A 56,925-nucleotide genomic window follows, 5' to 3' on the forward strand; every position below is an offset into this window, starting at 1 on the left:
GGGCGCACGTGCCGAGCACGAACAGCTTGTCGTCCTCGCCCCCTTCCTGGGAGGTCAGGAAGGGGGCGAGGGTGTTGCGCACAGCCCGTAGCGCGATGGCCGGACCGCCACTCGCTCCGTCCCGGCCGGCTGCCGGGACGACCGTAGTGGCGGTCCGGGGTTGGGCTCAGTGGGTGCTTGCGCGCCGGCGTCGGCGGAGCACGACGGCTCCGCCCGCGAGGGCGAGTGCCGCGCCGGAACCGCTGGCGAGGAGCAGGGTGGACGACGGGGCGTCGTCCACCTCGCGCTGGAGGCTGTAACCGCTGGAGTAGCCGGTGGTGTCATACGCCGAGCCGGGCAGCTTGTCGGCGTAGCGGGCCTTGACCAGTTGCTGGTATGCGCGGAGTGACACCGATGCCTGGCCGCTGAGTCCTTGCCGCGCTTGGTCGTTGAGGGGCTCGACGGTGGTGAGCTTGAGCTGGTACCAGCCGCGGATTTGCGGCTCGGTGAAGACCAGCGTGCCCAGGGTGGCCTTGCTGGCGTACGTGGCGTCGCTGTCGCCGTCTCGCACGGCTGCCAGGTGCCAGCCGCCGCCCTGGGTGGGGGCGAGCATGACGGTGGCGTTGCGGCCGTTGACGGTGGTGCTGAGCGAGGAGACCAGTTGCGTCAGTTTGATCGCCTCGGTGGGCAGTGGCTTGGCGGTGCCTGCGACGAACCCGGGGGTGATCTCGTTCAGTGCCACCGGGTCCTTGATCGTGAAGACCGGGAGGCCCTGGCACGGCTCTGCCGTTTCCGGGATCGTCTGCACCGGCTCACCCGCGTTGCCGGTGGGTACCGGGGTGCGCAGGAAGCGGCATACCGCGTTGTGGACTTCGGTGGACTTCACCGCGTTGAGGGCGGCTTGGTAGTCGGGGATGTCGGCGGGGAGCGGGTCCTTGGCCGGGGCCGCGTGCGTCGGACCGACGACAGACAGAATTGCGGACGCGCTCACTGCAATGACGAGGGACAGGCGGGAGAAGGGAGAGGCCGCCCGCTTGCTGGGCATCTTGGTGCCGCTGGTGTCGCGCATGTCGCCTGCCTTAGCGGGAGATACCGATGCGGGAATGGGTCCACTTGGACGAGCTGTTGCTCACGTAGTCGTTGTAGTTCCACCACGTGTACGTGGTGGTGTCCGGCCACGGGTCGGCCACGGCGATCGTGCTGTTCGACGTGTCGAAGCCGTAGACCACGTTCATGTGGCCGCCCCCGGACGTCCACCCGATGCGGGCACCGATCGGCCGGGCCGCCTTGACGTCGGTGTACACCTGGTTGAACGTGGCCGCGCTGCTCAGGCCCGAGCCGGTGTGGGCCATGCCGAGGCTGCTCCAGCCCCTGGCCATGTCGTCGAGCGTGGCGGGCTGGTTGTTGCAGCCGTAGTAGGGCTGGGCCCGGTTGCAGAAGTCCGTCTGTGTGGAGCCGAAGCCCTGGAACTTGGCGATGGTCAGCCCGGAGGCGACCCAACACCACTGGGTCTTCTCCTGCTTGTACATGGTGATGGTGTCCTGGCCCGCTTCGGCGTGGGCGGTGCCTCCCGCGGCCGCGAGCGATCCCAAGGCGGCCAGCGCGATGGCCGTCGCCGTGGTTCCGTACCTGAACCTGCCCATTTTCCTGCCTTCCCCTGATGGGTGCACGAGATGAACGAGGCAATGTGACAGACATATGACAGCGCATCATGTCCAGGTCACATAGGGGTCTTGCAGGCGATTACTCCCTTCTGATTATTTGTCGGCTAATAACCTGAGTCGGCGGCGCTTACCGCTCACGCCTGCCTGTCGAAGCCGGAGCCGGGCCGTGCACCCCGACCCGCCCGCTACTCCTCTTCCCTGGTCGCGGAGCATCTGACGGCCGCGACCTCGGTTACCCCGGGAGGGCGTCACGTTCGTCTCGACGTGGGGATCGAGAGACGTCCGGGACGTGCGCCTGGTCCGCCCTGAGCTGGTGGCCGACATCAGCGCCGACCGCGCCGCCGACCGCGCCGTCGACCGGGGCGGCGCATGGCGCTACCCGCTAAGTCCTCGAAGCGGCGCCGACCGAGCCCGCCGGACCCGCCTGATTCCGGATTGCGGAGACGTGCGGGTGTGCCCGGGTCGGCACACCCCCACCCCACGGCCCATACCTTGACGAAACTCAGCGTACGAACGGATGAGCGACACGGTGCACAAGCACGACGAGGCCATGCGCCGCCACTTCCATGAAGCCGCGTCCCGGCGTGGATTCTCCGTCGCCCCGGCACAACAGGCCGCTGTGGAGCGGCTGTCCCGGCTGGCAGCCGAACTCGCCCGGCCGGCCTGGACGTTTCCCAAGCCGCCCCGCGACCTCTACGTCTGGGGCCCGGTGGGCCGGGGGAAGAGCTGGCTGGTGGACACCTTCTACGAGGGCCTGCCTTCCGGCCGCAAACGCCGCCTCCACTTCCACGACTTCTTCCGGCGCCTGCACGACGGGGTAAACCGACCGGATGCCCGCCACAACCGTCAGAGTGCCGTCGACCGGGCTCTGGACGAGCTGATCGGGGACAGCCGGATCCTGGTCTTCGACGAGTTCCACGCGCACGACGCAGGTGACGCGATGCTGATCGCGCGCCTCTTCCGTACGCTGCCGGACCGCCGGACCGCCGGACCGCCGGACCGCCGGACCGCCGGATCACCCTGGTCACAACGTCCAACTACCCGCCCGCCGGGCTGATGCCGGACCCGCTGTACCACCACTTGTTCGAGCCGACCATCAAGCTCATCGAGGAGCGGATGGACGTCCTGGACGTCTCGGGTCCGGTGGACTTCCGCCGACTCGCGGTGCCGCATCCGGCGGGCGGCCACCGGTTCGCGACGGGCTTGTGCCTGCCCCCCGACCACACCGCCCTGGAAGCCCTCGGCCTCACCGTCCCGACGCCCGCGGAGGCTGCTGCGGTCCAGGCCCACCTGCGGGAGCTGCCCGCCCGGGCGGTGCGCGGCGAAGTCGTGTGGTTCGGATTCGACGTGCTGTGCGAGACCGCTACGGCTGTACCCGACTACCTCTCGCTCGCAGAGCGGTTCGGCACCCTCGTACTGGACGGCGTACCACCGCTGGCCACAGCTTCCACGGACGGACGGCAGCGGTTCGCGAACCTCGTGGACGTGGCCTGCGACCGGGACATCCGGCTGGTACTCATCGGCTCCGACCCCCTGGCCGGCCTCTGCGCCGATCCGACTCTGTCGCGCGACCTGGACCGCACGTCAAGCCGCCTCGCGATGCTCCAACGGGCGGTCTGAGGCTTCCCTCCGGCTCCCGAGCCACCGACTCCGATAGGTTGCGCCCTGCCCGCAACGCCTCTTCGCCTGCTTCACCGCCGTCTTTCCCCCGCCCGTAAGGCTCGCGCCGGCCGCTCGGAGGCCGTCTTCGGCTCGCCGACGGAATCCGGACATCCTCGCTTCCTTCCGTTGCCCGGCTGGTACGGGTGTTGCCCGAGGCGCCGGTGTGCCGGATGCTGGCCCGAGCCTGGGAATCGGGGGGAATCCATGGCCGCGGTACGCGGAAGCGGGGTGCTCGACGCCTCGCAGGTACGGATCAGGGGCGCCGACGGGGAGGTCGTGGGCGCAGGCTTCCTCGTCGCTCCGGACCTGGTGTGCACCTGCGCCCACGTCGTCGGCCAGGCCCGCGGCCCGGCATCCGTCCCGGACCCCGCAGCAGGGTCCGTGGACCTTGACTTCCCGCTGGTCGAGGGCCGGCCGGCGGCCCGGGCGCGCGTGGTGTCCTGGCGCCACGGCGGCCATGACGTAGCGCTGTTGCGGCTTGAGGCACCCGTGGCGGGGACGCGACAGGCACCGCTGGTGGACGGTACCTCGGTCTGGGGACACACGTTCCGCGCGCTGGGCTACCCGTTCGGAGCCGACCACGGCATCTGGGCGTCCGGGGTGCTGCGGGCCGGGCAGGGGTCCGGCTGGGTGCAGATGGAGGTCCGCGGGAGCGGTCCGGCCGTCGTGGGCGGGTTCAGTGGATCGCCCGTGTGGGACGACGCCCAGGACGGTGTGGTCGGCATGACGGTCGCCGCACACCAGGGCGACCGCACCGCCTACCTGCTGCCGTCCGCCGATCTGGTCGACGGTCGGATGCTGCGTCCGCGCTGTCCGTTCCAGGGACTGGCCCCCTTCGCCGAGGACGGGGCGGAGTTCTTCCACGGGCGCGACGACGACATCCGGCGGGTCTTCGGGGCGGTGTTGCGACGCCCGGTCACCCTGGTCGTCGGCCCCTCGGGATGTGGTAAGTCCTCACTGGTCAGGGCCGGGGTGCTGCCGAAGGCGCGGGGCGCGGGGATGGACGTCTCCGAGCTGCGCGCGGTACCGGGCGCAAGGGCCGCCGCGGTGCTGGCGCGGGCCCTGTCCGACCTGCTGGACCCCGCACCCGGCGAGGTGGAACGGCTCGCCCGGGCCGAGGAGCTGGCCCGACTGCTGGAGGCGGGCCGTGACGTTCCGGCCGAGCTGCGGGCCCGGCTGCTGGCCCGGCCCGGCGCCGCCCCCGCCGGTCACCTGCTCTTCGTGGACCAGCTGGAGGAGTACGCGGTCGGTGCCCCCGACGACGCCCGCGAACTGTTCCGGCTGCTGGCCGCCCTCGCGGGCCGGGAGGGCGGCATGCTACTGCGGGTGGTGGCCACCGGGCGCCCGGGCTCGCTGGAGGCCCTGGTGACCCCGGAGACCTCCGAACTGGCGGGGGAGGCGGTCGAGTTCCTCGCCGCTCTGGCCGGTGACGCCCTGGAGCGGGCGGTTACCGAGCCGGTCGCCGCCGAGCCCGGGCTGTGGTTCGAGCCCGGGCTGCCCCAGCGGATCGTCGCGGACGCCGGTGACGCGCCGGGCCGGATGACGCTGGTGCAGTTCGCGCTCACCCGGCTGTGGGAACGCCGCAGCCGCTCGATGCTCACCCATGCCGCCTACGACGAACTGGGCGGGGTCGCGGGCGCCCTGGTCGGGTACGCCGACGAGAGCCTCGACGCCCTGACGGACCGGGAGCGCCGTTCCGCCCGACGGCTGCTGGTCCAGCTGGCCCGGCCCGAAGGGGACGGTTTCGTGCGCAGACCCACCCGGATCGGCGAGCTGCCTCCCGAACTCGCCTCGGCAGCCCGGGAGCTGGCGCCGGGCAAGCTCGTCGTCCTCTCTCCCGCCCCGGACGGCTCCGGTGAGATCGTCGACCTCGCGCACGAGTCCCTCACCCGGCTGTGGCCCCGCCTGCGCCAGTGGCTGACCGACACCAGAGAGTTCCGCACCTGGCAGGAACAACTGCGGACCGACCTGCGGCGCTGGGAGGCCCACGGCCGGGAGGCCGCCCGGCTGCTCGGCGGCACCGACCTGGCCGAGGCCCAGCGCCGCCTCGCCGGCCATCCGGACGACACCACCCCCGAGGAAACCGACTACGTCCGGCTGAGCACACGGGCGGCCCGGCGCGGCACCCGGATCCGACGGACCGCCGTGGCCGCACTCGCCGCACTGACCGCCCTCGCGGTCGTCCTCGCCCTCCTCGCCTGGCAGGGGTTGCAGCGAACCGAAGAACAGCTGCGCGTCCAGGCGGCCGGCCTCCTGGCCCAGGCGGCCGACGACATGCCGGGCGGCGAACCGGCCACCGCGCTACAACTCGCACTCGCCGCCCGGAGTACCAAGCAGACCGCCAAGACCGCCGAGGCACTGCTGCGGCAGTACGTACGCCATACGGACCTCCTGCACGCCTACCCTTCCGTCTGGGAGGGGAACGTCAGCGGCATGGACGCCACCCCGGACGGCCGGACCCTGGTGGTCGCCGCCAGACCGGCCGGGGGCGGCGACCGGTACGTGTTCACCCTGGTCACCGGCGCGCTCGACGGCCCGATCCGGACCCGCAGGCTGGGCGGCGAGGTCCAGGCCAGGTACGAGAGTGCCCTCAGCCCCGACGGACGTCTCTTCGCGGTGTCCTCCCCGGACTCGATCCGGCTGTGGCACCTCGACAGCCCCGAGCACTCCGAGACGCTCGAGCTCCCCGTTCGTGAGATGCCCCAAGACGTCGGCAGCTCCGTCGACTTCAGCTCGGACAGCCACCGCCTGCTGCGCACCCTCACCGACCACACGATGGCGTGCCACAACGGCACCCAGCCGTGCGTACCCGCGTTCGCCGACGCGTGGGAGGTGCCCTCCGGCCGGCGCCTCACCGTCGCCGCCGACCTGCTGCCGCGGACGGGCGTGGACGCGGTCGCCTTCACCGGCGACGCCGACACGGTGGCCATGGGCTACTCCGACCCCAAGTCCCCACAGCTGACGGTCAAGGAACTCGCCACCGGCCGGACCCTCTACACCGCCGGCCCACCCGCCGACGCGCACGATGAGATGTCGGCGGCCCTCAAAGCAGGTGGTGAGCTCGTCGTCTGGACCGAGGGCAACCGGACCTACAGCCGCCCGCTGGGACGCACCCCGGGGGCGGTCACCGAACTGCCCGCGTTGACGGCCCGACAGGGCAGCGAGGCATCAGGCGCCTACGACCAGTACTCGCCCGGGCTCGTTTCCGACTCGGACACCCCTGGAGGCTACGCGGACGTCGGCCTGTTGGAGCTCCGTACGGGCCGGTACTTCACGACCCGCCTCCCCAACGCCGGCAACGCCCCGGGCGCGCACGGGGCCGTCGCCGCAGCGCCGGCACCAAGAGGTGGGCTCGTCGTCCTGGTCCCCATCGGAAACTCGCTCATGGTGGTGGGCGCCGGACCCGCGGGCACCGAACGGTTCCAGGACGGGGGCACCAGCGACGGGGAGTACGCCCTGGCCCCGGACCGCAGCGCCATCGCGCGCCTCACCAGCGACTCCCTCCAGGTGCTGGACGTTTCCCGTACCCACCGCCGTTCCGTGGCCCTGCCGGCCGACAAGGACGGCGCACGGGTCAGCTGGACCGCCGACGGCCGGTGGATCGTGGTCTGGCGGCGAGACGACGGTCTCTTCCGTGCCTACGCCGCGGCGGACCTCGGCCGGAGCGTGGATCTGCCCCGCCTCCTCAAGAAGGACGTTGTCAGCGACAGCCTCGTCGGCCTCCAGGGCTCGGAGATGGCCCTGCTCGGGTCGGACGGAACGGTGGCCCGCCTGGACGCGGCGACCGGAGCGGTCCTCACCCCCGCGTTCTCCGCCCAGGAGAACCCTGACGACGTCGACCGCATGCGGGACACGTTCGGCGAAGGCCGGATCGTACCCAGACCCGGACACCCGGGCCAAGCCGCCGTCGTGAGCCGGGCGGCATCCACGAACGGCGAGATAGGCCTGTGGGACCTGCGCACGCAGAAGCGCTTCACCGCCCCCCTGCACGGCCTGGCGGTGGGCACTTCGAGCACGCAGCAGCACTGGCACGGCGACACTCTGGTCTTCAGCGCCGACGGGACCCGGCTGGCCGTGAAACAGGGAGACGGCCGGATCCCCGTCTGGGACGTCGACGCCGGAAAGCAACTGCCCGACCCCGTCACGGTCCCCACCCTGACGAACCTGGTCGGCTTCGGGCCGGACGGCACCCTGCTGACCTGGGGCGCCAAGACCCTCACCGTCCATGACCCGGCGCACGGGACGGCCGTCACCGCCGAGGTGAAGCCGGTCTACTCCATCGACGTCAACACGGCGAACGCGGCGATCACGGCGGACGGCCGACTGCTGTTCGAGGACGGGGAGCGTGCCCGCGTGCTGGACCTGCGGCCGGACGCCCAGTTCCGGGCGCTGTGCGCCGCCGCAGCACGCGATTACACCCCGGCCGAACGGAGGCTGCTCCCGGACGGGACCCCGTCCCGCGCCCCGTGCGCCTGACCCAGGCATGCCACGATTTTGTAACCGATCACTGGAACGCCGGGTCCGTCCCGTCGTCCCGCACGACGATTCCCCCATGACCAGTACCGAGGACATCAGCGAGAACATCGGCCTGGAGGACGGCTCCACCGTCCGGTTCCTCCTCTCGGGCGCCCCCGCGGCGGCCGCCGCGCCCGGTGGGGCCCTCGGGCCCGTCGTTCCGGTTGGCAGACGGGCCGACGCGGTCGCCGCCTTCGCCACCGACGCGCTTCGCTCCACCCTGAAACCCCTCGGCGCCCTCGTCCGCGAGGTCCACTCCTCGATGACCTCCGTACCCGTGCCGCCCACCGAGGTCACCGTCACCTTCGGCATCCAGCTCACCCAAGACCTCCAACTGGGCATCGTCAACGGCAACAACCAGGCCCACCTGACCGTCACCGCCACCTGGACGCCGCCGGCGGGCGACTGACCATCCGCACAGATCCCGGCCGGACCACGGGAGGGGGGCGAGGCGGTCCGGCTCGGGCAAGCACGACTGCTGTACGGGGGCGGCAACGCGGCACGCTGCCGGATTCCCTCCTCGACGTCGGGCAGTGCGCGGCGGATCCCGGCGGCGGTCTGTCGCGTTCGGCTCTTGCTGCCGTGCGTGAGGTGTGCGTGAGGTTCTTGACCCTCACGTGGCGTCAGGCTGCATAGTCGAGGGCGTGGAGGATCACTGGACCGTGGGGCGCGTGGCCGAGCTGGCCGGCGTGAGCGTCCGCACGCTGCATCACTATGACGAGATCAGACTCGTTCGGCCGTCCGCGCGGACCGCGGCCGGGTACCGGGCCTATTCGGCTGCCGACGTGGAGCGGCTGCGGGAGGTGCTGGCCTACCGGCGGCTGGGCTTCGGGCTGCGGGAAGTTGCGGAACTGGTGGGCGATCCGTCCACTGACGCGGTCGCGCACCTGCGCCGACTGCGCGGCCTGCTGCTGGAGCGGCGTGATCGCGCTGATGCCATGGTGGCGGCCATCGACAGGGAACTTGAGACACGGGCGAAAGGACTGGAGGTGACACCGGAGGAGCAACTGGAGATGCTCGGGGCACGGCTGTACGACGCCATCGGCGGCGCGTATACCGCGACACGGCGTACCGATCCGCGGATCGCCGCGCAGATCTGGGACGCGCTCGGGGACGCGCAGACGGTGCTGAACGTCGGGGCCGGCACCGGCTCCTACGAGCCTGCTGATCGCAACGTGACCGCGGTGGAGCCATCGGCGGTCATGCGGGGGCAGCGCCCTCCCGGGTCGGCGCCGTGCGTGGCCGCCGCCGCGGAGAGCCTGCCGTTCGAGGACCAGTCCTTCGACGTCGCGATGGCCGTATCCACCGTTCACCACTGGGGAGACCCGAAGGCGGGGCTTCGCGAGATGCGGCGCGTGGCCCGCCGCGTGGTGGTGCTGACCTTCGACACCGACGAGCCCGGATGGCAGGACCGGTTCTGGCTTACCCGCGACTACCTGCCCGAGTTCGCCGTAGTCCTGGCGGATTTTCCCCCGCTTGCCGCAATGGCCGACGCGATCGGCGCCCGCGTGGAACCGGTGCCCATTCCGTGGGACTGCGCCGATGGCCTGTTCGAGGCGTACTGGCGCCGACCGGGGGCGTATCTGGAGGATCACGTGCGCCGTGCGATGTCGGTGTGGACGAGGGTCGGGCCGCAGGCCGAGCAGCGGGCGGTCCGAAGCCTTGGCGACGACCTCGACTCCGGCCGGTGGGCCGAGCGCAACGGCGACCTCGCCGACCTCGACGCGGCAGATCTCGGCCTCCGCCTGCTCATAGCGTGACCGCCCGGAGGCCGGCGGTGTTCCGGCCGGGCCCAGCGGGGTTAGCCCGGCCTTCGGCGGTGCGGTAGGGACGGCAGGAGCGTGTACGCGGACGGTGCGGCCGGAAGGCCCGGCGCTCACGGACTTCGTACGAAGGCCCCGGCGCGGCCTGCCGCTGCGGCCGCCTCGGCCGCCCGCCGGGCCGCGGCTTCGTCCAGGGGAGCGTCCGTGGTCAGCAGCCGGTAGTACAGCGGGGCGGAGACGGCCCGTACCATCTCGGCGGCGTCGGTGCCCTCCGGCAACTCCCCCCGTGCGACGGCCTGCTGGACGCAGGGTGCCCATTCCGCTACCCGGACCTCGTAGAAGCGGTGCAGGGCCTCTGCAGTGCGGGCGTCGCCGGCGGCGGCCGCGATGACGGCTTTGAACAGGGGGCCCTGGCGCGGGTCGGACAGGGTGCGCCGAACGAGCCGGGCGTTGGCCAGCAGGTCCTCTTCCAGCGAGCCGGTGTCGGTGCGGGGGAGGGACTGCTCGGCCATGTCCGTCAGCAGGTCGGCGACCAGGCCGCCCACCGTGCCCCAGCGCCGGTACACGGTGGTCTTGCCGACCTCGGCCCTCCGGGCGACTTCGGCGAGGTCCAGACCGTGGAAGCCCTCTTCGGCCAGCATGTCCCCGGCCGCCTCCAGCACGGCGGCCCGCACCCGGGCCGTCCGGCCCCCAGGGCGCACGGTCCCGGGCTCGGCGGCCCTGCCCCACCCGGTCCCTGCATCCCCTGCGTCCCGTGAGCCGTCTGCGGGCATGGGGGCATCACTCGTCATAACGGGTCCCTGGTTCCATTAGTGCTCGTCAACTGTTACGTTGAGGGCATCTTAATGGGTCTGCGATCCCATTACTGTTCGTGGCAGGAGTCCATCATGGAATACAGGCAGCTCGGCGCGTCCGGCCTCAAGGTCCCCGTCCTCGGTTTCGGCGCCGGCACCTTCGGCGGCCGGGGTCCCGTCTTCGGCGCTTGGGGCAGTACCAATGCCCAGGAGGCGCGCCGACTCGTCGACATTTGCCTCGACGCCGGCATCACCCTCTTCGACACCGCGGACGTGTACTCGGCGGGCGCCTCGGAGGAGGTTCTCGGCCAGGCCGTCAAGGGCCGCCGCGACCAGGTGCTCATCTCCACCAAGGCAGGGCTGCCGACTGGAGACGGCCCTGGCGAGTACGGCACCTCCCGCTCCCGCCTCATCGGCGCGGTCGAGGACGCCCTGCGCCGGCTCGGCACCGACCGCATCGACCTCTTCCAACTCCACGGTTTCGACGCCGCCACTCCCGTGGAGGAGGTGCTGTCCACCCTCGACCAGCTCGTCCGCTCCGGCAAGGTCCGCTACGTGGGCGTATCCAACTTCGCAGGCTGGCAGCTGATGAAGTCCCTCTCTGCCGCCGACCGGAACGGCTTCCCCCGCTATGCCGCCCACCAGGTGTACTACTCCCTCGTCGGCCGGGACTACGAGTGGGAGCTAATGCCCCTCGGCCACGACCAGGGCGTCGGCGCGATCGTGTGGAGCCCATTGGGCTGGGGCCGCCTCACCGGCAAGCTCCGCCGCGGCCGCCCGCTGCCCGCCGGCAGCCGGCTGCACGCTACCGCCGACTACGGCCCGCCTGTGGAGGACGACTACCTGTACGACGTGATCGACACCCTCGACGAGGTTGCGCAGGAGACGGGCCGGACCATCCCCCAGGTGGCCCTCAACTGGCTGCTGCGTCGCCCGACCGTCTCCACCGTCCTCGTCGGCGCCCGCGACGAGAACCAGTTGCGGCAGAACATCGGCGCCGTCGGCTGGCAGCTGACCGCCGAACAGGTCGCCCGCCTCGACGCCGCCAGCCACCGCCCGGCGCCGTACCCGTACTTCCCGTACGAACGCCAGGAGGGCTTCGCCCTCCTCAACCCGCCGATGACCGCCCGCAACTGACCACCCGGGGCCCGGCCCCCGCCGAGGCCCACGAGTCCCACATGCCCCGCCACGGGGGATCGGTGAACATCTCGAACGGCGCCATCACCCGCCCGAGCGCCGCGACGAGATCATCCCGCGCAGCCGCAGGCAGCAGGCCGGCCCCTCTCGTACCAGCGCGGCCGCCAGAGGTCGAAGACTTCGTTCCCGTCGGCGGGTCGGCTGCGGCCGCACGGCGGACGTGCTCGTCCGGGCCCGCCTGCGGTTCGACGGGGGCACGCCCGGTCGGATCGAAGGCCGCCGGCGCCCGCACTTCCGGGTCCTGGTGCCCGAACAGGTGCGCCAGGCCGCTCACCGCTTGACGTAGTCGATGGTCTGCATCATCCCGAGGTCTTCGTGGTGGAACTGGTGGCAGTGGGCGATGGTGCGACCGATGAAGTCTTCGTACCGGGCCAGGAAGGTGACGGAGTCGCCGGGAGTGCCTCCGGCCAGGCCGACGGTGTCGTGCCAGACCGGAGGATCGAGCCGCCGGCCGTTGCGGTGAGTGACCAGGAAGGGGTTGGTGTGGAGGTGGAAGGGGTGGTTGTGGGGCGGCAGGGTCTCGTCGGTGCGGACCGTCCACCGCTCCACGGTCCCCAGGCGCAGCGTGTGGTTGACGTATCCGGGGTCGAAGAGGCCGTAGGCGGGATCCCGGGTGAGGTCTGCGTCCGGGCCGGCGGGGGGTGTCGCTCCGGTGCCCAAGATGCGGAAGGCGTTGGGGAAGGTGCCGGGGAAGACGCCCTGGTCGGCGTGGAAGAGCACTTTGCGGTCCGCGCCCGGGTCGGTGAGGTCCTGCTCGTTGAGGAAGGGTCTGCCCGGCGGCAGCGCGGTCGGCAGCGCCATCGGCGGGACGACCGGCTCGCCCGCGACCTCGATCGTCATCAGCGCTCCGGACACGCCGTCGGCCCGCAGTTCGTACCGCCCGGGGGTGCCGCCGCGGATGAGTACGTCGGCGCGGTTGCCCATGGCCAGCTCCAGACGGTCCAGGGTGACGGTCCGGGGGAAGGTGATGCCGTCCTGCGCGATCTGGTGCATCGGCAGGCGCGCGCGGCTCCCGGCAACTTCGAGCCGCAGGGAGGTGAACGCGGTCGCGGCGACCAGCCGCCACCGCTGGACCGCCCCGGGACGCAGTTGCAGGGTGGGGTTGACGGCGCCGTTGACGGTGAAGACGGACGGGACGCCGGTCATCCAGTTGCCGGAGGTGAAGGCGGGGACCTTGCCGTCCTTGACCTTGAGTTCACTGATGCAGACGACGATGTCGGCGGCTGCCTTGATCTCGGGGACCTCGTCCACGTCGCCTTCGACGATGATCACTCCGGCCATACCGCCCGCGATCTGCTCGGCGGTGGATCCGTGCAGGTGCGGGTGGTACCAGTAGGTGCCGGCCGGATGCCCGGCCGGGACGTGGACGGTGGTCGTGTACCGCGGCTCCGGGCCGCCGGCGGCGACCTGCCGGGCGGTGCGGGGGGCGAACTCACGCAGCACGTTGTCGGCGTGCCCGGACGGGGAGACGTGCATCCCGTGTGTGTGCAGGTTGAAGCTGTTGGGATGGTGGGGGATGTTGTGACCGCCGTCGTGCGGAGGGTTCGGCGGCAGCCCGTTGACGTGCGTGAGCCGCAAAACGCCACCGCCCCGCACGCGCAGGGTCGGCCCCGGGATCGCCCCGTTGTACGCACGGGTGGTGATGCGGCCGTGGCCCGGTACGGTCACCTCGGTGAACCGGACGTCGAGCGTCTGCTCGACCGACGGCACCGTCGGACCGTGCCCCGGCCGCGAGCGCGCCACGGCCGGCTGCGGGAACGGCACCGAAACCGCCGCATGCCGTCCGGTCCGAAGCCCGTGGTGTGCCGCCGCGAGGCCCGCGGCGGGGATGGCCTTGAGTACCGATCGACGACTCACTCCGCCAATGTCTTCCATGGCCGGACAATCTAGATCAGAACATCCCAAACTTTCCGGATGGCGAACCAGTTGCAATCGCTCGGTTTCGTGACAGTGGTGTGAGGGACACCGCGTGTTCCCGGCGGAGGTGGAGCCGATGGCCAGGGCGGGTGGGGCTGCGGTGGCGTGCCGGCCCCGTCGGCACCTCGGCTTCCCCGACCCGGTGGTCGGCATGGACCCGCACCCGCGGTTCCACCGCCGCCAAGTGTTCCCCCGGCTCCACACGACAAATGTGTGTGCCGCCAGTTCGCCCGTGGCGGGGTGGGCCCGGTGGGCTGGAGGACCTGGACACGCCATTAACCGCCTTCCGGGTAGAGCTGGAAGTGCTCCCCTCCGCCTCGCGACTCCTGCGCGACGCTATCGTCGTCGGTCAGTCGATGCCGGGGGAGAGTTGGCGCGGGCGGTTCATTCCGGGACGGCGATCCGTGTGGTGTGCCGGGCATGGCGGGGAGGTTGACTTTGCCGTTGCGTCAACTTCTACGGTCGTGTGTGGCCGGAGGGTCCGGTCGGGATGGGAGTCGGTGATGGCCTGGTCGATCGCGGAGGTGGCCCGGATGTCGGGTGTGACGTCGCGGACGCTGCGCCATTACGACGAGGTGGGCCTGTTGCCCCCGGCCTGGGTGGGGGGCAACGGCTACCGCTATTACGAGGAAGGCGAGTTGCTGCGGTTGCAGCAGATTCTCGTGATGCGGGAGTTGGGCCTGGGGCTGGTGGAGATCGGGGCGGTGCTGGCCGAGCAGGTCGACCGGGTGGAGGCGCTGCGGGCGCACCACCTGCGGCTCATGGCCGAGCGGGACCGCCTGGACACGCTGGTCCGTACCGTCGCCCGCACCATCGCCGAGCTTGAGGAAGCAAAGGGCATGGACGACATGACGAAGATCAACAGGCCGGAGAACCTGTTCGAGGGGTTCGACGGCACACGCCAGTCGGATGAGGCGCGCGAGCGGTGGCCGCAGGCGTGGGAGCAGTCCCGGCAGGTCATCGAGACGCTGACCGCTGAGGACATGGAGCAGTGGCAGCGTGAGGTGACGGCGCAGATGATCCGCATCGCGGAGTTCATGGCGGCCGGCACGCCGGTGGCCGATCCCGCGGTGCAGGCGGAGATCGACGCCCACTACCGGGGTGTGTGCCGGTTCTGGACTCCGAACGCCACCGCCTACAAGGGAGTGGGGCAGACGTACGTAGAGGATCCGCAGTTCCGCCAGAACTTCGACAAGATCGCCGAAGGCCTGGCCGTCTACCAGCGCGACGCGATGGTCGCCTACGCAGACAGCCGCCTGAGCTGATGCGCGGGCTTGGCGAGGAGGCTGCAGACCCCCGGCACGTCATTGGTTCGGTCCACGGCAGGGTGTCCTGCGTGGATTGCTGCCGTTCCAGCGGGTACGAAGGTCTTCGCTGACGACCACAGTCGCGTTCGATTGGCGGGCGGGAGGTTGCGGCAGCGCAGGGGACCGCCGCAACCTCCCATCGCCAGCGACGGACATTGCTCACTTGTCAAACACTCCGCCCGGCGCACCGTCAGCGCCGCAGCGAACCGGATGCCTTGCTCTGAGCTTCAGTGAAGATCCGACCGGACCTCGGTCAGCCGATGCCTTCGACGATGCGGAAGTCGCGCTCGACGCCGTCGGAGAGGGCGACCAGCGCCTCCTGGTAGGCCGCACTCTCCCGCGCCGCGACGGCCTGCTCGAAGCTGTCGAACTCGATCAGGATGGTGCGCTCGGCGATTCCGGCGTCATGCGCCACGACCCGGCCGTCACGGGCGAGGACCCGACCGCCCCCTGCCGCGACGGCCGGACCGGCCAGCTTGTTGTAAGCAGCCAGCTTCTCGGGGTCTGAAATGGTGCGGTAGACGCTGACCCAGTAGCCCTTGGGCATGGAACCTCCAGTGTGGGGATGAGTGCATCCGACTTACGGGTTGGTCTCGGACGAGCGTCGGCGGGCGAGAGCGAGGCTTGTCAGCGTCGTGATCGCCATCGCGCCGATGCCGACCAGCGCCGCGGTGGTGTAGGCGCTGTCGTCGGGGAAGAGATGGCCGGGGCCGGTGCCCGCGGTGAGGATCAGGCCGCCGATGGCGCTGCCCAGGGAGTACCCGACGCTGCGGACGACGTAGTTGAAGCTCATGGCGCTCGACGTCTCGCTCTTGGGGGTGACGGCCAGGATGGCGCCGGGCATCGCGGCCGAGAAGCCGCCGACGCCGAAGCCGAGCACGCCCATCGCCGCGAACAGTTCGGTCAGGTCCGACCGGGCCGCCGCGAACAGGGCGAACCCGCCCCCGACCACGACGGCGCTGCCGGCGAGGAGCAGGGGGTCGGCGATCCGGGTCCGGACCCGCGGCGTGAGCTTGCCGGCGACGAACCCCAGCACCGAGAACGGGATGAGGACCAGCCCGGCGACGAAGGTCGTCAGCCCGAAGCCGTAGCCGGCACCGTGCGGCGTCTGCGCGTACCGGGTGATGAGCGTGAGCAGGAGGTACATGCCGATCCCGCCGACGAACATGGCGAGGTTCGCCCCGGCGACCGCCGGGTGCCGCACCGCCCGCACATCGACCAGGGGCGTCGTGCTGCGCAGCTCGATGACGGCCCAGGCGCAGAGCAGCACCGCCGCGACGACGGCCAGGCCCGCCGCCACGGCGAGGTGCCGGCTCCACAGATTCCGTTCGCCGGCGAGGAACAGCACCAGGAGCAGCGCAGCGGCCAGGACGACCGCGCCTGCCACGTCCACGTGGGCGGAGCGGCCTTCGGGGGCTTCGGGCATGGAGCGCCACGCAGTCAGGAGGGCGGCGGCGGTGACGACCAGGCCGAGGCCGTAGGCGGCTCGTACGCCGCCGAGCTCGGCGAGCAGTGCGGCCAGCGGGTAGCCGACGCCGGCTCCGATGATCGAGACCACCGAGATCAGGGCGATCACGGCCGCGCTCCGCTCCTCGGGGAGGTGGTCCCGGGCCACGCCCATCATCAGCGCCGTCAGTCCCAGCCCGACACCCTGGGCCGCCCTGCCGGCCAGCAGCCACGCGAACGGCAGCGGCAGCACGGTGAGCGCACTGCCGGCGACGACGACCGCCAGCGTGACGAGGATCGTGGCCCGCCGGTGCGGGCCGGCTCCGAGCCGGCCTAGGACCGGCGTGGCGACGGCGCCGCTGAGCAGCGCGACGGTCAGCGTCCACTGCGCGCTGCCGAGCGAGACGTGGAACGAGGTCGCCACGCTGGTGATGAGCGGCGTCCCGAGGCTGGCGACCGCCGCCACGACCAGAGCGATGAACATCAGGGCGGGGACCAGCAGCCGTGCCTCGGAACGCGCCACCGGTAACGTCTTCACCTCGACCCCGTCGACCGGCTGCCCGGTCACTGCTTCGGCCCTTCGTGGTCCTTGCTTTCGAGCTCCGCCAGATGCCTCAGCGCCGGAAGCGCCGCCACCAGCGCCTCGACCTCCTCGCCGGTGAGCTTGCCGATCAACCGCTCGAACGCGCGGACGCCCGCCTGGCGTCGCGTCCGGACGTAGGAGGCGCCGGCCTCGGTCAGGCACACCAGCGTGACCCGCTTGTCGGACGCGTCGCCCCGCCGCTCGACCAGGCCGGACTCCTCCATCACCCGGACCAGGGCGGTCATCGCGGGCTGGGTGACGCCCTCGACCGCGGCCAGATCGGTGATGCGCCGCGGGCCGGTCCGGTCCAGGGTGGCCAGGGTGGCGGCGGACGTCAGGCTCATGTCCCGGGGCAGGCGTCTCACGGCCCTGGTGGCCAGGCCGTAGAGGGCTGCCCCGATGGCGGCGGACGCGCCAGGAACGGTGTCTTGGCGACTCACGCTCGAAGCATAGCAATTTTATATTCACAGTTTATGGAAATCGGGGACAGACAGAGCCGGTGGGCGCGGACCCGTCGGACGTCGTCCGACAACGGGGTTCGGGTTCCGGCGAAGCGTACTTCCACAAAATGTTGACCGGCATCTATCGGAAGGCTTCGCCAGGGCGCACCATCCAGGTATCCGCAGGGCATCTGACGCATCGTCGGCCCGGCGGGTGTGACCTGCCTGTCCTGTGCCGTCGGGAGGTATCACGACATGGACCAGCTCAGCGACTGTCCCGCCACACCGGCAACCCGGCCGGCCGCCCCCACCCCCGCGCCGACGCCCGCCGCGCCCAGCCGGCGCGGCGTCCTGACCGGCCTGGGCCTGGCCGCGGCCGCCCCCTTCGCCCTCGGCGCCCGGCAGGGCCGGCCGAGCACCGTCGACGCCCGGGGGACCCGGCCGGACGACCGGGCCCCCGGCGACAGCGCGCCCGTCACCCGGCCGACCGTCCTCCACAACGCCTCCCTCGCGCTCACCATGGACCCCGCGCTGGGCGAGGGCCCGCTGGGTCTCGTCGAGCACGCGGACGTCCTCCTCGGCGACGGCGTCATCACGGCCGTCGGTACGAATCTCCCCAGACCGCCCGGTACCAAGGTGATCGACGCCTCGGGCAAGCTGCTGCTGCCGGGGTTCGTGGACGTCCACACCCACCTGTGGCAGTCCTCGATGCGCGGCGGCTGCGCGAACAGCGACCTGTTCGGATGGCTGGCCGACTGCAACCGGGCGACGTTCCCCCGCATCACCCCGGCGGACATGTACCGGTTCGTACGCCTGGCCGCCCTCGACACCGTCCAATCCGGTGTGACGACCCTCGTGGACTGGGTGGACGCCATCCCGTACGACACCACCGTCCAGTACGTACGGGCCCTGACCGACACCGGCGTGCGCTTCGCCTACGCCATGTTCCAGGCCGAGGAACGGGCCGAACTCCTGACCCGGGCGAAACGTGAACTCATCGACCCGGCCCCCCTGGCCTCGGCGCAGATCGCCACGCACGCCGCGCGGGCCATCGAAGGCCTCAACCGGGTCCACTGGGAGATCGCCCAGGACCTGGGAGTCATGCTCAACAGCCACGTACTCGAACGCGCCGAACAGCGCGCGGACGACCCGATCGGGGTGCTGGGCGACATCGGCGCGCTGGGCCCGCGACTGCTGATGAACCACGCGATCCACCTGAGCGACGCCGAGATCGACCTCGTCGCCGCGCACGACGTACGCGCCGCGCACTGCCCCCTGAGCAACATGAGGCTCGCCTCCGGGGTCATGCGGCTGTCGGACCTCGGCCGGCGGGGCGTGAAGGTCGGACTCGGCCAGGACGGCGGCACCAACGACACCTCGGACTTCTTCACCCTGATGAAGACCGCCATCGGCCTCCAACGGGCACGTTCCCTGCACGCCGACGTCTTCCCCGAGGTCCAGGACGCGCTGCGCTCCGCCACGCTCGGCGGCGCCGAGGCGATCGGCATGGCCGACAGGATCGGCTCGCTGACCCCCGGCAAGAGGGCCGACCTCATCATGATCGACCCCGCCACACTGAACTTCGCCCCGCGCTTCGACTGGGTCAGCCAGATCGTCTTCAACGGCCGCCCCCAGAACGTGGACGCCGTCTTCGTCGACGGGCGCCCGCTCAAGCTCGACGGCCGCCTGGTCGGCGTCGACACCGAACGCGTCGTACGAGAGGCCGAAGCAGCCGCAGGCCGCCTGCGGCACGCCGCGTGACGTGCGGCGACGGGCACAGCGCCGGCCCGGGCCGCTCCGCGCGGGAGCCCCCGCACCGCAGCCCCGGCGCGCGTGCGGCACCAGAACCGCGAGCGGACACCCCCGGGTGACCGACGGGACACCCCTCGGGCCGATTGCCGGGCGGACATCGGGACACAAGCGCGGCGTGCTGAAGATACTCCTGGTGATCCTGATCGGCTCGGCGGCGGTGCTCGCCGCGGTCGCCGCCGTGCTCTCCTCGCCCTGGTGGTGGGCCGTGGCCGCACCCCTGCTGCTCCTCGCCGTGACCGCCCTACACGACCTCGTCCAACGGCGGCATTCGGTCCTGCGCAACTACCCCCTGCTGGGGCACATGCGGTTCGCCCTGGAGGCGCTGCGGCCGGAGATCCAGCAGTACTTCGTCGAGCGCAACTTCGACGGCCGCCCCTTCGACCGTGACACCCGCAGCATCGTCTACGAGCGGGCCAAGGGAACCGACGCCGAGGAACCGTTCGGCACCGAACTCGACCTCTATCGACCCGGCAGCGAATACCTCGTCCCCTCCATGGCACCGCGCCCGGTGGCCACCGACCCGCCCCGGGTACGGATCGGCGGACCCGACTGCACCCGGCCGTACGACATGGCCCTCCTGAACGTCTCCGCGATGAGCTTCGGCTCGCTGTCCGCCAACGCCGTCCTCGCCCTCAACGCCGGCGCGCGAGAGGGCGGTTTCGCCCACGACACCGGCGAGGGCGGCCTGTCCGAGTACCACCTGCGCCCCGGCGGGGACCTCGTGTGGGAGATCGGCACCGGCTACTTCGGGTGCCGCACCGACGACGGCGGCTTCGACGAGCGGAAGTTCGCCGAGAAGGCCGCGCACCCCCAGGTCAAGTGCGTGTCCCTGAAGATCAGCCAGGGCGCCAAACCCGGTATCGGCGGCGTGCTGCCCGGGCCCAAGGTGAACGCGGAGATCGCGAAGGTCCGCGGCGTGCCGCAGGGGGAGACCGTGATCTCGCCGCCGTACCACCGCGTGTACTCGACCCCGCGCGAGCTGGTGCGCTTCCTGGCCCGCATGCGCGAACTCGCCGACGGCAAGCCCGTCGGGTTCAAACTCTGCGTCGGCTCGCGCCGTCAGTTCCTCGCCGTCTGCAAGGCCATGCTGGAGGAGGGCGTCACGCCCGACTTCATCGTCGTCGACGGGGCGGAGGGCGGAACGGGCGCCGCGCCCCTGGAGTTCGCCGACAACGTCGGCCTGCCGCTCGGCGAAGGACTGATGACGGTGCACAACGCGCTCGTCGGGGCCGGACTGCGCGACCGCATCCGGATCGGGGCCTCCGGCAAGGTGGCCACCGGCAGCGACCTGGTCAAACGCCTCCTCCAGGGCGCCGACTACACCAATGCGGCCCGAGCCATGATGTTCGCGATCGGTTGCATCCAGGCGCAGCGCTGCCACACCAACACCTGTCCCGTCGGCGTCGCCACCCAGGACGAGAGGCGAGCCCGCGCCCTGGACGTCGACGACAAGTCGCAGCGCGTCCGGCGCTACCAGGAGGCGACCGTCAAGAGCGCCCTGCAGATCATGGCGTCGATGGGCGTCGAGGACCCGGGCGGTCTGCGCCCCCACATGCTGATGCACCGGGTGGACCCCCACACCGTCCGCTCCTACGCGGAACTCCACGACTGGCTCGCCCCCGGAGAACTCCTCGCATCTCCGCCCGAAGGCTGGGCAGGCGACTGGGCGGCGGCCGATCCCGACCGCTTCACCAGCTGACCAGGCCCTCGAACGCCGAGGGCCCGACCCCGACCGGAGGGCACCCCTGTGGCACGCACCGTCGCCCACGTGATCGTCGACGCGCTCGAGGAGCTGGGCGTCCAACACGTCTTCGGCGTCGTCGGCGACGCCCTGAACCCGCTGACCGACGCCATCCGTACCTCCGACGACATCAGCTGGGTCGGCTGCCGCCACGAGGAGGCCGCGGCCTTCGCGGCCGGTGCGCAGTCCCAGCTCTCCGGAACCCTGGGGGTGTGCATGGGTACGGTGGGGCCCGGCTCCGTGCACCTCCTGAACGGTCTCTACGACGCCGCGAAGAGCCATGCGCCCGTCCTCGCGATCTGCGGCCAGGTGCCCCTCTCGGAGGTCGGCAGCGACTACTTCCAGGAAGTCGACAACGACCTGCTCTTCCGGGACGTGGCCGTTTACCGGGCCACCGTCACCTCCCCGGACCAGATGCCGCGTCTGCTGGAGTCGGCCGTACGCGCAGCCGTCACGCAGGGCGGAGTCGCCGTCCTCACCGTTCCCGCGGACCTCGGCGACCGGGAACTGACCGACGACCGGCCCACCCGCTTCGCCCTCGACCGGGCCGTCACCCGCCCCGAGGACCCCGCGCTCGTACGGGCCGCCGCCCTGCTGAACGAGGCGTCCCGCGTCACCCTGCTCGTCGGACAGGGCGCCCGCGGGGCACGCACCGAGGTCCTGCGGGCCGCGGAGCTGCTGTCGGCGCCCATGGTGCTCACCCTCAAGGCGAAGGAAGGCTTCGACGGCGACAACCCCTACCAGGTGGGCCAGACCGGACTCATCGGCAACCCCGCCGCCGCCCACGCGCTCGACAGCGGGGACGCGCTCCTGATGCTGGGAACCGACTTCCCGTACCGGGAGTGGTACCCGCAGGACGTCAAGGTGGTGCAGATCGACGCGCGCGAGGACCACCTGGGGCGCCGGACGCCCGTGGACGTGGGCCTGGCCGGCGATGTGGGCGCCACGCTGCGGGCCCTGCTGCCGCTGCTGGAGGACGTCCCCGACCGGGGCCACCTGGACGACGCCCGCAAACGGTTCGCCGAATGGCAGGAAGGGCAGCGGCGGCTGGCCGACCCCGCGCACGAACACCGACTGACCGGGAAGCTGCGGGCGGCCCTGGACAACCGCGACCACGAGATCCGCCCCGAGGCGCTGGCGGCGGCCGTGGACGCGCACGCCGCGGACGACGCCGTCTTCACCTCCGACACCGGCATGGCCACCGTGTGGCTCTCCCGCTTCGTCACCATGCGCGGCGACCGACGCCTGATCGGCTCGTACAACCTGGGCTCGATGGCCAACGCCATGCCCCAGGCGCTGGGAGCCCAGCTCTGGGCGCCCGACCGGCAGATCGTCGCCTTCTGCGGCGACGGCGGACTGAGCATGCTGCTGGGCGACCTGATGACGATCAAGACGTACCGGCTGCCGGTCAAGCTCGTCGTCTTCGACAACCGGCGGCTGGGCATGGTCAAGCTCGAACAGGAACAGATGGGCCTGCCCGAGTTCGGTACGGAACTCGACAACCCCGACTTCGCGGCGGTCGCCACGGCCCTGGGTCTGACCGGTATCCGGGTCACCGATCCCGACGACCTGGACGACGCGGTACGCCGGGCCTTCGATACCCCGGGCCCGGTCCTGCTGGACGTCCTCACCAACCCCGAGGAAGTGGCCGTACCGGGCAAGGCGACCGTGTCGCAGGGCTGGGGCTTCGCCGTGGCCAAGGTCAAGGAGATGCTGCCGGGCAACGCCGACTGACACCGGGGCCGCCACGCCGCGCGCGGGGCCGCCCGGCTCGGGTGAGGGCCGGGGGTTCGAAGACCCCCGACCCCCGAGCCCCGACCCGCGCACCCGGACCCCGGACCTCGGCCCCCGGCGTCTCAGTCGAGACAGAACTCGTTGCCCTCGATGTCCTGCATCGAGATGCACGACTCGTTCTCCTCGTCGGCGACCAGCAGCTGCACGCGCGTCGCGCCGAGCGCGAGCAGACGCGCGCACTCCGCCTCCAGGACGGCCAGGCGTTCCTCGCCCACGAGCCCGGTGCCGACACGCACGTCGAGGTGCAGCCGGTTCTTGGCCACCTTCCCTTCGGGAACCCGCTGGAAGTACATCCGCGGGCCCTCTCCCGAGGGATCGACGGCGACGGACCAGGCGTCCCGCCGCTCCGGCGGCAGCGAGGCGTTGTAGTCGTCCCAAGTGGCGAAACCCTCCGGCGGCGGGGGCATGACGTACCCCAACACCTCGCACCAGAAACGAGCGACGCGCTCCGGTCGTGCGCAGTCGAAGGTGACTTGGAACTTCTTGATCGACGTCATCGGGCCACCATAAAGGCGCGCGCCTCGTCACCCAAGGGGCGTACCTCGGCGCGCAGTCGGGCGTTGGTGATGGCCTTGACGAGGTGACCCACGACGCCACGTGTCGCCGCAGGGCGGGGGCGTGGGCGTGGTCGAGGGGGCCCCACGTGCAGCAGGGGACCGACGGAGGTGTTGTGGCGTGTGCCGGTGCGCTGCCCCAGGCGCTGTTCGTGCCGTGGTGTGCCGGCGGGCCAAGGGCTGATGGGCCGCCGGCGGTGAGATCGCGTGGCTGCGGCAGCGGTTACTTCGGCATCAGCACGGAGTCGATGATGTAGACGTTGGCGTTGGCGGTCTTGACGTTGCCGCAGACCACGTTCGCACTGTCGTTGACCTTGTAGGACTCGCCCGAGCCGCTGGTGGTGATCATGCCCTTCTCAAGGGTCTCGAAAGAGCCGTTCTCCAACTGCTTGGTGGTGAGCTTCTCGACGAGACCGGCCTGCTTGACCGCGGCGAGAAGGGTGGACAGGGCCGGGTTGTTGGAGGCGGCGGTGGCGACCGGGTCCTTGGCCATGCCGTCGAAGGAGTCGGCGCCTTCCTTGGGCACGCCGGCACAGGCCGGACCGAAGGGCTTGTCACCGCCCACCGGGGCGCGGCCGGGGTGCTCTCGCCGGTCTTGCCGGAGTCGGTGGACGCGCTCGTGGAGGCATTGGTGTCGCTGCCCGAATGTGTAACTCCTCGAATGTTTCCGGCTGGCAGGGTGTGAATGGTTTCGGGGGTGGTGCTGCCGGTCGGCTACTGGAGTAGCGGGCCGGTGGTCTAGGGGACGGTGACGAAGACGCTGTGCCGGCCGCTCGCTCCGTCGGGGATGGTGCGGGTGCGCTCCTCGGTCTGCACGGCGCCGGTGCCGTCGGTGGCGCGGACGGTGATGGTGTGTCCACCGGTCGTGGGGTTCCAGCGGTAGGTCCACTGGCGCCAGGTGTCGACGGTGTCCTGGGCGGCGAGGTCGGCGTCCTGCCAGGGACCGTCGTCGATGCGCACTTCCACGCGGGTGATGCCGCGCCGCTGTGCCCAGGCGACGCCGGCGACGGTGACGGTGCCGGGGCCGGGGCGGGCGAAGGGCTTGGGGGTGTCGATCCGCGACTGGGTCTTGACCGGCGCGCGGCGGGCCCACTTGCGTTTGACCCAGTAGGGGTCGTAGGCGTCGAAGGTGGTCAGCTCGATGTCGGTGATCCACTTGCAGGCGGAGACGTATCCGTACAGGCCCGGGACGAGCATGCGGACGGGGAAGCCGTGGTCGAAGGGGAGCGGCTCGCCGTTCATGCCGACGGCCAACATCGCGTCGCGGCCGTCCATCACGTCCTCGACCGGGGAGCCGAGCGTCATGCCGTCCACCGAGCGGGCTACCAGCTGATCCGCCTTGCCGCCTGTGGAGGGGGGTCGGACGCCCGCCTCACGCAGGAGGTCGCCGAGAGGGACGCCGAGCCAGCGGGCGTTGCCGATGTAGGGGCCACCGACCTCGTTGGACACGCAGGTCAAGGTGATGTCGCGTTCGATGAGCGGCCGGCCGAGGAGGTCTTGGAGGGTGTAGGTGCGGGGGCGGCCCACGCCTTTGCCGTGGATCCGCAACCGCCAGGAACCGGCATTGACCTTGGGGACGACGAGCGCGGTGTCGACGCGGTAGAAATCGGGGTTGGGGGTGGTGAACGGGCTGACGCCCGGCACTTCCAGCTGCGCCCCGGCCGGCACGGGAGGCGCCGGGGAGGCAGGGGCGGGCAGGGTGAGCGCGGTGCGGGAGGCGACGGCGCCCTGGCCTTGTCGGCCCGCAAGGCGGCGGCCGAGTACGCCGGCTGATGCGGCGCCGGCTGCGGTGAAGACCGCCGCGATGAGGAACCCTCGCCGGTTCCACGCACCGGCGGCTTGCCCCCCGGACGTCGGGGCGGGGCGGGCGGCCTTCCCGGCGAGGATGTAGAGCGTGAGCGCACCTGCTGCGGCGCCGGCGAGGGAGGGCAGTGCATCGCCGATGCCTTGGGAGTCGGGCCTGCTGAGAGCTGCGGCCGTGCCGATGATCCCGAACAGCAGCACGCCCGCTGCACCGGTACGGCGATGGTGCAGCGCCAAGATGCCGAGGGCGCCGGCGATGAGCACGAGGACGCCGAGTATGCCCAGCTGGAGAACGGTCTTGTCGTTCTCGCCGAAGGTACGGATCGCGAAGTCCTTCACCGGCGCGGGGGTCCGGTCGATCACCGCGCCGCCCACGACCGTGACCGGTCCGGCGGCAGGCCGGACGAGGCCGGCGACGGGCTCGGCCACCGCAAGCGCCGTGAAACCTGCCAGAAGCCCGGCCAGGGCGCCCAGCGCGGCGCGGGAGAGGGTGCTGCGGAAGCTGCTCACATCCCGGATTCGGCGGCATTCGTCCGGCGGATTGGTCCGACATCCGAAGAGTGACCCGCAGGTGTCAGGCGGTCAGGGTCTGGTGGTCGATGTGACGGGCCGAACCGGGGCATCGCCCGGAGCCGCCGCAGCCACGGCCGGGGTCCGGCTGCGGGCAGGGGAGCGGGCCACCAGGTGCGTGACCGAGGACCGTCCGGAAGACGAGAGCGGCGGTCCCGAACCCGATACGGCCGTCGGTGCAGGTCCGCCGACCAGTGCTCCGGTCCCGGCAAGGGAGGTCCGCAGCCGGGCTTCGGTGTTCCGGGCGGCTTCGCTGTCCGGGGTGTCCGTCAGCCTCGCCAGGATCCGTGGGGGCCGGCCCGGCACGGCGACTGCGGCGCCGACACCCGATGTGGCGGCGACGGTGGTGCGCACGTCGGCCGTCCGGCAGGCGGGTGCGACGACCACCAGGGGGCCGGCGGCGCCGGCCGGGAAGTGGCCGACGGGAACGCTCTGTCCGACCACGGAGGGGGTGCCGACAAGCAGTACCCGGTGCAGGGGGACTGCACGCTCTGCCAGCAGGGGTGCGCAGGCCGCCCCCACCGCGAGCACGACCAAGCAGCCCGGTTAGACAACTTTGCGGCCGACGCTCGATCGGACGGGTAGGGCGCCGCCGGCGTGCCGGACACGCAGGGACCCGGCGGGCGGGATTGCAGATCATTCAGGCCTGGGGGCGGACCTTTTCGTCAGCCGCCCTGCCCGACTCCAATCCGGGGCGAAGGCACCCCGTCAGGAGGACTCTCGCCCGATGCCGACCACCACGGCCCCGGCCGCGAACGCCACCGCCACCGCCAGACCGCGTCCGCACACAAACGTGAACTACCTCCCATTGGCATCCCTGATCCCCGCGCAAGGCCCGCGCGGCCGGTGCGGGAACCGCGACCACTGCGGCTCCCTCACACAGGTGCATTCGCCGCCGCCGCCGTCCGCCCGCCGGCTGGGCCGGCCGGCCATGGTCCCCTCGTACGGGGTAACCGCCGGTGCCGCGGGTGACGAAAGAGCCGCCCATCCGCACGCCTGTCCGCTACGAAGAATTGCTGACACATCCACACGTTCCGGTGGCCGGACCGCCCCCTTGCAGGGGACGGTCCGGCCCCGCTCAAACGACCCAGGCAAAGGACCGGCATGCGATGGACGCCACGCCCCCCGACGGCCACCCCCGGCCGCCCCTACGCCTTCCCCCAACCGGAGCCAGGCCGGTGAACCAACCGCTCCCCTTCAACCCACACCCCACCCCGATCCCCGGTGACCTCACCGATGCCATGAAGAAGGTCGCCCACGGCGATAAACAAGCCTTCTCCGCCCTCTACGACGCCCTCGCACCCATGGTCTTCGGCATCGTGATCAAGGTCGTACGCGACCGCTCCCAGTCCGAGGAGGTCGCGCAGGAAGTCATGATCGACCTGTGGCGGCAGGCCGCCCGCTACCGCCCCGATGCCGGAAGCGTCACCACCTGGGCGGCGACGATCGCGCACCGCCGGGCGGTGGACCGGGTCCGCTCCGCGCAGGCGGCCGCCGACCGCGAGCAGGCCCAGGCGGCACGGGAGCACACCACCGCGTTCGACGAGGTCTCCGAACAGGTCGAGACCCGGCTGGACAGCGAGCAGGTCCGCCGCTGCATGCGCGGTCTGACCGAGCTCCAGCGCCAGGCGGTGACCCTGGCCTACTACAGCGGGCTGACCTACCGTGAAGTCGCCCAAACCTTGCGCACACCGCTTCCGACCATCAAAACACGCATGCGCGACGGCCTGATCCGGCTCCGCGACTGCATGGGGGTGACCACGTGAAACACCACGCATCCGACGCCCACACCCTCGCCGCCGCCTACGCCCTGGGCGCACTCGAGGACGGCGAGCGCAAGGAATTCGACGCCCACCTGCGGACATGCGAGGCCTGCCGGCATGAGGCCGCGGAGTTCGAGGCGACCGCTGCACGTCTGGCGGCCGCTGTCGCCCAGCCGCCGCCGGCAGCAGTCAAGCCGCAGGTCATGGCCGCCATCGACGGCGTGCGCCAACTGCCTCCCCGCATCCCCACCGTCCCGTCCGCAGCCGCCCTCGGCGGCATGCTGCGCCGCAGGGCCGTGCCGCTTGCGCTGGCCGCCAGCGTGGTGGCCGCCGCGCTCGGCGGTGTCACCGTGTGGCAGGCACAAAACGGCCAGGATCTCCGTCAGGAGGCCCGTCAGGCCCAGCGGCAGCTGGATGCGGTGAGCACAGTCCTCGCGGCTCCCGACGCCCGCACCGTCCACGGACGGGCCGCCAACGGAGCCGTCACCACCGTCGTCGCCTCCCGGCGGCAGAACCAGGCCGTCTTCACCGCCGGCCTCCTGCCCACCCCCGGCGCGGGAAAGACCTACCAACTGTGGCTCGACCACAAGGGCACCATGCGCCCGGCCGGATTCATCGACCACGACGGCACCGTCCTGCTCACCGGCGCCCCCGCTGACGCGGACGCGGTCGGCCTCACCCTCGAACCCGCCGGAGGATCCCCCCAGCCCACCACCGCCCCCCTGATCCTGATGACCCTGCCCGCCTGACCCGCGGGCCGGCGGCCGCCGCCGACGAGCAGCGCGTTCAGACGTTCACATCCGAGCCGTACTTCGAGGCCCCTTCATGGCCGACATCCCCCGGATCGGGGACGTCGTCGCCGACTTCCGCCTGCCCGGCGGACGCCTGGTGGGCGAAACCGTCCACCGCGGCGAGTACATCCTGTGCGAACAGCGAGGCACAGCGCTGGTCCTCGCCGTCTACCCCGGCGACGACACACCGGTGCGTACCGCGCAGCTGTGCTCCTACAACGACGGCCTGGCACAGCTGGGGGCCGCCGGGGCAGCCGTGCGGGGCATCAGCCCCAAAGCATCGACAGCCACGAACACTTCGCCCGATTGAGGCGCCTGGGCATGCCGCTGCTGTCCGATCCGGGACGCACGGTGGCGAAGTCCTTCGGCATCACCGCACCCCTGATCGGGCTGCGCCGCTCGGTGTTCGTCGTCGACGGCGGCGGCCGCCTGCACCGGAAGCACGTCACCGCGGTAGGGGCCGCCTCCCCGCCGCACGCCACCGTGGCCGCACAGCTCGCCACCCTGTCCGTCTGACGCGGCACATCCCCTGGTTACCCCCTCGGCCCACCTCGTTGCACTGCCCCCCAATCCGGACACCCCTCGGCTGCGAAGTACGGGTGAAGCGCCGCAGCCGGACGGCGTGTCGAGTGGAGGGAGTGACGTGGTGGAACAACCCAGCGTGGCGGTCATCGGTGCAGGGGTGGCGGGCCTGACCGCCGCCTACATCCTGTCCGCCTCGCGCGAGGTCACCCTGTACGAGGCCGACGGGCGCCTCGGCGGCCACGCCCACACCCGTGAACTGCCCCTGCCCGACGGGCAGGCGGTGGCGGTGGACTCGGGGTTCATCGTGCACAACGAACGCACCTACCCCACCCTGCTGCGCCTGTTCGGTGAACTCGGTGTCGCCACTCAGGACACCGAGATGAGCATGTCGGTACGGTGCGACGGCTGCCGCCTGGAGTACGCGGGCGCCCGCGGCCCCCGCGGACTGTTCGCCTCGCGGGCCGCCCTGCGCAGCCGGTACTGGCGGCTGCTGGCAGAAGTCCCCCTCTTCCACCGCGGCGCCCGGCGTCTCGTGGCCGGCGGGACGGAGCCCGGCCTGACGTTCGGGGACTTCCTGCGCGAAGGCGGGTTCTCCCCCTACTTCATCAGCCATTTCGCCCTCCCGCTGGTCTCGGCGGTGTGGTCCTGCCCCGCATCCACGGCCATGGACTATCCCGCCGCCTACCTCTTCACCTTCCTGCACCATCACGGCCTGCTGTCCGTGACCGGCTCCCCGCAGTGGAAGACCGTCACCGGAGGCTCCGCCGCCTACGTCAGCGCCGTGGCCAAGCACATCCAACGGGTGCGCACCTCAAGCCCCGTCCAGGCCGTACGGCGCACCGGACGAGGCGCGGTGATCACCACCCGCGACGGCGCCACCGACACCTACGACGGTGTCGTCATCGCCACGCACCCCGACCAGGCGCTGAGCCTGCTTGCCGACCCCACCGGCGAGGAGAAGCGGCTCCTGGGAGCGTTCACCTACTCCCGCAACCCCACCGTGCTGCACACCGACACCTCCCTGCTACCCCGTTCACCGCGGGCAAGGGCCGGCTGGAACTACCACCTCACCGGCTGCGACACCACAAGCGGTCCCGTCCGCGTCAGCTACGACATGAGGCGTCTGCAGCGGCTGCCCGCCGGAGCCGACTACGTCGTCACCCTCGGCGGCGACGGCCTGATCCCTGAGGACCGGGTGGTGGAGAAGATGATCTACCACCATCCCGTCTACACCCCCGCCTCCGTCGCCGCCCAGAAGCAACTGCCCCGCCTGAACACGGGTGTGACCGCCTTCGCGGGGGCCTGGCACGGCTGGGGCTTCCACGAGGACGGGTGCCGCTCGGGGGTGGTCGCCGCCCGGTCCCTGGGAGCGTGCTGGTGACCGGCACCACGGCGCGCGACGCGGCCCTGTACGAGTGCGTGGTCGCGCATGTCCGCACCACGCCGCTACACCATGCCTTCAGGCATCGCACGTACCTGTGGTGCGTCGATCTCGACCACCTGCCGGTGCTGCCGGCCCTGCTCCGGCCGCTGGCCTCATTCGATGCCCGCGACCACTTCACCGGCCGGGCTGCCTCCATCCGCGCCGGACTTGACACCTTCCTCGCCTCCCGCGGTGTCGATCTCGGCGGGGGGCGCGTGGTGATGCTGGCCCACGCCCGTGTGTTCGGGTACGTCTTCAACCCGCTGAGCGTCTACTGGTGCCACGACCCTTCCGGGGCGCTGGTCTGCGTGGTGGCGGAAGTCCACAACACCTACGGGCAGCGGCACTGCTACCTGCTGTACCCCGACGGCGAGGCGAGGGCCGAGGCGGACAAGGCCTTCTACGTCTCGCCCTTCTTCCCGGTCGAGGGCCGGTACCGGATGCGCCTGCCGCTGCCCGACGAGCGCCTGAACGTGACCGTCAGCCTCCAGATCGCGGACGGCCGGCCTTTCACCGCGACGCTGCGCGGTCCCCGCCGGCCCGCCACCGCGTGCGCCCTGCTGGCCTGTGCGCTGCGCAGGCCCTGGTCGACCGCCGCCGTGTGGGCCGGCATCCGGCGCCACGGCATGCGTCTGTGGCTGCGCGGTCTGCCCGTGCAGCCGCGTCCCCGGCACTTCTCGCAGAAAGGCATGCTTCCGTGACCCGCTCCACCACCACATCTCCTTCCCCTGGGCCGGCCCAGCCGACCGCCCCAGCAGCCGTACGAGTTCCCGCGCGGCCTCAGTCGTCACAGAGGACTCCGCGCCCCAAGGCCGTGCCCCGCGCGGACATCGATCCCTTGCGCTGGCCGGACGTTGCCCGCCTGCCGGCGGCACGTCCTGTGCGGACCGCGATCGCCCGGCATCTGGTCGGCCGCGCCCTGGGCGGACTGTCGCTCCTCGAGCCCGCCCGCCGCGGGCCGCGCGCCGACTTGTCGGGGCCGGTGATCACTTTGCATGATCCGGATGCGTTCTACCGCAGGATCGGCAGCGACGGACTGATCGGCTTCGGCGAGGCATACATGGCCGGCGAATGGGACAGCAGCGACCTGCCCGGCGTCCTGACCCGTCTTGCCGCACACGTCGATGAACTGGTGCCCGCCCCACTGCGCGGGCTGCGGTCCTGGTGGGTCGCCGCACGCCCCAGCAATGATCGCAACACGCCTTCCGGCGCCCGCCGTAACATCCACCGCCACTACGACCTGTCCAACGAGCTGTTCGCCGCGTTCCTCGACACCACCCTCACCTACTCGTCGGCGGTGTTCCAGGCCTTCCCCGCCCGCTTGGAGTACCTGCAAGCAGCGCAGCACCGCAAGATCGACCGTCTCCTGGACCTCGCCCGGGTCGGCGAGGGCACGAAGCTGCTGGAGATCGGCACCGGCTGGGGTGAGCTCGCCCTGCGGGCCGCCGCCCGTGGCGCTCAAGTGACCACGCTGACCCTCTCCGCCGAACAGGCGCACCTCGCCCGCTCACGGATCCACGCAGCCGGCTTGACCGACCGGGTGGAGGTCCAACTGCGCGACTACCGGGACATCGAAGGCCGCTTCGACGCCGTGGTCAGCGTGGAGATGATCGAAGCGGTCGGCGCCGAGTACTGGCCCGACTACTTCACCGCCCTTGGCCAAGCGCTCGCCCCCGGCGGCCGCATCGCCCTACAGGCCATCACCATGGGCCACCAGCAGATGCTGAACACCGCCGCCACCCACACCTGGATCAGTAAATACGTCTTCCCCGGCGGACTGATCCCCTCCCGCAAGGCCATCGCCGAACACGCCGCCGCGGCCGAACTCTGCATCCTCGCCGACGACGGCTACGGCCGGCACTACGCCGAAACCCTGCGTCTGTGGCGCGAACAGTTCACCGCCCAGCGGCCGGCCGTCACCGCGCTGGGCTTCGACACCGTCTTCCAACGCATGTGGGAGTTCTACCTGGCCTACTCCGAAGCCGGCTTCCGCTCCCGCTACCTCGACGTACGCCACATCCTGCTCAGTGAAGGGCCCCACCGATGAGGACCGCAGCCGGCAAGCTGACCGAACTGATGAGCCACTTCCTCACCGGCCCGCTCCCCGTCCAGGTGCGAGCCTGGGACGGAAGCCGGGCAGGTCCCACCGACGCGCCCCTGATCGTGGTGCGCTCGCCCAGGGCGCTGCGCCGGCTCTTGTGGCAGCCGGGCGAACTCGGCCTCGCCGAGGCGTACATCACCGGAGATCTCGACGTCGACGGCGACCTCGCACAGGCGCTGTCCCAGGCCGGTCAAGCCGTCCGCGACCAGCCCCCGACACGACCTCGGCCGGCCGCCCTGGCCGCTGCGGCCGTCCTCGCCGCACGCCTGGGCGCCTCCGGGCCGCCTCCCGCCCGCCCCGAGGGCCGGGCCCGGCTCAGCGGCCGGCTCCACTCCGCTACGCGGGACCGCGCGGCCATCAGCCACCACTACGACGTGCCCGCCCACTTCTACGCCCTGCTGCTCGATCCGTCGATGGCGTACTCCTGCGCCTACTGGACCCGCCCGGCCGATGCCTCGTACGGGCTGGCCGAGGCCCAGCACGACAAGCTGGAGCTGATCTGCCGCAAGCTGGGCCTGGGCGCCGGAGACCGGCTCTTGGACGTCGGCTGCGGCTGGGGCTCCCTCGCGGTGCACGCGGCCCGCACCCACAAGGCGCACGTCACCGCCGTCACCCTGTCCCGATCGCAGCGCGACCACGTCATCGAACGCTGCCGGCGCGAAGGCGTCGCCGATCGGGTCCACGTCCAGCTCAGGCACTGGCGACACATCGACGGCGCGGGCTACGACGCGGTCACCGCAGTCGAGATGGGTGAACACGTCGGCCACGCCGAATACCCCTACTTCGCCGAAAAGCTCCGCGGCGCGCTGCGCCCCGAGGGGCGGCTCTTGATCCAGCAGATGTCCCGGGGCGCCCACGCGCCCGGCGGCGGCGCGTTCATCGAGACCTACATCGCTCCCGACATGCACATGCGTCCCCTGGGCCAGACCACGGACCTCCTCGAAACCGCAGGGCTGGAAGTCCGGTCGGTCCAATCCCTGCGCGAGCACTACACGGCCACCATCGATGCCTGGCGCACCAACCTCGAAGACCACTGGAGTCAGGTCGAGGACTGCGTCGGTGAAACAACCGGCCGCGTGTGGCGCCTCTACCTGGCCGGCGCGTCCCTCGCATTCACCGAACGCCGCATGGGCGTCGACCAGATCCTCGCCGTCCGGCCCAGCCGCGAGGGCCGCTCCGCGATGCCAGCCACCCCCGTGGCCTGGTACGCACCGGCCGGCCGGTCGTGAACCCCGCCTTCTGGGGCGCTCTTGCCACCAACCTGGCCGTCAGCGCGGGCACTGCGCTCCTGGTGCTGCTCGTGACCTTCGCCGTCGCCTCACTCCGGCAACTGCACCGCCTCGTCGACATCGCCTGGGGCATCGCCTTCACCGCCGTCGCCACCGTGACGTACGTGATGTCGGCGGGCTACGGCGAAGACGGCCGCAGACTGGTGGTCGCCGCGGCCACCACCGTCTGGGGGCTGCGGCTCTCGGCACACATCGCCCACCGCTCCCGCGGCCACGGCGAAGACGCCCGCTACACCGCACTCCTCGACAAAGCACCAGGCAACCGCACCTGGTACGCGCTGCGCACCGTCTACCTGCTCCAGGCCGCGCTGGTCTGGCTCATTTCCCTGCCCCTCCACACCGCCTCCTACAGCACCGAGCCGCTCGGGGCCCTGGCCGTCTGCGGGATCCTCCTGTGGGCGCTCGGACTCGGCTTCGAGACGGTGGGCGACCACCAACTGGCCCGCTTCAAAGCCGATCCGGCCAACCGGGCGCGCATCATGGACCGCGGCCTGTGGGCCTGGACACGCCACCCCAACTACTTCGGCGACGCCCTGATCTGGTGGGGCCTGTACCTGCTCGCCTGCACCTCCTGGCCGGCCGCCGTCGCCACCTTGATCTCACCGGTGACCATGACCTTGCTCCTCACCATCGGCAGCGGCAAACGCCTCCTGGAAAAGCACATGGCACACCGCCTGGGCTACGCCGAATACGCGGCGCGCACCAGCGGATTCCTGCCCCTGCCCCCGCGCCGCACCACCAGCAGACACAGGAGTTGACCGATGCCGCAGCCACCCCGGAACATGCCCGCACCCGCCGACCGGGCACTGATTCCGCTTTCCACCGGGGCAGCGCACCACCGCGCGAAGGCAGCGGTCCTCCTGCTCCACGGCGGGCGGGTGAACGCTCTCGGACCGCCATCACGGCTGAACCTTCCCGCCCTGCGCATGCGACCCTTCGCGAGCGCCGTCATGCGAGCAACCGTTCACGACGAGGTCCTCGTCGCACGTGTCCGCTACCAGCACCGCGGCTGGAACGGCCACCACGCCCACCCCGTCGCCGACGCCCGCCGCGCCTTGGACCAACTACGCACGATCACAGGACCGGTCCCCATCGTCCTGATCGGCCACTCCCTCGGCGGCCGGGCAGCGCTTCGCCTGGCGGCAGACCCGGAAGTCGGCGGAGTCATCGCGCTGGCGCCCTGGTGTCCGCCGGGCGAACCCACCGCACACCTGCGCGACAGAACCGTCATCGCACTCCACGACGAAGCCGACACCGTCACGTCCGCTGCGGACACCTGGGCCTACGTCACCCGCGCACACGCCGACGGAGCCCGCGTCGCGGGAATCCGAATGCCGGGCGGCCGTCACAGCATGATCGGCTCCGCCCGACTGTGGCACCGCATCACCGCCGAAACCGCCGCGGCCCTCCTCGGCCTCGCTTCCTTCCCCGACGTCTCCACTCCGAGCCGCACGTGGAACGGTCAGCCTCACCGCCCATGAGTCCGACCATCCGCGGTGAAGCAGCCGCTCGCCCGGCCAGCACGCCCTGAACACCCCAACCCCACCACCGAACGCCCACCCGGACAGCCCGAACGCACGGTGCCACCAAAGACGCGGAGGCGCTCCGTGCAGGCCCGCGGTCGGGATAGGGGTGCTCCGCGCCGGCGGTGTGCGGAACCTGCTGGTGGAAGCGACGGCGTTGCGGTCCGGTGAGCTGGTCGTCGCCACCTGTCTGTCGGCCGTCGCCCGTATTGTGCTTGGTTCAGCGTGAGTGGCTGGGCAGCCGGTAGGGTGCGTGGGGTGAATACTTCCTCCGTGCTACCGCGTTCATTCCGGCTGCTCGTGACGGGCGGAGGCACGGGCGGTCACACCTACCCGGCGCTGACGGCGATCCGTACCTTGCAAGGGCGCCTATCAGATGCGGGCGCCACGTTGGATGTCCTGTGGATCGGGACGGCGGACGGTCTCGAAGCGCGCGTCGCCCCGGCGGAGGGAATCGCGTTCAAGACGGTGGCCACGGGGAAGATCCGTCGCTCTTCGAATCCGCTCAAGATGCTGTCCGCCGCGAACGTGAAGGACATGGCGCGGGTGCCGCTCGGGGTGGCTCAGGCCCGGTCGATCGTCTCCGATTTCCGGCCGGACGTGGTTCTGGCGACGGGTGGGTACGTCGCGGTCCCGGCCGGGCTGGCCGCTCGGCTGTGCCGCGTTCCGCTGGTTCTGCACGAGCAGACGGTCCGGCTCGGGCTGGCCAACCGGAAGCTCGCGGGTTCGGCGACGCGGATCGCGGTGTCCTCGGAGTCCTCGCTGTCGCTTCTGCCGGCTGAGGTGCGCGAGCGTGCGGTGGTCACGGGGAACCCGGTGCGGCCGGAAGTACTGGGTGGCGACGGGGACAAGGCGGTCGAGGCACTGGCCCTGTACGGGTTCGACCGGCGTCTGCCGACGGTCTACGTCACAGGCGGCGCGCAGGGCGCGCAGCAGATCAACGGTGTCGTTCGTGAAGTGCTGCCCTGGCTCCTGGCACACGCGAACGTGATCCACCAGTGCGGTCCGGCGAACGTGGACGGACTCCGGTCGGCCGCCGGCGGGCTCGATCCCGTTCTCGCGGGCAGGTACCACGTGACCGGGTTCGTCGGTCCGGAGCTGCCGGACGTTCTGGCACTGGCCGATGTCGTGGTCTCGCGGAGCGGGGCCGGTACCCTGGCCGAGCTGACCGCGCTCGGTAAGCCGGCAGTGTTCATCCCGCTCGCCACGTCGGCCGGGAACGAGCAGGCGCACAACGCCCGACACCTGGCCGACGCGGGGGCCGCGCTCGCTCTGCTCGGCGAGGTCACCGGCGAGGCTCTGCGGAGCGCGGTTGGCCCGCTCCTGATCGACCCCGCCCGACGGGCGGTGATGGCGGAGCGGGCCCGGACACACGGTCGGCCAGATGCGGCGGACAGGCTCGTGGACGTGGTGCTGTCCGCCACATCCGCCTGATCAGCGGGACTGCGGGTGACGTCCCGCGATGTGCAGGGCCGTGCCCGCGTCGGATCGGGGTATGAAACGCGGCTCGGGGACCGCCCACCGCCAGAGCCTGAACACCCGGGCGTACAGACCACCGGCGCCGGTCAGGGCATCCAGGACAGCCGCGCCCACAGCACCCTGCTGCTCCTCCACCAGTTCGGGGAGTACCAGCGCGTGTGCCAGTACAGCCCCTCCGCAGGAAGAATTGGTCATCTCCTGGAACGACTCCGCATAGTCTTCGCCCTCCTACTGGCACTGCCCCGCAAAGACCCCGCTCAGTCGAGATCCGCTTCGCCGCCTTCCCGCACAGTTCCAAGGGCGCCTGGGCGAGCAGCGGATTGCCCTCGCCGTTGGCCTTGATGCCCAGGCGCTGCCCGCCTCCGTCAGTTCGCGCCTGACCTTGGCCGGGACGCCCGCCACCAGCGAACCGGGCGGGATCCTCATGCCCTGCGGCACCACCGCGCCGGCCACCTTCTGCGAACCGGCGCCCACCGTCGCGCCGTTGAGCCCAGGGCGCCCATCCCGCCCCTCATGTCGTCCTCGATCGTGCAGCCGTGCAGCCGTGCAGCCGTGCAGCACCGCTGCCCCCGGCCGGTTTGGTGCGAACGAGGGCACGCCCGCTCCGCCCCCCTCACCGCCTACGCGCACCGTCACGGACGGTAGGCCCGAACGTCGCCCACCGGTACTGGGCGATGATCTCGCCGACAGCGGTTCGGGCTTCCTAGTGGCGCATGCGCCAGGTGCCGTAGAGGCCGGCGACGGCGCTGATGACGCCGGAGAAGCCGGCTTGCCCGATGGCGAGGTAGATGCCGGCGCATGTGGCCAGAAGGGCGATCAGTACGACGCTGTCCCGGTTTCTGTGCCGCTGTGCCGCCGCGAGATCGGCCGGTGCAGCTTTGTCGGTGTCTGTGGCGGCCTGGGGGGCGGGTGTCCGGGGTGTCTCGGTGTGTGTCATGTCTTCAGGAGAACCGGAGGCCGCGGTGGTCTCCTAGTGATCCGTACGGGCCCGCATGGACTCGAACAAAGGCCCCCGTAGTCCGGCGGAATCCGGTTCGGGCTCGAACGCCGACGGGCGTTCGCGAGCGTTCGAGGTAATCCGTGTACGTACGGCGCCGGGGGCCTCTAGCGTTGCCTTTCGGACAGGGGGGTGACCGGTGACAGACGACGATCCGGGGATCACTGCGCAGGACGCCGCTGCCATCACCGCGTTCGAGGACGCGCTGCGCGACTTCGCCGCGGACCTCAACCGGCTGCACATCGCCCACGGCGCCCCGTCCTACTCGATGATGGCCAACGCGTCCCTGCGCCCGAGGCTGACCAGGGCCGGCCTGAACGAGATGCTGGGCGGCAGGCGCTTCACCTCGCTGGAGGTACTTCTCGAGTTCGTCCGGGTCATCACGATGCCCGCAGGTCTTGCGCCGGCCGCGGCTGCCGGATTCCGCGCGGATCCGGCACTCGTCGCCCGGTGGCGCGGCCGCTGGCAGGACGTGAAACTCCTCCAACGCCAGGCCCAGCCCGCACGCAAGCAACTGCGGGCCACCGTGCGGCAGACCCTGGAGGATGCCACACAGGAAGCCGAAGCCATCCGCGAGAGCGCCCGCGCGGAAGCCGCCCGCATCGAAATGAGCGCCGAAACCGACGCCGCACGCCTGCGCGCCCAGGCCCGCCAGGAGGCCGACGCGCTCCTGCAGCGCGCCCGGCTGACGGCCAGACAGATCCATGGGCGTCCACGGCAAGAGGGGGCCGGTCCGCATACCGTCGCGGGCACCTTCAAATCCGGCGGGTTGTCGTGGCGGGAGGGAGGAAGGCTGCGTCCGGCGGCCGCGGCGATCGCGGTGGCGGTGCTGGCCTCGGCCGCGGTCCTGGCCGGGGACGTCTTCACCGCGACGACCGGAACCTGCCGCCCCGACCGGACACAGGCCGCAGATCAGCTTGTCCCGCGAGCCGGGCTCCCCGGGCGGCTGGCAGTGCGGCGGGCGGCCTTCGACCGCCAACCTGCCTCGATCATCTTCACCGACCTCAAGCCGTTCGGATTCCCCTCCTCCAGTCCCTCCGCGGACAGCCCTCCCACACCCAGCACCCCACCGACCCCGAGCCTCACCCAGACTCCCAGCACCACACCGACCCCCACCCCGCCTCCCACCCCCTCGTCAACCCCGAGCAACCACGACTCCTGCGCCCCGACAGGCCCATGAGCACGGCAGTCGTCCAACGGGTACCCACTGTCGCTTGGCAGCGGTCTGCTCGGGCCGAGCATCTCAGCCGCCTTGACCACCTCGTCGACGGTCATACCGAACCGGAGCGGCCCGACGCCGGCAGCCGATGAATAGCACCGACTGCTGCCACGACTGCCGGCGTCCGTCCTGGACGGGCGCCAGCTGTGGCACGGTCAACGCCAACGTCTGGAGCCGGTGCCGGGCGTGCGAGAACGGCATCCCCGGCTGGGCCCGACGATGTCGTAAGCCTCCGCCGGCTTCGGGCTGTATGACGCCAGTCGCGCGGGCCGGGCCAGCCCGGACGCGCCGGGGCTGCCCGCCGCCATCATCAGCACTCCGCGGCACTCCGCGGCGCATCGCGGATCCGCCGCACGGCACCGCGACACCTCGACGCGCAGGTCCGCGCCGGTGACAGGGTGGTACGGAGCGGCGGGCAGGGCCGCCGCGGCGAGCAGCCCGCAGAGTGCGGTGGTGGCCCACCGGGCGCTGGACTTCCTGAATGAACGTATGTGCTTGTCTCGGATCACCGATTGCGGATGCCTGTTTCCGGATCCCCGTTTCCCGACTCCGCGCGGCGCCTTCCACCGTGGCGATCCTCGCCCGCCGGGCCCCAGGCCGCGATCTCCCTGCCACCCCGATCCGGGTGGTGCCGGCGCAGCCCCCACCCGGGGGTGTACCAGGAAAAACGGTCCTGCTCGGCTCTGTGAACCGCACGGTCGGCGGCGCTACAGTGCCCACGCTCCGCGTGTGCGGGCGGTGCGCGCGTGCGTGCGTGGGGATGCGCGCGTGCATGTGCGTGCGGGCCGGGGAGCGGAAGGGCGGGAAGGGCATTGGGCATGGGCTCTGGGATGTTCGCGAAGCTGGGCGGCGCCGTCACGACGAAGACGGCAGCCGTCGTGGCCGCCGGCACGCTGGCCGTGGGGGGCGCGGCGGGCGCGGGCGTGTGGTACGTCAACCAGGGACCCCAACTCGCCGTCGTCCAGCGCAGTACGTCGGTCGCGGTCCCGGCCGGCGGCCGACAGGCCGCCGTCGTCGGCTGCCAGGCGCACGAGACGGCGCTCAGCGGCGGTTACGCCATCGCCGGTCCGGGCTTCGCCACCGACAGCCACTTCATCGGCGGCGCCTGGCTGGCCGCCGCCACCAACCCCGGCGACGCCCCGGCCACGCTCACCGCGTACGCGCTGTGCGTCAACGCCCGGCTGGAGCTCAAGCCCGGCCTGGACTTCACCTTCAAGGCGCATGCCTTCAAGGACCGGGACAGCAAGCGCACCCTCCTGGGCGACGGCACTTCCGTGCACGACCTCACCACCGACGGGCCGTACGCCTCCCACGTCCACGATTCCGTCGCCCAGCCCTTCTGCGACGGCCCCGGATACACCATGGTGGGCACCGAGTTCCGCTCCGACCGGGTTCTGCCGGGGCGCACGGCGGCACCGGTGCCGCTGGACCGGCTCACTTCTGAGGGAGCGCTACCGGGCTCCGGGAGCACCCTGCCCTGGTTCGTCTCGGTGAACCCGGGCACGGAGCTCAGCACCCGGCCGTTCCCGATGCCGCGCTCCGAGAACGTGGCCCTCGAAACCCGCATAGAAGACCCGCAGCCGCCGCAGGCGAACTACGCGGTCGGCCTCCGGCCGATCTGTGTGAAGTTGAACAGCCCCGCCACCACGGTCACCGCCCAGGTGACGGTCGCGGCGGGCGCCAGCGCCGATGCCACCGTGCGCTGCCCGAAGGGACAGTTCGTGGTCGGCGGAGGCTTCGCCTTCCAGGCGCCCGCCGAGAACGCCGCGCTGGAGGCCCCGCAGCGCTACTTCGGCGACGGCTGGCTGTTCGCCCCGACCAACGCGCCGACGGCGGGCGAGCCCTCGGGACGCAAGGTCCGCCAATGGCACGTCACGGGAACCAACCAGCAGAAACCGGGCAACCTCTACCACAACTCGGTGTGGATGCAGCGCGACGGCGAAACCTTCACCGGCAACGGGTACTTCGACACGCACGCGCACGGCCCCGATGACCAGGAGCTACGGGCCTCCGCCATCCCGGACAGCCAGCCGATGATCGCCAGTGCCGTCTGTGTCAAGATCGACGCCGAGCCCACCGAGCCCGCCGAGGGAGCGAAGCCGCCGGTCCTGAACCGGCCCGACCTGCCGCCGTTGGACGTTCCGAGCGTCCCGGGCTCCGCCGCGCCCTCCTCCCCGACCCCCTCGGGATCCCCGGTTCCCGGCCCGTCCGGCTCGCAGAGCGCGTCCCCCCCGCCGCACTCCTCGCAGACGCCCGGCACCCCGGCCTCCCCGGGCCCGAACCAATCGTCCCCGCCCCCGCGCGGCAACAGCTCGCCGCCCGCCGCGCCGCAGAGCCCCGCCGTCTCCATCAACGAGCCCGCGGGCGGCGCCACCCTGCGGCGCGGCTGTGAGGAGTCCTTCGCCGGCACGGCCCGGACCCGGCCGGGCGGGCAGTCCGTCACCGATCCGCAGTACACCACCTGGCAGATCAAGGGGCCCGGGGGGCCGGTGACACTGGGCGCCGGTGCCTCCGGCCGGTTCCTGGTCCCGCTGCTCCCCGACGGCACGTATCCGCTGGTCTTCACGGCGACCGACCCGGCCGGCGGACTGACCGGAAGCGCGCAGGTCTCGGTGCGGATCGTGGGGTGCCTGCGCTGAGGTGCTGAGGCGGGCCCGGCCACCTCGAAGACGGGGCGGGCCGACGACCTCTTCACCGCCCGCGGCCCCGAGGGGCTGCGGGGTTTCGTGGACGCCGTGCACGGGCGCGCTCGCGCACCCATTCGGGATGGGGGTTGGTGTGTGGCTGGCCCGCCACGACGACGGTCGGCACGGTCTCGTTGCCGTCGTTGACTGCTCTCACTGCTGCGGCACCTGCCGGGTCGCTCCAGATGGTGACCCAATGCAACTTGCGTGCACTGCGGCCCAGTCGGATGCGCAGTCGTATGCAGTACTTGCAGCCCGGACGCCAGAAGACGACTGGCCGACCGTCGACCAGGCTGCGGCGTTGTGCCTCCTGCGCACCGATCGACCTCGGGAAGATCAGAGGTGAGTTCACGCTGGCGAGCGCCAGGAACGCCAGCAGGAGTGCTGCGGCTCCGCAGGGACTCCCACTGAAGACCTGCCCAGTCGCGACGGCTGAGCCGCTGAGCACGATCAGCATCGGCAGGACCCAAGCGTGCATCATGGTGATGCAGTGTATCGACGAGTCGAAATGCTCCTCGAACTACTTCGAGCGACTGGCCGTCACCGAGCAGCGGATCGCCGACCATGCGCTGTTCGCCGCGCCTGTAAAGGTCAGCGACAACCGCTCGCCCTCCGGCATCTCCACCATCCAGGCTGAGGCTCTGCCGCCCGATGTCGCCGCCACCGTTGTCCCAAGCGCGATCGAGGCTGACCGCGACACGGACATCCTGGCCCGTGTCCTGCGGCGCGAAGAGGACCAGCGCCATGAGCTCCTACGGCGCCTGCACCACCTGGGCGATTTCACCAGCGGACGGGATGAGAGCGGCGGCTGACATACGCCGGCGCCTCGCCGCTCCCGGAGCGACGGGCGCCGCCCCCATCCGGATGCCGCTGGTCGCGCTCTCCCAGGCGCTCTGGGACCCCGGCCCGCCACAGGCAGTCTGGCCGCAGTTCCGGGCCCTTGCCGGCCGCCCGCCCCTTTGACCCCGACCGGTGGGCGGGCGGTCACGGGCATCCGTGGGGCGGGAGCGGGGGGCGGAGGTCCGCACTCCGCAACAACGGGATCCCGGCGCGGTGACGAACCGTGTCCGGCCGTCGCCCCGGGCGGATCCCGGGAGTTACGGTGCGGCGACGCCGGCATCCGGGAGAGGGAGAAGACCATGAGAGCGGTTCGGAGGCAGGCGGCCATGGCCGCCCTGGCGGTGTGCGGCGTGCTGGCGCTCACCGCCTGTCAGAACGGCGACGACCTGGCCGCGCCGGACGCGAAGCCCACCGCGGTCGCACCGGCCCCGCCCACCGCCACGGCCCCGCCCACTGCCAGCGCCACGGCCGCCGTGCCGGCCCCCTCGAAGACCGGCGCGGCGCCCAAGCCCTCGGCGACCGCCACCCCGGCGGGGAAAAATCCACCCGCCCCGGCCCCGCCCCCCGCGCCGACGTGCGGCGCCGACCACAGGATGCCGGTCTCGCCCGACACGATCGCCGTGCACCGCTACACGCCCGAGGGCGGTATGACCAGTCTCATCGTCCAGCACGGTACGTACGGCTGCCCCGGGCGCTTCGAACCGTCGGGCGAGTGGACGTACATCCCGATCGCGGAGACCGCCAAGATCACCGCGACGGCTCCGATCCTCACGACAGTGGTGATGGGCCGTCCCATCTCCACCAGCGAGCTGACCGGGTGGCTGGATACCCACCCGGACAAGGGCCTGCCCTTCCGCTACCACCTGAACGCAGCGGGGGTCATCGACACCCTCGACGAGATCTACGTCAAGTAGCACGCCGAGCGCACCCGGGCTGCGGCTGTGCTGGTACATGTCGAAGACGACCTGGTTGCGCCGCTTCTCGAAGGCGGCCGGCGGGACCGTCTGGTTCCACTGCTTCAGCAGGCTGATCCGGCCGAAGAGGGGGGCGGTGCCGTTGTTGACCTTGTCGTTCATCTCCAGGTCCGGGAGGCCGTCCCCGCCCTCGTAGCGCACGGCCATGTGGAGCAGCTCCAGGCGCGGCGCTGAGCAGTGGCCTCTCCACGACTGGGAGCACGTGCTGCGGCGCTTCCCCATGACCGAGGTGGATGACCACGTGCGAGAGCGGGGGTGAAGGGTGGGGGTGGCATTGGTTGGGCGTCAGCCAGGTCCGCGCGGTTGTCCCTGGTCTCACCGCCTACCGAGCATCCGGTTCACCATCTGCTTGACGGTGACTCCGCGTTGGTCTGGCTGGGAGGGGACCCGTGTGGGGAAGGTGCGCGGCGGCTCGATCGCGAGGACCTAACGCGCTGGCCTGGCGGGGCTTGTGCGGCGATGCGGCTGCGCTCTCGCTCGGATGCGGCGAAGAGGACGAGCGGGGCCAGGCGGCTGCGGAGGGCCGGGACGCGGCTGGCCACAGGGCAGATCACCGGTGGGATACGGCTGCCGCGTCCTTGGATACCAGCTCCGTAGCGAGGGCCGCGACCTCTTCCACGGTGAGGCCGGAGCGCTCGGCTGGGTCCCCGAAGGTGAGGCGGGCGCCGGAGATCAGGGTTTCCAGCAAGGGACGGACGGATGAGTGGAGCTCGCATTCGTGTCCGGCGGCGCGCAGTACGACGGTCTCGTCGGCTCCCTCCAGTGCGGCCCGGGCGGTGGGGGAGGGCCAGGACCAGGCTGGGGCCCGCCGGGGACGTCGCTGATGTACGGCAGGGAAGGGGCTGGGCGGCCGGTGGCGCGGGAGCCCGTGGAGGCGGTGAACTCGGCAACCACGTGAGGGCGGAGCACCTCGGCCCCCTCCTTGCGCACTTGCTCGGCGTAGACGGCACGGTCGGCGGGGCCGGCCACGATCGGCACGTTCCCTTGAAGTGTCTCAGCCGCGGGGCGTCGAGGCGGTGGCGGGCAACCAGGTCGTTCAGGTCGTCCCACGTGAACAGACTGCTCAGATCGGCGGCCTATGACCAGTGCTGGTAGGAGCGGCCGAAAGCCGGAGCCGCCAGACCGTCACCGTGTCACGGCCGGCCGCCGGTTCGTCTTACCGAACGCCGGGCGTACCACCCCTCCTATGATGGAGACATGCGTTCGAATAAAGGTACTGAGGTGCGACCAGAGCTGCGTGCGGCGTTGAGCGGGGACGAGTTGTCCCGCTGGTACTGGACGCTGGCCGAGCTGACCGTGCTGGCCCGGGAGCTCGGGGTACCGCGGGGCGGCGGGAAGGCGGCACTGGCGGAGCGGCTGCAGGCCGCATTGGACGGTGTCGCCCCACCGGCCATGCCACCCCGGACACCCAGCGCCGGCCGCCAGCTTGCCGCGCCGGTGAAGGGGTGCACCGTGATTCCTGAGGGTCAGCGGTGCAGTCAGGTGCTGCGCGAGTACTTCCGCCGCGAGATCGGCCCGAGCTTCCACTTCGACGCCCACATGCGGGCATTCATAGCCGAAGGTGCAGGGCGCACCCTGGCCGATGCCATCACCCACTGGCACGCCACGCGCCAGGCCGCTGCCCAGCCTCAGAAGATCGGCTCGCAGTTCGAGCTCAACCGCTTTCTGCGCGACTGGCATGCCGAGCATCCGGCCGGAAGCCGCGCCGAAGCGCTCACCGCCTGGCGCGCTCAGCGCAACAAGCCTCGTCGCCCGGCCGCGGAGTGACCAGTCCACAGCCGTCTCTGGGCGCCCAGCGCCTGGGAATCGGACGCACGCCCCAGCGATTTCTTACGAGAAGGCCAACTCGTCCGAGAACGACACCGGACCGCGTTACCAGACCATCTGGCAGCCGTGGCAGGTCAGAGCCGCACCACCTGGCAACTGGAATCCGACAGGGCACCCCAGCTGAGGGGGGCACCGTCACAGCCGTTCGCCGGTGACGGCGACTGCAGACACGGAGCTGAGACGCCGAACATCCGACACGACGTGAGAATTCAGACGAAACCCGCAGGTCAGAAGACTGACGTCCGCCACGAGCGGCCGCTACTGCAACTTGCTGGCTGGTTGCAGGCCTTCGTTGCCCGAGATGACCACACCTGGCCTGTAGCCGGTCTTCAGGTCCTACGAAAGACCACGTCGGCTACGAGTCGTGGCTGAAGCGGGATCGCCTGATCCTGCTGGACCGAGATCCGCAGGTGGTCGGCATTGCCGCGCAGCCGTTCTGGCTGTCGTGGGACGACGGGGGTCGGGCCCGGCGCCACGCTACAGGGCGACGGCGGCGGCCGAGGAGCATCCCTACGCGGCGGCGAAGCCGGACTCCGATCCGGCCGGGTACGGACGGGGCGCTGGCGGACATCCAGGCCACGGTGTTCCGGCATCAGCAGGACGGGACGACGATGCGCGATACCGTGAGGCACGTCCCGGTTGCCGCCACCCTGCGGCAGGTCGGCTGCGGGGTAGTTCGGCACCGGTCTTCAAGTCGGACGGAGACCGTCTCCAGAGCTCCGTCAAGGCCAAGATCGCCGGCTTCCTGACGGGGCTGTGCGCCAGGGCGTACTGCACGGTGCGAGTACGGAGCAGGCGTTCTACGTGGTGTGCGACGAGAGCAACAACCCGCCCCAGGAAGCCGGACAGAGCCGGCTGACCGTCGGAGTCGCAGTGGCCGACGTCCGTCCGGGCCACGCCTGCGGAGCCTGCGGTGCCCGCGCACCGCGCCACCAGGGCAAACGGTTCGCGGGCGGCGTTACTGGCCCGGCGACCCGCTCGGGCGAGTCGCCGGGCCGACCGTGACGGGTCCGCCGGGCGGCGGGGCGTCAGCAGGTAAGGGTGACCTCGTGCACGACCGGCCGCGGCGACCAGGGGAAGGAGGCCACGCCGAACGTGCCGCGGACCGTCGCGCCACAGGGGACCGTGCTCGCCGGGCCGCGCACGTCGAGCGTCGTGGTGGTGAAGACGACGGGCTTGTCCTGCGTGAGGGGCGGGGCGCCGGCGCCCACGACCCCGGCGGACAGCGTGGTGGACAGCTCCTTCGGGGCCGGCGTCGGGCTACCGGGAGAGGGCGGCCCGGCGAGGCTGACCCTGCCGTAGAACTGCACCGTGTTACCGGTGACCTCCGCGCACAGCCGGGTGAGCAGGCCTGCCTGGAGACCCGAGTTCCCGCAGGTGGTCACGGTCTGGTCGGCGGCGGCCGCAGGGGTCGCGGCGGCCGGGCCGACGGCCAGAACGGTCAGGCCGGCAACGCCGACCGCGAGAAGGGCTAAGCGGTTCATGGGGACGTGCTCTCCTTGTGTTTTCGTCGGTGAGTGACGGGTCATCAACCCGCCTTGTGTGATGTGATATTTCACATCACACAAGAATACGAGATGATCGCGCCCTGAACTCCTTTCGTCATGCGGCGAAACTCTCCGGCGCAGTGGTCAGCCCGGCGTTCCGTGGTCGAGCAGCGCCGGCTCCGCCTCGCTCACCTCCATGTCCGCGGCCCGGGCCGAGTCGTTGATGGCGCCGGGGGGTTGGCTACCGGCGCTGGCACTGGCACCGGGACCACAGCCGGGGAGCGGGGGGAGCAGCCACGCCAACGCGAGCTGCTGCGGGCTGACGCTGCCCATCCCCAAGCACAGGGCCGGGCCCGGCCTCGTCCACGTCCGCTGAACTGGGGAAACCCGAACAAGCGTCGAGCCCAGTTCGACACCGGTGGACAAACGCCAAGTTCAGGGCCTGTTGCGAAAGTGCCGGTCAGTGCACGAGCAGGTCGATCACGCCCGTCAGGTCCTCCTCGCCGCTGCCCTGAGCCAGGCGGCGGCGCATCAACTCAAAGTAGGGTCCGAGCAGTTCCGGGCTGACACCCTGCTGCTCGGCGGTGCTCAGGAAGGTCGGCGTGCCGGCCACCTGCATGGCCAGGTTGGAGACGACGCCTTTGGTGTAGTCGCCGCTGCGCAGCTGTTCAGCGGTCTGGTGAACTGTCGGGGCCATCGCGACGAGCCAGTCGGCGAGCAGCGGGGCGAGCACCACGGGGTCGATGTCCTCCTTGCGGATCAGGGCGAAGGCGTGCGCGACCCCGGCGAACATCCCGTACATGGCGCTGAGCAGGGCCAGATCGTGCAGGGCGGCGAAACCCGCGTCCTCGCCGACGTACGTGGTGCCCGCCGGGATGGCCAGTGGCTCCCGGTGCCGCTCGAACAGTTCCCGCGAGCCGCTGTAGAAGACGTAGCCGCCGGCTTCCGGGACGCCGATCATCGGAGGGACGGCCATGATCCCGCCGTCCAAGTAGCGGGCGCCGCGCTCGTGGGCCCACTCGGCGCGGGCGCGGGCCTGGGCAGGGGTGCTCGTGGTCAGGTTGACCAGGTCCCTGCCGGATAGGTCGATGCCGGCCAGCACCTCGTCGACCGAGGTGTCGTCCAAAAGGCAGACGACGACCAGGGTGTTCGACGCGACCGCCTCAGCGGCGCTGTCCGCGACCCGCGCCCCCTCGGCGGCGAGTGCCGCGGCGCGGGCCGGGGTGCGGTTCCAGACGGTGAGCGGGTGGCCGGCGGCAAGCCAGGTACGGGCCAGCGCGGTGCCCATCGCGCCAAGGCCCAACAGTGTGACGGAAGTCTTCTCAACGGTGTTCTGTGTCATGCCGATTAGACTGGTCACGGGCCCGGAGGTGATCAAGTACGCACTCGGTAGTGGGTGGTTACCCCGGGGTAAGCGGGCACGTCAGAGGGGGTAGGGCATGACGACGCTGAACCGGCCGGGCGCACCAGACGGGCACGTCTGCGGGATCGACACCGCGATGGAGGTGATCGGCGGCAAGTGGAAGGTGCTGATCCTCTGGGCGCTCCACGAGCACCCCTACCGCCGCTTCGGCGAACTGCGTCGACTGCTTCCCGGCGTCACCGAGAAGGTGCTGGCCTCCCACTTGCGTGAGCTGGAAGCGGACGGCGTCGTGCGCCGCGTCTCCTACGACGAGGTGCCGCCCCGCGTCGAGTACTCGCTGACCGAGGACGGCATGCGCCTGAACGACGCACTCCAGCCGCTGGCCGCCTGGGGCCGCGAGCGACCGACCAGTCGAGGGCTGGAGGAGAGGGCAGGCTGAGGTCTATGGTGAACGTGCCGGTCGCAGCCACCCGTTGTTGGCCGCGACCAGCACGGTGGTCTCGTAGCGGACGCCGAGTTTGTCGTGTCGAGTGGCCACCGACCGGTGGTGTTTCAGCCGATTGATGCCGCACTCCACGGCATGGCGCTCTCGATAGTCGTTCTTGTCGAACTGCGGTGGCCGCCCGCCGTGGGAGCCGCGCTTCTCGCGGTTGCGGACCTGGTCGGCCTTCTCGGGGATGGCGCAGCCGATCCGGCGTCTGCGTAGGTAGGAGCGGTTGGCTCGGAAGCCGTAGGCTTCGTCGGCGCGGACCTTGTCCGCCCTGGTGTGGGGCCGGCCCTTTCTGTGCGAGGGACCCGATCTCTCGAGCACCGGTTGGAACCGCGGGCTGTCGTGCCGGTGTTCGGCCGTGCTGATACGAGACACATGGGATCTTGCCCCTGCTCGGTGGCGAGGTGAACCTTCGTGGTCAGCCCGCCGCGCGACCGTCCGAGGCCCTTTCTGCCGGGTCTACGGCACGGATCACGACGACCCGAACCCGAGCCCACGGCCCGGCCGGGACTACGCCGAGCTCGTCGGCAGTCCGCTCGACGGCCTGCTGCTCGACATCACCGGTTGGACAGCGGACGTGATCCGGACCGGCGCCGCGCTGATGAACGAGCCCGGCCAGTTCGGTGCCAGCGGCCGCGCCCCGTACGACCCGCGCCCCGGCGAGCGGAACCGCTGGGACTGGTCCGGCGACACCCCCTGACCTGGGCGGCAAGGCCCCCCTGGACATGCCCGTCTACGGTTACGCCGAGAAGGACGGCACCCGGACGCGGACCAGTCACCGTGAATCGCCCGACACCGCCTTACCGACCGCTGTCCGGGCTGGTCATCGACTACAGGGCAGGCAGCCTCGCAGTCGTCGCGCCCGGGCGGGGCCTTACCTTCGGAGTGGTCATGTTCCGATCCGCTGGCACCTCACCTCCCGCCGGACGCGTGCTGCCCGTGCCCACGAGTGATCCCCATGCAGGCGCATGATCCCTATGCTGGCGACATGCTCGACATACCTCTTTCAGCACTGGAAGTCGCGATGGTCCAGACGGACACCCGCGCAGTGGACACGCTGCGGGACACCGCGGCCTTCGCACAGGGACTCGAACGGCTCGGCTACCACCGGCTCTGGTACGCCGAGCACCACCACTCGCCCGCGATCGGCGCGTTCCCGCCGGTCGTGCTGATCGCGCACGCCGCCGCCACGACCTCCGTCATCCGTCTCGGCTCGGGCGGGGTGCTGGCACCCAACCACGCCCCCATCATGCTGGCGGAGCAGTTCGGGACACTGGCCGCCCTGCACGGGGGCCGAATCGACCTGGGCATCGGCCGCGGTCCCGGAACCTTCGACGAGGCCACCGCGCGGGCGCTGCGCCGCGGCGCCGGACCGACGACCGACGCGGAGTACGGGAGCGACGTGGCCTCGGTCCTCTCCTTCCTGGTGGACGAAGTCGCCCTCGACCCGCTGCCGGAGCCGTGGCTGCTCGCCTCCAGCACCGCGGGCGCCGCCCTCGCCGCGGCACTCGGCCTGCCGGTGGCCGTGGCCCACCACATCCGACCCGACAACACCCTTGCGGTACTAGAGCGTTACCGGGCGGAGTTCACGCCGTCCCGTTGGTGTGAGCGGCCCCGGGTGCTGCTGTGCGTCGAGGCGGTGTGCGCGGACACCGACGAGGAGGCCGTGCGGCGGACGGGGCCGATGGCCGTCGTCAAGGCCGGGCTCCTCAAGGGGGTGAGCGACATGCCCTTCCCGACCCCCGCGCAGGCCGCCACCCATCCGTTCACGGAGGAGGAGCGAGCGGTGCTGGCCCACTTCCGGGCACAGCAGGCCGTCGGGGCCCCGGAGACGGTCGTACGCCGGCTCGACCGACTGGCGCGCGAGACCGGGGCGGACGAGCTGATGCTGACCACGCCCGTCCATGACCTCGGCGACCGCCTGCGCTCCTACGAATTGATCAGGAAGCACTGCGGCTGAGCGAGAAGCACCGAGACGGGCGGGGAAACCTCGTACGCTGCGGACGTCGGGGGCAGTCGCGGAAGGGGGGCCCGCATGGGCTTGCGAAAAGGCGCCAATGTGCCGGTGGAACACACCTCGGTTCGGGTGGAGTTGGGATGGCAGGTGCGCCCCGGAACTCCGGACGTCGACGTGTCGGCCCTGCTGTTGACCGCGGCCGGCAGGGTGCGGTCGGACGACGACTTCGTGTTCTACAACCAGCCCGCCCACGGCAGCGGTGCCGTCCGCCACGAGGGCAGGCGACAGGACGACGCGAGCGTCGTCGAGACGATCAGCGTGATGTTGTCGGCGGTGGAGCAGGACATCGCGACCGTGGTGGTCGCGGCCTCCACCGACGGCGCGTTCGGCCGAGTGCCCGGTCTGTTCGTACGCGTACTGGACGCGGAGAGCGGGGCCGAGGCGGCGAGGTTCGACGCCACCGACGCCGACTCCGAGACGGCGTTCCTGCTCGGCGAGCTGTACCGGCGGGGCGGTGCGTGGAAGTTCCGCGCGGTGGGCCAGGGTTACGCCTCCGGCCTGGCCGGGCTGGCCACCGACTTCGGCATCACCGTGGACGAGCCCACGACACCGTCATCCCCACCGGAACGGCAGCCGGCGCCGGCGCCGGCGCCGGTTCCCCCGGCGCCCGAACCGGTAAGGCTGTCGAAGATCACTTTGACGAAGGCCGCCCCCGCGGTGTCGCTGACCAAGCAGGGCGCCACCTCGGGGGCCATGCGGGTCAACCTCACGTGGAGCGCGGCCGAGCCGGGACGCGGCCGGCTGGGCAGGGGCGAGGGCGCCGTCCGTCTGGAGGACGTCGACCTGGACCTCTCCTGCATGTGGGAGCTGCGGAACGGAACGAAGGGCATCGTCCACCCCATCGACAGCCAGTTCGGCTCGTTCGACCGACCGCCGTACGTCCTGCTGGACCAGGACGACCGGACCGGTGGCAGCGAGGACGGCGAGAACCTGATGATCAACCTTGATCACTCGGCCGAGATCAAACGCCTCCTGGTGTTCGTGGTCATCTACGACGGGGCGCCCGACTTCGCGGGACTGCACGGCGTCGCGACGCTGTATCCGCCCGCCGGCCCCCCGATCGAAGTACGTCTGGACGAGTGCACCGTCCCCTCACCGGTCGCGACGATCGCGCTGATCGAGAACGTGGGCGGCGAACTGGTCGTACGGAGAGAGGCGAAGTACCTGGTACTCGCGCCGGGCGTCTTCAAGCAGCAGGCCGCCGACCTCGAATACGGCTGGGGGATGAGCTGGCACTCCGCCACCAAGGACTGACACCGAGGACCGGCCGATCATGGCGAATGAGCGCCCGGCTGCCCTGTCGATGAGGACGCGGGTCTTGTGGCGCGCCTCTCGCCGTTTGTGCGCTGCCACACCAACATGCTCGGCCGGTACTTCTTCCAGCTCCCCGAGCTGCCCGGGGGCTTGCGGCCGCTGCGCGACAAGGACGACGCAGACGGCTCGTGATCAGGGCCCGGGGCGAGCTCGCGGGTACGGGACCTGCGGCGTGCGCGTTGTGGCTGCGACGCCGGGACGGCGCGTGTTCGTCAAGGTGTCATCGGGTACGGGATGTCCGCCGGCCTGTCGTGCGCTGTGCCGGCGGACTCGGTCTGTGAGAGTGCGGCGAGGAGCCGCAGTTTCTCGTCGCTGTCGCTGTCCTTGTCGGGGTAGTAGACGACGAGGATGACGTCGTCGATGGGGAGTTTGTCCCGGTGGAGACGTAGTTCACCGACGACGGGGTGGTGGACTGTGGTCGTGCCTCCGTCGAGGCTGCGGACGTCGTGGCGGGCCCACAGGGTACGGAACCGCTGACTGGACAGTGCGAGTTCTCCGACGAGTTCGACGAACCGGGGGTTGTCGGTGTCGTCCCCGATGGTGGTGCGAAGGGTGGCGATGAAATCGGCGGTGGCTTTCGTCCAGTCCTGGTGGAAGGCCTGTTCCTCAGGATCAAGGAGAAGAGAACGCAGCCGGTTCTGGCCGGGCCGCAGCCGGGGGGAGAGCGCGACGGCCATGGGGTTGGAGGCAAGGACATCGAACGCGCGCCCTTCGACGAACGCGGGGATCTGAAGGTGGGCGAGCAGCTCGTGCACCCGCGCCGGTACGTGCTCGGGCCGCTTGCGCCGTGGCGCCCGGGGGTGTGCCGCCGCGAGGCCGAGCAGGTACGTCCGCTCGACGTCGTCGAGCCGCAGGACGCGCGCGAGTGATTCGAGGACCTGGGCTGAGGGGTTCTTGTCACGGCCCCGTTCCAGGCGCAGGTAGTAGTCGGGACTGATTCCGGCCAGCAAGGCGACTTCCTCACGGCGCAGGCCGGGCACCCGGCGGTTGCCGCCGGGCGGGAGTCCTGCCTGTGCAGGGGAGACCAGCTCACGCCGGGCACGCAGGTAGCTGCCGAGCCGGTTGCCGGATTCTTCATCCTTCATACCGACACCGTAATGCGGTGCGCGCATCTCAGAGGGGGCCCTGGCAGGACCAGGGAAGACGGGGGCCCCGCCACACCCGGCGAATGCCGTCAAGACTGCGGTGACACCGTTTTGAAAGAAACGGAGAACATCATGTCTGCGCCGCGGGCTGAACGCCGTCGGCGCCCTGGACTGAAGGGACGATCTCGTGGATCTCTCCAACCGCACCGTTCTCATCGTCGGCGGAACCTCGGGTATCGGGCGAGAGCTGGCCCGCCGGTTCGCCGCAGCGGGCAGCACCGTGGCCGTTGGCGGCCGCAGCCCAGAGGCACTCTCGGAACTCGACGGGGAAGGGTTCGGCACGTTCGGCATCGACGTCACGGACAGTGCCTCCGTCGCATCCTTTCCTGATGCCGTGCTCGCCCGGTACCCCGGGCTGGACACCGTGGTGACCATGTCGGGGGTCATGCTCCTGGAGGACCTGCGCGACCCCGCGCACTTCGAGGTGGCAGAGACGACGATCGACACCAACCTGCTCGGCACCATCCGAGTCATCGACGCCTTCACCCCCCACCTGGTCCAGCGGGGCGCCGGCACCTTCATCACCGTCACCTCCGGAATCGCCTTCCTGCCGTTCCCGCCCATGCCCAGCTACGCCGCCTCGAAGGCCGCAGTGCACGCCTACTCCGAGGCACTGCGCGCGCAGCTCGACGGCACCGGTGTCGGCGTCGTCGAGCTCGTCCCCCCGGCTGTCGCCACAGCAGGTCAGGAAAAGGTGAACCCGCACGCGCTGCCGCTCGACGACTTCGCCACCGAGGTCATGCACCTGCTCTCGGAGAACCCCACCCCTCGCGAAATCCTCGTGAAGGGCGTCCTCATGCACCGCTGGGCCGAACGCGACGGCACCTACGACGACCTCGTCGCACAGCGCTCCCAGGCCCTGGCCATGCTCCCCAGCCGTGAAGGATGACGCCCTGACGCCCTTTCCCCGCCGGCAGCCTCCTCGCTCATCGCCCCCGGGCGGCCACAACGGGCAGCCAAACGTCCTGGATACGAACCCCGCCCCGCGACCCACCCTGCCGGGCGGCGACGGTTCAGCGGCGGACTTCTCCGGGGGCGAGCAGACTGGTGACGAGGTGTCCCACGGACGAAGCGGCCCCTTTGCGTACCTGGTGTGGCGGGGATGTCGGTGAGGTGGTCGGTACCCACGCTCCCGGCGGAAGACGTCCCGTCAGCATCAAGGAGACGTCATGGCCTTCGTCGGCGACGCCACCCCCTTTACCGCCTCACTCGACCTCATCCCCGAGCACGTCGCGAGCATTTGAAACCTGGACGGCTGGATGCACGACCCCTGGCTGCCCCGGTACGAACACACGGCGGTCGAGGCCCCCGACACCGGGGCCGTCGCTGGCCTTCGCGGCCGCGGTGGCCCTGCCGCTGATCACTGCGCGGGCCGCGGCCTCGGCGTCGATGATGTCGCTGTTGCCGCGACGCTGGCGGGTTGCCTCGTCGGGCTGGTCCACCTCGACCACGGTGATGCCCTGGCTGAGGAGATACCGGCTGAGTGCGGCGCCGTACGAGCCCGTGCTTGTGCTGACCGTGTCGATGTCGTTGCCCACGAAGCGGGAAGCGCTTCGCAGGGCGAGGCAGACGTCTGGACACCGCGAACGGGAGGTGCTGCTCGCCCACGGACGCGCCCACCTGCGTGAACCCGAACAGCGCCCACGCAAGGCACCCGCAGACCAGGTCAACTCCTCGCGTACTCGCCCGGCAATCAGCAGCGGCTGAGCGCGCTGCGCGCAGGGGAGGCATCTCACTTCATTTGCTCTCTTGCGTTCCTGTTCACCTGGCCGTTCCCGGCGCGGTGCGCGCGACCCGCACACTGCTCCGACACAGCGAACACAGGGAGTCCGGATGACCAGAAGGTTCTACGCGGCCGCAACGCTCGCCCTCGCGATGGGCGTGGTGCCGGCCACCCCCGCGGCGGCGGCCGAGAACGGACCCTCGCACGGCGCCCGCGCTCCGTTCACGCTTGCCGTGTACGGCGACGCCCCCTACGGCACCTCGCCGACCGACACGTCCGAACTCCAGGCGACGCCGGCGTTCATCGCCAACGTCAATGCCGACCCGGACGTCAGTACCGTGATCCACGTCGGTGACATCCACTCCGGCAAGCAGTACTGCACCGCCGCGTACAACCAGTCCATCGCCGCACTGTGGAAGACCTTCGCCGACCCGCTGGTCTACACCCCCGGCGACAACGAGTGGACCGACTGCCACAAGGCCGGCGAGGGCGGCGGCAAGTACAACACGGCCACCGGCAAGATCGACCCGGTCCTCGACCCGGCCACCGGCCAGCCCGTCGGCTACGCCTCCGGCAACCCGGCCGCCAACCTGGACCTGATCCGCCGGACCTTCTTCCCCACCCCCGGCCGCACTCTCGGCAGCGGCACGCTGCGCGTCCTGTCGCAGGCACAGCTGCCGAACTGGGCCCACCCCGAGGACGCCCAGTACGTGGAGAACGTGCTGTGGGTCAAGAACGGCACCCTGTTCGTCACCATCAACGTGCCCGGCGGCTCCAACAACGACGCCGACCCCTGGTACGGGGCACCGACCGCCTCCCAGGAACAGCTCGACGAGGCCGCCCGGCGCACCGCGGCGGACCTGCGCTGGCTGGACACCGCCTTCGCCCTTGCCCACACCGGCGGCATCTCCAGCGTCGTGGTCAGCACCCAGGCCGACATGTGGGACGTGGACGGCAAGACCGCCGCACACGTGACGAACTACGAGCCGATCGTCGCCAGCCTGGCCTCGCACACCGCGGCGTTCGGTAAGCCGGTGCTGCTGCTGGTGGGCGACTCGCACGTCTACCGCTCGGACGACCCGCTGCGCAAGGACGCACCCTGCGCGGGCGACGCGGGTGTCTGCTCCTACGACGCCTGGAACAGCCACCCGGGCTATGACGTGCCGAACTTCCACCGCATCGTCGTCCACGGCAGCACCGTGCCGTTGGAATGGCTCAAGCTGACCGTGACCCCGGGCGCGCACAACCCGACGACCGATACCTCGTTCGGGCCGTTCACCTGGGCCCGGATCACCGGCAGCTGACCGAACGCGGCAAGCCTGGGACGCCGCAGCGCGTCAGGTGGTTCGCGGAAGTCCGTGAGCTGGGTTTACCGCCCCGCAGGACGCCGCACCGGATCCGGTCCTGGCCCCCGCCCCGACGGTCAGGACCGGGCTGTACTGCGAGGGCGTCCGCTGCCGAGACCGGCGCCGTCACCGTGCTCACAGCGTCCGGTGCGGCCAGCCCGCGGGCCAGTCATGGCCCGGCTCGTCCTCCGGTGCCGTGCCGGATGCTGTCCACGGGCTCCGTGCGGGACTTCCGGCGCATCTCGAAGCGCGTCGTCGTCCAGCCAGGCCGCCCCGCTCGGTGTCTCTTCGGTCTGGGCACCCTGGTCGACCGGGCGTACCTCCTCTCCCGGGAACAGGTATGGGCGGCAAGGCCAGGTGGGCATCCGTCGCTGAGCGTGCGGGGCCGCCGCTTATGCTGCGGCGCAATGGGAGTGGACATCACGACGACCGGTTCCTCTCGCCCGCACTACCGTGCGGAAGACGGGTGTGCGGAGGCTGTCGGGCGCAGTTGGGGTTTGGTGGGTGCCGTAGCGGGAGTGGCATGGCAGAGGCGAACCGGTCGGGCGGAAGTGCTGCGGCTCGGCGCCGGAAAGCGAGCAGGGAGAGGTGATGCGGGGAGGGCAGAGACCATGCCGCCGACGGCACGTCGCGAACGTACACTCCGACGATGATGGAGATCCTGGAGAATCTGGACGTCCTGTCCCTGCCGCGGCTCGACCTCACGACGATCCGGATGGGCGGCATAGCCCTGGGAGCACCTGCCGACTCCATTCCCCGCCACAGGATCGTCCAGGCCCAGTCCTCCGCGGTCGCCCGCTCCCGAGGCGGGGACGGCACCGACAGCGAATACCACGACGCGGGGCAGCCGCTGACGCCCGACGAGGTCATCGACCGCACCGTCCGGTCGGACGGATTCCTGTACTGCGCCGACGAGGTCACCTACAAGGTCAGTGCCGGGCTGGTCGTCGGCTTCGCGATCTACGGGCGGCATCTCTCCCACTTCGCCCACCTCTCCTCGTACGAGGAGTTGCTGGCTGCGTTCGGCACGCCGGACCTGGTGTGTGAGGAGGGGGGAGCCTACG

50 protein-coding genes and 5 pseudogenes (1 of these 55 only partly in view) are annotated in these 56,925 nt (G+C 71.1%); 34 read left to right on the forward strand and 21 right to left on the reverse strand.

Annotated features, from left to right (window positions below; genetic code table 11):
* Positions 1-166: 166 nt before the first annotated feature.
* Together IE207_RS20895 and IE207_RS20900 are read right to left on the reverse strand one after the other, a co-directional pair.
* A complete protein-coding gene (locus IE207_RS20895; RefSeq protein WP_190185785.1) occupies positions 167-1,048 on the reverse strand; it encodes a hypothetical protein in 882 nt (293 codons plus the stop codon).
* A 10-nt stretch (positions 1,049-1,058) separates the two neighbouring features.
* Complete coding sequence (locus IE207_RS20900) at positions 1,059-1,622, reverse strand: C39 family peptidase (protein ID WP_190185786.1); 564 nt, start codon at positions 1,620-1,622, stop codon at positions 1,059-1,061.
* Between the two features lie 538 nt (positions 1,623-2,160).
* On the opposite strand from IE207_RS20900, the gene zapE (IE207_RS33800) reads away from it, so the two are divergent.
* The 5 genes from zapE (IE207_RS33800) to IE207_RS20920 all read left to right on the forward strand — a co-directional run bounded on the left by zapE (IE207_RS33800) (position 2,161) and on the right by IE207_RS20920 (position 9,580).
* Positions 2,161-2,700, forward strand: coding sequence for a cell division protein ZapE (gene zapE, locus IE207_RS33800; RefSeq protein WP_268250194.1), 540 nt, complete (start codon positions 2,161-2,163; stop codon positions 2,698-2,700).
* Entirely contained in the window at positions 2,700-3,263 is a 564-nt protein-coding gene (gene zapE, locus IE207_RS33805) for an AFG1/ZapE family ATPase (protein ID WP_268250195.1), read from the forward strand. Before zapE (IE207_RS33800) ends, zapE (IE207_RS33805) begins: the two co-directional genes overlap by 1 nt.
* Positions 3,264-3,509: 246 nt before the next feature.
* A complete protein-coding gene (locus IE207_RS33810) occupies positions 3,510-7,781 on the forward strand; it encodes an nSTAND1 domain-containing NTPase (RefSeq protein WP_190185787.1) in 4,272 nt (1,423 codons plus the stop codon).
* A 76-nt stretch (positions 7,782-7,857) separates the two neighbouring features.
* Complete coding sequence (locus IE207_RS20915) at positions 7,858-8,229, forward strand: CU044_2847 family protein (RefSeq protein WP_190185788.1); 372 nt, start codon at positions 7,858-7,860, stop codon at positions 8,227-8,229.
* Positions 8,230-8,482: 253 nt separating this feature from the next.
* A complete protein-coding gene (locus IE207_RS20920; protein ID WP_190185904.1) occupies positions 8,483-9,580 on the forward strand; it encodes a MerR family transcriptional regulator in 1,098 nt (365 codons plus the stop codon).
* A gap of 116 nt (positions 9,581-9,696) precedes the next feature.
* On the opposite strand, the gene IE207_RS20925 is transcribed toward IE207_RS20920, so the two are convergent.
* Positions 9,697-10,356 (reverse strand): TetR/AcrR family transcriptional regulator, encoded by a 660-nt coding sequence (locus tag IE207_RS20925; RefSeq protein ID WP_229873857.1) that lies wholly within the window; start codon positions 10,354-10,356, stop codon positions 9,697-9,699.
* A 114-nt stretch (positions 10,357-10,470) separates the two neighbouring features.
* Here IE207_RS20925 and IE207_RS20930 point away from each other — a divergent pair, with 114 nt between their 5' ends.
* The gene (locus IE207_RS20930) at positions 10,471-11,514 is read left to right on the forward strand and encodes an aldo/keto reductase (protein WP_190185790.1); all 1,044 of its coding nucleotides are present in this window, start codon (positions 10,471-10,473) and stop codon (positions 11,512-11,514) included.
* A gap of 330 nt (positions 11,515-11,844) precedes the next feature.
* On the opposite strand, the gene IE207_RS20935 is transcribed toward IE207_RS20930, so the two are convergent.
* The gene (locus IE207_RS20935; protein ID WP_190185791.1) at positions 11,845-13,284 is read right to left on the reverse strand and encodes a multicopper oxidase family protein; all 1,440 of its coding nucleotides are present in this window, start codon (positions 13,282-13,284) and stop codon (positions 11,845-11,847) included.
* 710 nt (positions 13,285-13,994) lie between these two features.
* Here IE207_RS20935 and IE207_RS20940 point away from each other — a divergent pair.
* On the forward strand, positions 13,995-14,756 hold the full coding sequence (locus tag IE207_RS20940) for a MerR family transcriptional regulator (RefSeq protein WP_190185792.1): 762 nt from the start codon (positions 13,995-13,997) through the stop codon (positions 14,754-14,756).
* Between the two features lie 295 nt (positions 14,757-15,051).
* On the opposite strand, the gene IE207_RS20945 is transcribed toward IE207_RS20940, so the two are convergent.
* Genes IE207_RS20945 through IE207_RS20955 form a run of 3 tightly spaced genes read right to left on the reverse strand, consistent with a single transcriptional unit; the run spans position 15,052 to position 17,171 of the window.
* Positions 15,052-15,345, reverse strand: coding sequence for a DUF1330 domain-containing protein (locus tag IE207_RS20945; RefSeq protein ID WP_190185793.1), 294 nt, complete (start codon positions 15,343-15,345; stop codon positions 15,052-15,054).
* Between the two features lie 33 nt (positions 15,346-15,378).
* A complete protein-coding gene (locus IE207_RS20950) occupies positions 15,379-16,812 on the reverse strand; it encodes an MFS transporter (RefSeq protein ID WP_190185794.1) in 1,434 nt (477 codons plus the stop codon).
* A complete protein-coding gene (locus tag IE207_RS20955; protein ID WP_190185905.1) occupies positions 16,809-17,171 on the reverse strand; it encodes a MarR family winged helix-turn-helix transcriptional regulator in 363 nt (120 codons plus the stop codon). The genes IE207_RS20950 and IE207_RS20955 overlap by 4 nt, the downstream gene beginning before the upstream one ends.
* A 351-nt stretch (positions 17,172-17,522) precedes the next feature.
* Here IE207_RS20955 and IE207_RS20960 point away from each other — a divergent pair, with 351 nt between their 5' ends.
* The 3 genes from IE207_RS20960 to IE207_RS20970 all read left to right on the forward strand — a co-directional run bounded on the left by IE207_RS20960 (position 17,523) and on the right by IE207_RS20970 (position 22,554).
* On the forward strand, positions 17,523-19,028 hold the full coding sequence (locus IE207_RS20960) for an amidohydrolase family protein (RefSeq protein WP_190185795.1): 1,506 nt from the start codon (positions 17,523-17,525) through the stop codon (positions 19,026-19,028).
* 166 nt (positions 19,029-19,194) lie between these two features.
* Positions 19,195-20,778 (forward strand): FMN-binding glutamate synthase family protein, encoded by a 1,584-nt coding sequence (locus IE207_RS20965; protein WP_190185796.1) that lies wholly within the window; start codon positions 19,195-19,197, stop codon positions 20,776-20,778.
* 48 nt (positions 20,779-20,826) lie between these two features.
* Complete coding sequence (locus IE207_RS20970; protein ID WP_190185797.1) at positions 20,827-22,554, forward strand: thiamine pyrophosphate-dependent enzyme; 1,728 nt, start codon at positions 20,827-20,829, stop codon at positions 22,552-22,554.
* A 122-nt stretch (positions 22,555-22,676) separates the two neighbouring features.
* Here IE207_RS20970 and IE207_RS20975 read toward each other — a convergent pair whose 3' ends face one another.
* From IE207_RS20975 to IE207_RS20985, 3 genes and pseudogenes are all read right to left on the reverse strand, one after another.
* The gene (locus IE207_RS20975; RefSeq protein ID WP_190185798.1) at positions 22,677-23,111 is read right to left on the reverse strand and encodes a VOC family protein; all 435 of its coding nucleotides are present in this window, start codon (positions 23,109-23,111) and stop codon (positions 22,677-22,679) included.
* 280 nt (positions 23,112-23,391) lie between these two features.
* Positions 23,392-23,855: pseudogene (locus IE207_RS20980) on the reverse strand (fasciclin domain-containing protein).
* A 51-nt stretch (positions 23,856-23,906) separates the two neighbouring features.
* On the reverse strand, positions 23,907-25,490 hold the full coding sequence (locus tag IE207_RS20985; RefSeq protein ID WP_190185906.1) for a molybdopterin-dependent oxidoreductase: 1,584 nt from the start codon (positions 25,488-25,490) through the stop codon (positions 23,907-23,909).
* 1,229 nt (positions 25,491-26,719) lie between these two features.
* Between IE207_RS20985 and sigK the strand changes: the two genes are divergently transcribed.
* From sigK to IE207_RS21035, 10 genes and pseudogenes are all read left to right on the forward strand, one after another.
* A complete protein-coding gene (gene sigK, locus IE207_RS20990) occupies positions 26,720-27,307 on the forward strand; it encodes an ECF RNA polymerase sigma factor SigK (protein WP_268250196.1) in 588 nt (195 codons plus the stop codon).
* Positions 27,304-28,053: an anti-sigma factor gene (locus IE207_RS20995; protein ID WP_190185801.1), complete on the forward strand. Its 750-nt coding sequence runs from the start codon at positions 27,304-27,306 to the stop codon at positions 28,051-28,053. The genes sigK and IE207_RS20995 overlap by 4 nt, the downstream gene beginning before the upstream one ends.
* A 76-nt stretch (positions 28,054-28,129) precedes the next feature.
* Positions 28,130-28,611 (forward strand): annotated as a pseudogene (locus IE207_RS21000) (peroxiredoxin family protein).
* A gap of 130 nt (positions 28,612-28,741) precedes the next feature.
* Positions 28,742-30,001, forward strand: coding sequence for an NAD(P)/FAD-dependent oxidoreductase (locus IE207_RS21005; RefSeq protein WP_229873859.1), 1,260 nt, complete (start codon positions 28,742-28,744; stop codon positions 29,999-30,001).
* Positions 29,998-30,744: a DUF1365 domain-containing protein gene (locus IE207_RS21010; protein WP_190185802.1), complete on the forward strand. Its 747-nt coding sequence runs from the start codon at positions 29,998-30,000 to the stop codon at positions 30,742-30,744. The genes IE207_RS21005 and IE207_RS21010 overlap by 4 nt, the downstream gene beginning before the upstream one ends.
* Positions 30,741-32,090, forward strand: a complete 1,350-nt coding sequence (locus tag IE207_RS21015) for a class I SAM-dependent methyltransferase (protein WP_190185803.1) — start codon at positions 30,741-30,743, stop codon at positions 32,088-32,090. Before IE207_RS21010 ends, IE207_RS21015 begins: the two co-directional genes overlap by 4 nt.
* Positions 32,087-33,373 carry a class I SAM-dependent methyltransferase gene (locus tag IE207_RS21020; RefSeq protein ID WP_190185804.1) on the forward strand — a complete coding sequence of 429 codons (1,287 nt, stop codon included), beginning with the start codon at positions 32,087-32,089 and terminating at the stop codon, positions 33,371-33,373. The genes IE207_RS21015 and IE207_RS21020 overlap by 4 nt, the downstream gene beginning before the upstream one ends.
* Positions 33,370-34,191, forward strand: coding sequence for a DUF1295 domain-containing protein (locus tag IE207_RS21025; RefSeq protein ID WP_190185805.1), 822 nt, complete (start codon positions 33,370-33,372; stop codon positions 34,189-34,191). Before IE207_RS21020 ends, IE207_RS21025 begins: the two co-directional genes overlap by 4 nt.
* Before the next feature lie 24 nt (positions 34,192-34,215).
* Positions 34,216-34,914 carry an alpha/beta hydrolase gene (locus IE207_RS21030; protein ID WP_190185908.1) on the forward strand — a complete coding sequence of 233 codons (699 nt, stop codon included), beginning with the start codon at positions 34,216-34,218 and terminating at the stop codon, positions 34,912-34,914.
* Positions 34,915-35,229: 315 nt separating this feature from the next.
* Complete coding sequence (locus IE207_RS21035; RefSeq protein ID WP_229873861.1) at positions 35,230-36,390, forward strand: UDP-N-acetylglucosamine--N-acetylmuramyl-(pentapeptide) pyrophosphoryl-undecaprenol N-acetylglucosamine transferase; 1,161 nt, start codon at positions 35,230-35,232, stop codon at positions 36,388-36,390.
* Here IE207_RS21035 and IE207_RS21040 read toward each other — a convergent pair whose 3' ends face one another.
* From IE207_RS21040 to IE207_RS21045, 3 genes and pseudogenes are all read right to left on the reverse strand, one after another.
* Positions 36,391-36,630, reverse strand: a complete 240-nt coding sequence (locus IE207_RS21040; RefSeq protein WP_190185807.1) for a hypothetical protein — start codon at positions 36,628-36,630, stop codon at positions 36,391-36,393.
* Positions 36,631-36,736: 106 nt separating this feature from the next.
* Positions 36,737-36,983: pseudogene (locus IE207_RS33295) on the reverse strand (LbetaH domain-containing protein); the annotation flags it as partial.
* A gap of 155 nt (positions 36,984-37,138) precedes the next feature.
* A complete protein-coding gene (locus tag IE207_RS21045; protein WP_190185808.1) occupies positions 37,139-37,372 on the reverse strand; it encodes a hypothetical protein in 234 nt (77 codons plus the stop codon).
* Positions 37,373-37,571: 199 nt separating this feature from the next.
* Between IE207_RS21045 and IE207_RS21050 the strand changes: the two genes are divergently transcribed.
* Both IE207_RS21050 and IE207_RS21055 read left to right on the forward strand, forming a co-directional pair.
* Positions 37,572-38,612, forward strand: coding sequence for a F0F1 ATP synthase subunit B family protein (locus tag IE207_RS21050; RefSeq protein WP_190185809.1), 1,041 nt, complete (start codon positions 37,572-37,574; stop codon positions 38,610-38,612).
* 857 nt (positions 38,613-39,469) lie between these two features.
* Positions 39,470-41,290, forward strand: a complete 1,821-nt coding sequence (locus tag IE207_RS21055; protein WP_190185810.1) for an Ig-like domain-containing protein — start codon at positions 39,470-39,472, stop codon at positions 41,288-41,290.
* A 52-nt stretch (positions 41,291-41,342) separates the two neighbouring features.
* Here IE207_RS21055 and IE207_RS21060 read toward each other — a convergent pair whose 3' ends face one another.
* Entirely contained in the window at positions 41,343-41,816 is a 474-nt protein-coding gene (locus IE207_RS21060; protein ID WP_190185811.1) for a glutaredoxin domain-containing protein, read from the reverse strand.
* A 4-nt stretch (positions 41,817-41,820) separates the two neighbouring features.
* Here IE207_RS21060 and IE207_RS21065 point away from each other — a divergent pair, with 4 nt between their 5' ends.
* Both IE207_RS21065 and IE207_RS21070 read left to right on the forward strand, forming a co-directional pair.
* Entirely contained in the window at positions 41,821-42,147 is a 327-nt protein-coding gene (locus IE207_RS21065) for a hypothetical protein (protein WP_190185812.1), read from the forward strand.
* A 327-nt stretch (positions 42,148-42,474) separates the two neighbouring features.
* Positions 42,475-43,089, forward strand: a complete 615-nt coding sequence (locus IE207_RS21070; RefSeq protein ID WP_190185813.1) for a hypothetical protein — start codon at positions 42,475-42,477, stop codon at positions 43,087-43,089.
* Between the two features lie 610 nt (positions 43,090-43,699).
* Here IE207_RS21070 and IE207_RS21075 read toward each other — a convergent pair.
* Entirely contained in the window at positions 43,700-43,837 is a 138-nt protein-coding gene (locus IE207_RS21075) for a hypothetical protein (protein WP_190185814.1), read from the reverse strand.
* Between the two features lie 533 nt (positions 43,838-44,370).
* On the opposite strand from IE207_RS21075, the gene IE207_RS21080 reads away from it, so the two are divergent.
* Together IE207_RS21080 and IE207_RS34335 are read left to right on the forward strand one after the other, a co-directional pair.
* Positions 44,371-44,916, forward strand: a complete 546-nt coding sequence (locus tag IE207_RS21080; RefSeq protein ID WP_229873862.1) for a DUF6434 domain-containing protein — start codon at positions 44,371-44,373, stop codon at positions 44,914-44,916.
* Between the two features lie 398 nt (positions 44,917-45,314).
* Positions 45,315-45,455: pseudogene (locus IE207_RS34335) on the forward strand (TnsA-like heteromeric transposase endonuclease subunit); the annotation flags it as partial.
* Between the two features lie 549 nt (positions 45,456-46,004).
* On the opposite strand, the gene IE207_RS21085 reads toward IE207_RS34335, so the two are convergent.
* The 3 genes from IE207_RS21085 to IE207_RS21095 form a co-directional block, all read right to left on the reverse strand.
* A complete protein-coding gene (locus tag IE207_RS21085; protein WP_190185816.1) occupies positions 46,005-46,460 on the reverse strand; it encodes a hypothetical protein in 456 nt (151 codons plus the stop codon).
* Between the two features lie 147 nt (positions 46,461-46,607).
* Positions 46,608-46,796: a hypothetical protein gene (locus IE207_RS21090; protein WP_190185817.1), complete on the reverse strand. Its 189-nt coding sequence runs from the start codon at positions 46,794-46,796 to the stop codon at positions 46,608-46,610.
* Positions 46,797-46,923: 127 nt separating this feature from the next.
* Positions 46,924-47,805 carry an NAD(P)-dependent oxidoreductase gene (locus tag IE207_RS21095; RefSeq protein ID WP_190185818.1) on the reverse strand — a complete coding sequence of 294 codons (882 nt, stop codon included), beginning with the start codon at positions 47,803-47,805 and terminating at the stop codon, positions 46,924-46,926.
* Between the two features lie 97 nt (positions 47,806-47,902).
* On the opposite strand from IE207_RS21095, the gene IE207_RS21100 reads away from it, so the two are divergent.
* Complete coding sequence (locus IE207_RS21100) at positions 47,903-48,265, forward strand: winged helix-turn-helix transcriptional regulator (protein ID WP_190185819.1); 363 nt, start codon at positions 47,903-47,905, stop codon at positions 48,263-48,265.
* 3 nt (positions 48,266-48,268) lie between these two features.
* Here IE207_RS21100 and IE207_RS21105 read toward each other — a convergent pair whose 3' ends face one another.
* Positions 48,269-48,637: a transposase gene (locus IE207_RS21105; protein WP_190185820.1), complete on the reverse strand. Its 369-nt coding sequence runs from the start codon at positions 48,635-48,637 to the stop codon at positions 48,269-48,271.
* Positions 48,638-48,770: 133 nt separating this feature from the next.
* Between IE207_RS21105 and IE207_RS21110 the strand changes: the two are divergent.
* The 4 genes and pseudogenes from IE207_RS21110 to IE207_RS33815 form a co-directional block, all read left to right on the forward strand.
* Positions 48,771-49,016: pseudogene (locus tag IE207_RS21110) on the forward strand (hypothetical protein); the annotation flags it as partial.
* Between the two features lie 288 nt (positions 49,017-49,304).
* Positions 49,305-50,276, forward strand: coding sequence for an LLM class flavin-dependent oxidoreductase (locus IE207_RS21115; protein ID WP_190185821.1), 972 nt, complete (start codon positions 49,305-49,307; stop codon positions 50,274-50,276).
* Positions 50,277-50,351: 75 nt separating this feature from the next.
* Entirely contained in the window at positions 50,352-51,587 is a 1,236-nt protein-coding gene (locus IE207_RS21120; RefSeq protein ID WP_190185822.1) for a TerD family protein, read from the forward strand.
* A gap of 66 nt (positions 51,588-51,653) precedes the next feature.
* Positions 51,654-51,779 carry a hypothetical protein gene (locus tag IE207_RS33815; RefSeq protein ID WP_268250197.1) on the forward strand — a complete coding sequence of 42 codons (126 nt, stop codon included), beginning with the start codon at positions 51,654-51,656 and terminating at the stop codon, positions 51,777-51,779.
* Between the two features lie 80 nt (positions 51,780-51,859).
* Here IE207_RS33815 and IE207_RS21125 read toward each other — a convergent pair whose 3' ends face one another.
* Positions 51,860-52,732 (reverse strand): helix-turn-helix transcriptional regulator, encoded by an 873-nt coding sequence (locus IE207_RS21125; RefSeq protein ID WP_190185823.1) that lies wholly within the window; start codon positions 52,730-52,732, stop codon positions 51,860-51,862.
* Between the two features lie 187 nt (positions 52,733-52,919).
* On the opposite strand from IE207_RS21125, the gene IE207_RS21130 reads away from it, so the two are divergent.
* Positions 52,920-53,681: an SDR family oxidoreductase gene (locus IE207_RS21130; protein WP_190185824.1), complete on the forward strand. Its 762-nt coding sequence runs from the start codon at positions 52,920-52,922 to the stop codon at positions 53,679-53,681.
* A gap of 316 nt (positions 53,682-53,997) precedes the next feature.
* Here the strand turns inward: IE207_RS21130 and IE207_RS21135 are convergent, their stop codons facing one another.
* Positions 53,998-54,330, reverse strand: a complete 333-nt coding sequence (locus tag IE207_RS21135) for a hypothetical protein (protein WP_190185825.1) — start codon at positions 54,328-54,330, stop codon at positions 53,998-54,000.
* 295 nt (positions 54,331-54,625) lie between these two features.
* Here IE207_RS21135 and IE207_RS21140 point away from each other — a divergent pair, with 295 nt between their 5' ends.
* The gene (locus IE207_RS21140; RefSeq protein WP_190185826.1) at positions 54,626-55,819 is read left to right on the forward strand and encodes a hypothetical protein; all 1,194 of its coding nucleotides are present in this window, start codon (positions 54,626-54,628) and stop codon (positions 55,817-55,819) included.
* Positions 55,820-56,510: 691 nt separating this feature from the next.
* A protein-coding gene (locus IE207_RS21145; protein WP_190185827.1) for a hypothetical protein crosses the window boundary here: on the forward strand, positions 56,511-56,925 show its 5' portion. It continues 122 nt past the right edge of the window; the window shows 415 of its 537 coding nt (coding positions 1-415); it begins with the start codon at positions 56,511-56,513; the stop codon falls past the right edge of the window.

The sequence above is a fragment of the Streptomyces cirratus genome, from assembly GCF_014650775.1.
GTDB lineage: Bacteria > Actinomycetota > Actinomycetes > Streptomycetales > Streptomycetaceae > Streptomyces > Streptomyces cirratus.

Excerpts from the sequence above, each read along its gene's own strand:
- IE207_RS20895 (WP_190185785.1), bottom strand. The coding sequence starts at position 1,048 with ATGCGCGACACCAGCGGCACCAAGATGCCCAGCAAGCGGGCGGCCTCT.
- IE207_RS20900 (WP_190185786.1), bottom strand. The coding sequence starts at position 1,622 with ATGGGCAGGTTCAGGTACGGAACCACGGCGACGGCCATCGCGCTGGCC.
- zapE (WP_268250194.1), top strand. The coding sequence starts at position 2,161 with ATGAGCGACACGGTGCACAAGCACGACGAGGCCATGCGCCGCCACTTC.
- zapE (WP_268250195.1), top strand. The coding sequence starts at position 2,700 with ATGCCGGACCCGCTGTACCACCACTTGTTCGAGCCGACCATCAAGCTC.
- IE207_RS33810 (WP_190185787.1), top strand. The coding sequence starts at position 3,510 with ATGGCCGCGGTACGCGGAAGCGGGGTGCTCGACGCCTCGCAGGTACGG.
- IE207_RS20915 (WP_190185788.1), top strand. The coding sequence starts at position 7,858 with ATGACCAGTACCGAGGACATCAGCGAGAACATCGGCCTGGAGGACGGC.
- IE207_RS20925 (WP_229873857.1), bottom strand. The coding sequence starts at position 10,356 with ATGCCCGCAGACGGCTCACGGGACGCAGGGGATGCAGGGACCGGGTGG.
- IE207_RS20930 (WP_190185790.1), top strand. The coding sequence starts at position 10,471 with ATGGAATACAGGCAGCTCGGCGCGTCCGGCCTCAAGGTCCCCGTCCTC.
- IE207_RS20940 (WP_190185792.1), top strand. The coding sequence starts at position 13,995 with ATGGCCTGGTCGATCGCGGAGGTGGCCCGGATGTCGGGTGTGACGTCG.
- IE207_RS20945 (WP_190185793.1), bottom strand. The coding sequence starts at position 15,345 with ATGCCCAAGGGCTACTGGGTCAGCGTCTACCGCACCATTTCAGACCCC.
- IE207_RS20955 (WP_190185905.1), bottom strand. The coding sequence starts at position 17,171 with ATGAGCCTGACGTCCGCCGCCACCCTGGCCACCCTGGACCGGACCGGC.
- IE207_RS20960 (WP_190185795.1), top strand. The coding sequence starts at position 17,523 with ATGGACCAGCTCAGCGACTGTCCCGCCACACCGGCAACCCGGCCGGCC.
- IE207_RS20975 (WP_190185798.1), bottom strand. The coding sequence starts at position 23,111 with ATGACGTCGATCAAGAAGTTCCAAGTCACCTTCGACTGCGCACGACCG.
- IE207_RS21020 (WP_190185804.1), top strand. The coding sequence starts at position 32,087 with ATGAGGACCGCAGCCGGCAAGCTGACCGAACTGATGAGCCACTTCCTC.
- IE207_RS21030 (WP_190185908.1), top strand. The coding sequence starts at position 34,216 with ATGCCCGCACCCGCCGACCGGGCACTGATTCCGCTTTCCACCGGGGCA.
- IE207_RS21040 (WP_190185807.1), bottom strand. The coding sequence starts at position 36,630 with ATGACCAATTCTTCCTGCGGAGGGGCTGTACTGGCACACGCGCTGGTA.
- IE207_RS21045 (WP_190185808.1), bottom strand. The coding sequence starts at position 37,372 with ATGACACACACCGAGACACCCCGGACACCCGCCCCCCAGGCCGCCACA.
- IE207_RS21055 (WP_190185810.1), top strand. The coding sequence starts at position 39,470 with ATGGGCTCTGGGATGTTCGCGAAGCTGGGCGGCGCCGTCACGACGAAG.
- IE207_RS21060 (WP_190185811.1), bottom strand. The coding sequence starts at position 41,816 with ATGATGCACGCTTGGGTCCTGCCGATGCTGATCGTGCTCAGCGGCTCA.
- IE207_RS21065 (WP_190185812.1), top strand. The coding sequence starts at position 41,821 with ATGCAGTGTATCGACGAGTCGAAATGCTCCTCGAACTACTTCGAGCGA.
- IE207_RS21070 (WP_190185813.1), top strand. The coding sequence starts at position 42,475 with ATGAGAGCGGTTCGGAGGCAGGCGGCCATGGCCGCCCTGGCGGTGTGC.
- IE207_RS21085 (WP_190185816.1), bottom strand. The coding sequence starts at position 46,460 with ATGAACCGCTTAGCCCTTCTCGCGGTCGGCGTTGCCGGCCTGACCGTT.
- IE207_RS21090 (WP_190185817.1), bottom strand. The coding sequence starts at position 46,796 with ATGGGCAGCGTCAGCCCGCAGCAGCTCGCGTTGGCGTGGCTGCTCCCC.
- IE207_RS21095 (WP_190185818.1), bottom strand. The coding sequence starts at position 47,805 with ATGACACAGAACACCGTTGAGAAGACTTCCGTCACACTGTTGGGCCTT.
- IE207_RS21100 (WP_190185819.1), top strand. The coding sequence starts at position 47,903 with ATGACGACGCTGAACCGGCCGGGCGCACCAGACGGGCACGTCTGCGGG.
- IE207_RS21115 (WP_190185821.1), top strand. The coding sequence starts at position 49,305 with ATGCTCGACATACCTCTTTCAGCACTGGAAGTCGCGATGGTCCAGACG.
- IE207_RS21120 (WP_190185822.1), top strand. The coding sequence starts at position 50,352 with ATGGGCTTGCGAAAAGGCGCCAATGTGCCGGTGGAACACACCTCGGTT.
- IE207_RS21125 (WP_190185823.1), bottom strand. The coding sequence starts at position 52,732 with ATGAAGGATGAAGAATCCGGCAACCGGCTCGGCAGCTACCTGCGTGCC.
- IE207_RS21140 (WP_190185826.1), top strand. The coding sequence starts at position 54,626 with ATGACCAGAAGGTTCTACGCGGCCGCAACGCTCGCCCTCGCGATGGGC.